Here is a 56,248-nt window from a genome sequence, read left to right on the forward strand (position 1 = left end):
AGCAGACCGCGGTGTTCGGAGACTACCCGAACGACCTGGAGATGATGGGCCGGGCGCGCTATTCCTTCGCCATGGCCAATGCGCACCCGCAGGTGGCGCAGGCGGCGAACTTCACCGCCCCGGCCAACACCGAACACGGGGTGCTGCAGGTGCTGCGCGCCTACCTGGAGGGGCGCAGCAGCCTGTAGCCGCCCTTAGCAGCCCACGTAGTGCCCGATGCCCGCCAGTGCCGCGCGTACGCCGGTGTCCAAGGCGCCGCGGTACTCGGGCAGGAAGAATGGCGAATGGTTGCCAGCCGGCGCCGGGTCCGACGGATCCGCACCGCCGAACATCCAGAACACGTTCGGCACCCCGATGGCGTCTCCCAGCGCGCCGAAGTCCTCGGAGCCCATCAGCGGGGCCACCAGCTTGACCCGGTCCTCGCCGAACTCGCTGGCCAGCGCGGTGGCGACATTGCCGGTCTGCTCCGGGTCGTTGAACAGGCGCGGGAAGCGGTACAGCGTGGTGATCTCGGGCTGTGGCGCGGCGGAGGCGGCCGCCTCCGCGGTGACGATGCGGGTCACCGCCGCCAGCACCTTCTCGCGCACCGCCTCGGTGAGCGTGCGGATGTTCAGCGTGAACACCGCCCGGTCAGGAATGATGTTCTCCTTCAGGCCCGCGTGGAAGGAGCCGCAGGTGACCACCGCGGCGTCCCGCGGATCCAGCTCGCGCGAGGTAATGGTCTGCAGCCGGGTGATGATGTGCGCACCGAGCACGATCGGGTCGATCGAGTCCTGCGGTTGGGAGCCGTGGGCCTGGGTGCCGTGCAGCGTGATCTCCAGCGAATCGGCCAGCGCCATGGCGGATTCAGGGGTTAAGTGGATGGTGCCTGCGGCGAAGGGGAAAACGTGCTGTCCCAGCACCACCTCGGGCACCGGGGCCTTGTCCCACAGCCCGTCGGCCAGCATGGCCGCCGCCCCGGCGCCGGTCTCCTCGCCGGGCTGGAACACCAAGACCACGGTGCCCGACCAGCCTTCGGTGCCCTGCGCCAGCACCGCCGCGGCGCCCAGCGCGCTGGCCACGTGGGTGTCGTGCCCGCAGCCGTGCATCAGCGGCACCTCGGTGCCATCAGCCAGCTGGCCTACCGCGGTGGAGGCGTACTCCGCGCCGGTGGCTTCCTTGATCGGCAGCCCGTCGGAGTCGGCGCGGAAGGCGATGACCGGGCCTGGCCCGTTGCGCAGCACGCCGACCACCCCGGTGCCGCCGCAGCGGAAGTGCTCGATGCCCAGCGCGGCCAGCCTCGATTCGATGTAGGCGGCGGTCTGGTGCTCCTGCATGGACAACTCGGGGTTTGCATGCAGGTGAAGGTAGTCAGCGTGGACGGCGGCCTGAATGTCGGCGGTCGGTTTGAGGGAGTGGCTCATGGCGGGGTCCTGGTTCCTTGTAGTGGCTGGTTCGCGGAAGGCAGCTAGTGCTCGGAGGAAGCCTGGGTGGTGCGCTTGCGCAGCACCCAGGAGAAGACAATGGAGGCGATGACGACCAAAGCGGTGGCGAAGGCGCCGGTGGCCGGGGCCAGCGGGACCACCACGAAGTTCACCAGCAGGGCCGCGACGACCGCGACGATGGTCGGGCGCAGCGCCTTCATGGAGACGATGCACTGCACCAGCACCGCGCCCATCAGCGAAGGCAGGATGTACAGGCGGGCGACCTCGATGACCTCGGCGGGGATGTTGTGCACCAGCCAGGTGCCCAGCACGCCCACGAACAGCAGCAGGCTGGTCAGGTGCACGGTGGCGGCGCCGCAGATGGCCATCACCGCGGCAAGGTCGCCGCGCTTGGTGCCCGGCTTCGCGTCAATGGCAGACTGGGCCACGATGGCCGCCGGCAGCAGCTTGTTGGAAATGTTGCCGATCATGAACGCCTGGTACATGGCGGCGGAACCGAGGATCGGGAAGTAGGTCAGCGGCTCGACCACCCACAGCACCCCGAAGGTGGCGGCCACTGCCAGCAGCGCCACCCAGACCATGCCGGCGGTGACTTCCATGCCGCTGAAGAACGCGATGTAGATCGGGCCGGCCAGCGAGAGGATCAACCCCAGGGCCATGGTGATGGAGCCGTAGCGGCTGGTCTGCCGGTCGAAGCGCTCCATGGAGGCTGCGGCATTGGCGGAAAGCGAGGTTGCGCTCATGGTCAATCCTTAGGCGGTGTGCAGGTAGTAGGCGGATACGAGGGCGATGACGATGGAGATTCCCAGCGCCCATTCCTTGAGCCATTTCTGGTGCAGGGCCTTGGCCAGGTACAGGCACAGGCCCATAGCAGCGGCTGAAATCCCGACCAGGATCAGGTGCACGTTGGATTTCGGCAGTTCGGCGATGGTCAGCGCGGAGAACGCGCCGAGCAGCGCGGCGGTGGGAATCAGGGCCATGACCGCCGGGTTGCGCTTGGCCAGCGACTTGCCGCCCTTCTTCAGCAGCGGGGTCATGATCAGCGTGCAAAGCATCCACATCGCGCCGGACAGGCTCATGGCCATGAACGCGACGGCGAAGACCTGCTGGGTGTAGCTGTCCCCGCCCAGCGAGGCGCCCATGGTTCCGGCGGCGATGCTGGCCGAGGCGGTTTCGGCGGCGGCCGAGCCGATCAGGCCGATGCGCACCAGCACCGCCGGGGTGCCGAACAGCGCCAGCAACGCGATGGCGACCAGCACCACTGCCAGCGACGGGCCGATGGAGGCCACCGCGCCAGCGCGGAACGCCTCCTTCAGCTCGCGGACCGGCATCTCGATGTGCGGTGCGGCGGCCGTGGCGGCCTTGGCGTAGAGCACTGTCTGGACGAAGATGACGGCGAAGACGCCCAGGATACAGATCCAGAGGAACGGCGTGTTGGCGATGGCCCAGATGTTCGTCGAGCTCGGGTCGGCGGCTGCCACTGCTAAAGGCGTTTGCATGGTGGTTCCTTGCGGGGGAGGTCGAGGTGCGGTGTGAGGTGGATCTCGTAGCTTTAACGGTGACCGAGCATGCCCATCGATGGCAAGAAATGGGGATTCTTGCCAAGTGTCTGACGATTTCCCGCATTTCGAGGGTCCAGATGTCGTTCAATAGGGCAATTGGCAACTGAATTCGTCATCTGCCGGTCAGCCGACGGACGAATGTTGCGCCCCGGTCGGATTAGCCCGAAAGTTGAAGTCATGGTTGATTTTCAGGAGTTGGGCGAACTCGAGCAACGCATAGTCATGGCCCTCCAGGTCGACGGCCGGGCCACCTGGCGCAAGATCGCCAAGGTCCTGGACGAGCCAGAACGCACGGTGGCGCGGCACGGGGCCGCGTTGCTGGAGGACGGCAAGGTGAACATCGCCGCCATCCGCCATCGTGCCGGAGCGGTGATCGCGGCCTTGAACTGCGTTCCGGGCACGGTTCCGGTGGCCAGCGAGGCACTGTCGGCCCGAGCTGACACGAGCTTCACCTATATGGTGACGGGGCAGAGCGACGTGGTCAGCGAACTGCACTACGACGGGGGACTGGAAGACATCCTGACCCTCCAGCTGCCGGCGACCCCGGGGCTGAGCCAGATCCAGGTGTATCCGATCCTGAAATTCTTCAAGACCATCAGGGGCTGGAGGGCCGGGAACCTGAGCACCGCGCAGTTGCGGATGCTGGAGCCGGAGGTCGGGGGCGAACGCACCGAATGGCATCCGACCGAGGCGCTGGACGCAACGGACCTGACGATCATCGATGCGCTGCGCCGCGACGGCAGGGCGAGCATCGAGGCGATCTCCCGCCAGGTGAAACTCGGGGAATCGTCGGTATCGCGCCGGGTGGAGGCGCTGCTGCGCGGGGAGCACATCAGCATCCGCACGCTGGTGGAGCCTGCCTTGCTGGGACTTCCGGTCGAAGCGCTGCTATGGGTGCAGGTCTCCCCGGAGCGCATCGACGAGTTGGGCCAGCGCCTGAGCCAGCTGCCGCAGGTGCGCTATCTGGCGGCCATCGCCGGGGACGCGCAATTGCTGGTCGACGTGACGGTGCCTTCCCAGCAGGACTTGTACCGCTTCATCGCGCAGACCGACTGGGAGCAGATGGTACAGCTGCGCACCTCGGTGGTGCTCGGTGCCCGCAAGCGCGGAGGACGGCTCGTCTCCACGGCCAGCGGACGGTAGCCGGACGCACCCGGCAGCCGACAGGACCCGATAGGTCCCGTTGGCGGGGCCAGCGCAGTAGCCCGGCTGAGGCGAACGCGAAGCCGGTTAACGGCAGGAGAATTCTTGGCTGATAGCCGATCATAATCCGTCATATGCGCTTCTGCGCCTCAAAAGGGCGCAAGATTTCGCCTATTGTCTCGATTAGAAGGCAGCGCAGGACGCTTCCGTCACCGATCGAGCATCGGTTCGTGCTGCAGAGCTGAGAGGACAACGGCAACCGTGACGATGAGGTTAGCCAAGAGCAACAAGCAAGCAATCGCGACGCCGGAGAGCGCGTGGAGAAAACGCAAAGACGCGTGGGAACACCTGGGCTACGTACTCAGCGAGATCGCCTCCATCCCGGTCGACGAAGCCGGACGACGGGAGAACGAGCAGGAAGCCGGGCGGCTGCTCGGGCTGCTGTCCGCGATCGAACCCTATTGGGCCAATCCGGGGCTTGAATACTTCAACCGCGTGGCCGCCCTGATGTCCGACGGGCACTACGAGGACGCCATGCATCTGGTCTACCAGGCCAACCAGACTTTCCGGACCCAGACCCAGTACTTCGATGCCGATGGCCATGACAGCGCCGCGCCCGAGCCTGCTGAACGAGGCGCCTCCCATGGCAGCCCCCAGCAGCACGGCGCGCGCACGGTTCCGCAGGTCGAGATCCTGCTGGTGGAGAATGGCCCGGCGGAGGAAATCGAACGCTTCAAGGAGGAAATCCTCGAGCAGCGCCAGCGCACCGATCCGTTCCACTACAACTTCGTGGTGGTTCCCAGCGTCGAGGACGCGCTGGCGGCGATCGTCATCAACCCCTCGATCCAGTCGGTGGTGCTTTCGGCCAGGTATTCGCTGGAATCCAGCCGCCGGCTCAGTTCCACGCTGCAGAACTTCATCGCCGGGCGGATGGCGGGATACTTCACCTCCCGGCGCCAGATCCAGGGGCTGCTGGACCTGGAACAGATCCTGGAGAAGCTGCGCCCTGAGCTGCCGGTGTACCTGATCGCCGGGGTTGCGCTTGAATCCATCGCCCATGAGATCACCGGGCGCTTCCGCCGCATTTTCTCGCGCAATGACCGCATGGATTTGCATCTGTCGATCCTCGCCGAGATCACCGACCGCTACGACACCCCGTTCTTCGCCGCGCTGCAGAAGTACGCCAAGCGCCCGGGCGGGGTCTTCCACGCGCTGCCGATCTCCCGGGCCGCCTCGGTGAAGAATTCGCCGTGGGCGCGCGACCTGGTGGACTTCTACGGCAAGAACTTGCTGCTGGCCGAGACCTCGGCGACTTCCGGCGGGCTGGACTCTCTGCTGGACCCGCAGAGCTCCATCAAGAAGGCCCACGAACTGGCGGCCCGGGCCTTCCGGAGCCACCGCACCTACTTCGTCACCAACGGGACCTCGACCGCGAACAAGATCGTGCACCAGTCGATCCTCGCCCCGGGGGACATCGTGCTGGTGGACCGCAACTGCCACAAGTCGCACCACTATTCGCTGGTGCTGGCCGGGGCGAACGTGAGCTATCTGGAGGCCTACCCGCTCAACGAGCACTCCATGTACGGCGCGGTGCCGCTTCAGGAAATCAAGGGCCGGCTTCTGCAGCTGCGCCGCGAGGGGCTGCTGCACAAGGTCAAGATGCTGACGCTGACCAACTGCACCTTCGACGGCATCATCTACGATCCGCGCCGGGTCATGGAGGAATGCCTCGCCATCAAGCCCGACCTCGTGTTCCTCTGGGACGAGGCCTGGTTCGCCTTCGCCGGCTTCCATCCGGTCTACCGCCAGCGCACCGGCATGACCGCCGCGGCCCGTATGGAAGCGCAAATGGAGACCGTAGAGTACCAGGAGCGCTACGCGGCCCAGGCCGCCGCGCTGCCCGAGCCCGGTACCGCGCAGGATCCAGCCAACGACGAAGCCTGGTTGCGCACCCGGCTGATTCCGGATCCCGAGGCCGTCCGCCTGCGGGTGTATTCAACCCAATCGACGCACAAGACCCTGACCTCCCTGCGCCAGGGATCCATGATCCACATCTACGACCAGGATTTCGCGGCCAGGAACCTGAATACGTTCCGCGAAGCCTACATGACCCACACCTCGACCTCGCCGAACTACCAGATCCTCGCTTCGCTGGATATCGGGCGCCGGCAGGCGGAACTTGAAGGCTACGCGCTGGTCCAGCGGCAGGTGGACCTCGCCCAGTCGATCGCCAGGGCAGTCAGCCGGAACAAGCTGCTGAGCAAGTACTTCCGCATCCTGAACACCGCGGACCTGATCCCGGAGGAATACCGCTGCACGCGGACGGCGAATCCGGTGCGGGACGGGCTGGCGGTCTGGGACGAATCCTGGCAGCAGGACGAGCTGGTGGTCGACCCGTCGCGGTTGACGCTGGACATCAGCCGGACCGGAGTGGACGGGGACACGTTCAAGCACACCTACCTGATGGACGGGCATTCGATTCAGGTCAACAAGACCAGCCGCAGCTCGGTGCTGCTGATGACCAATATCGGCACGACCCGTTCGGCCGCGGCGCACCTGATCGAGGTGCTGGTGAAGATCGCCGAGGGCCTGGAACGCCAGAGCCGGATCGACGGCCGCGTGCTGGCCATGGGCACCGTGGAGGGGCCGGGACAGATCCCGCTTCCCGATTTCAGCTCATTTGCCCCGCAGTTCGCCGGTGGTGGCGGCAGCGGCAACATGCGCGCCGCCTACTACCTGACGTATCAGGACCCGGCCACCCAGTTCCTCTCCTCGGCCCAGATCAAGGAGCGCATCGGCGCCGGGCAACGGGTGGTTTCCGCGGTGTTCGTCACGCCGTACCCGCCGGGCTTCCCGGTGCTGGTGCCGGGGCAGGTCGTCACCATGGAGATCATGCGCTACATGGACGTGCTCGATACCCGGGAGATCCACGGATACCATCCGGACCTGGGCTACCAGGTCTTCACGAACCGCGCGCTGCGCGAATTCGCCGCCGACAGCTAGCGGCGCAGCCCGCCGCAACGCCCCGGACGCTGCCAGAGAGCGGCCGGGGCGTTGCTTTGCGGCCTACGGGTTCAGGCCGGGCATCCCAAGTGCCGTGCCACGGCCTCGAACGCCCGCAGGGTGGGGAAGAGCTTAGAAGCATCCTGCGGCAAGGGCCAGCTGGAGAGCTTGACCGCCACCAGCTTCACCGCGGGATCCATGTAGATCATCTGCCCGTGGATGCCCAGCGCCACCGCCGCATTCGTGGCGGGATTGGGGAACCAGATCTGGTTGCGGTACCGGCCACCGGGCATCAGGTTCTCTCCCGGCGACTGGGCGAACGCCTGGAACAGCTCATCGCTTTGCCGGAAGGTATCCTCAATCCACGCCGGAGAAAGCACCGCTTTCCCGGTCAGTGCGCGGCCGCCGTTGACGTAGAGGTGCCCGAAGCGGGCCAGATCCCGCAGCGTGGTGTTGAAGCCGCCGTCGAACATTCCGGTCCCGAATTGGTCCACACCCATCAGCAGATCCTGCTGGGCGCCGAGCTTCGACCACACGTATTCGGAGAGCAGCTGCTGCATAGGAGCTCCGCCAGCAGCCTCGCAGACCCAGCCCAGCACGTCGGTTTCACAGGACCGGTACTCAAACGGTCCGCCATGGGGTCCCTTGGCCTTGAGCGTCAGCAGGAAGTCGTACATCCCGACCGGGCCGATTGATCCGCGCTCCGGCGCCCAGCCGATGGCCTCTTCCAGCAGACGCACCTCGGCGTTGGGATCCAGATACTCCTCCGAAAACTGGATGCCCGAGCGCATATCGAGGATGTCGCGCACGCTGGCCCCGGCATAACCGGTGCGCGCCAGCGACGGAACGTAGCTGCACACCTGCCGGGACACATCCAGCAGCCCGGCATCGGCGAGTGCGCCGACCAAGGTGCCCACCAGCGTCTTGCTCACCGACATCAGCAGATGGTCGCTCTGCGCGGTCATCGTGTTGTAGTACTTCTCCCATAGGATCCGTCCGTTGTGGATGACGAGCACCGCGTCGGTATTCGTCGCGTGGATGACTCCTCGCACCGTCAGGGCTGGATCGGTGAAGCTGGATTTGGCGACCTCGAGCTTGCCGAGCTTCTCCTCGGCCAGCGGCAGCTTGACGATCGGCCCATCGCCGCGGGAGACCCGTACGGTCGGGTGGATGCGTGCGATGTTCTGGAACGAGCGCTTGACGTTCTGCGGGGCCTGCCAGTTGGCGATGGACAGGGCGCCTGCGGGTTCAGGCCGGGCGGGAAGGACGCCATCGCCGGGAGGGCCCGCCGAATCAATGTCCATTGTCATTGGGAGGAACGTCGATGCCCTTGTACTGGGAGCGGATGGAGGAAATGAAATGCTTGGCATCGATGGTGAGTTTGGTTTTCTTTTTGCCTTCGTACTGAAGCTTGGCCTTGGTGACCAGGACCCCAAGATCGGCTCCCTTCCAACGGTAGTCGTGCTCGCCGTAGATGCGCAGGAAAAACGCTTCCTTGTGGTTCTGAAGCTGGTGCCAGTCCAGGGCCGAGCGGGAGAATTGCAGTTTGCCGCGGGAATCGAGGTAGTAGTTGCCCGTGCGCGGCGCGTGGGTCAGGTACTGGAGGATGTCGTCGGTTTCCTTGATGATCATGTGGCTCCATACGTCAGCCCCGGACATCTCCTGCCAGCGTTCGTTGATCTCGTCCACGTCCAGCTTGAAGTCCACGTCGAGGTACTCCAGCAGGTGGAAGAGGAACAGCGGAACGTCCGCGTAGGCGCCGGCGGTGACATTGGTGATTGCGCTGGCCCCTGAGATGCGCGGATTCAATTCGCCCAGGTACACCTCATCGGTGTCGGTGTCCACCAGCACGTCGACTTCGAAGAAGCCGCGGTACCCGGTATTCTGCAGGCCGCTGCCGACGTTTCGCACCAGCTCAATGGCCCGCGCTCGCTGCGAGTCCGTGAGGATATCTGGGTGCATTTCATTGCCGCACCACCCTCCCTTGTAGGGAGTGAGCTCCTTGTAACCGGCCAGTTCGGTGAGGATCGGTCCCACCACGGTGCCGCAGCGGGTCAGGACCGCCTCGACGGCCACCGGCTGGTTGTTGATGCGCTTCATGACCTTGAGGTCTTCGCCGAGAATGTACTTCGAATACTGGTTCCAGTTCTCTTCGTTGGCGATGAAGAATGTTGTCTTGCCCGAATCGCCGTAGGGGGTTTGCACCACCAGGTCGTTTCCGAGCTTGCCCTTGCGCGCCAAGGCCATCAGCTCGTGGTAGCTGGAAGCGGTGCCCAGCACATTGGGCACCGAGGGAGCTCCGGCGGCGTTGCCCAGCTTGGTAGTGACGATTTTTGAATCAAGTTCGGTGCGCAGCGCAGCCGGGGGAAGGATCAGGTCGTAGCCTAGCTCTTCGCAGATGGATTCGGTCTCTTCGTTGAAAAACACCATGGCGACCTTGGGCTTCGGCCCGCCGACGGTGCGCTGGGAGTCGATGAATTCGCGGACCTCCGAGTTCTCCAGCAGCCAGTTGTTGATCTCCTCGGCGCTGTCGAATTCGACATAGGGTTTCTCACTGGGGGTGAAGACGCGCGGATGTTGTCCGTCCCACCCGTCGTAATAGGTGATGTAGCTGAACTTTCGAACCCAGCGGTCCAGCCCCAGCAGGTTCACCGGGGTCGCGCCAATGAAATAGATCGGCGTCTGATTGGTCCGGAAGAAATGGCGCACCTCGCTCATGTTCTTCAGCTGCCGTCCGAAAGGCAGCACCCGCGGGGCCGCTTCGGGATGGGGCTCGTCGTTGTAGGCGGCGTCGGTAGCGACATTGGCGTTCAAGCCTTCGGTGGCCTGGACCTGATGGCGCAGCTTGGACAGCTCGCTGGGCTTCGGGATTCGTGGACGTGTGATGTGGGATGAAGCTTCGAGAATATTGGCCATGTCGGTAGTCGGTCCTTCTCAAACGGTCAAGAGGCAGGTCACTGCGCGCACGGGGTGTGACAGTTTCATGCTCAGCGCTTGCGGTGAGCGCCGGAACACCGGGCGGTGAACGGCCGATGAACATTGGCCGGTGTCGCCCGCTGCCGCCCGGTGACATGGCGCGAAGCTGCGGGCAGCGCTTCGGCCTGAGCTTTTGTGACCCAAAATGACATGGCGAAGGCCGGAGGATCTACGAAAGATCCACCGACCTATCCCGGATCCGGCTAGCGACCAACGGTCGCCGCGAAATCCAGCTCCTTGAATTCGAAACCTGCGTCGCGAAGGACAGTGCTGGTCGCCTTGCGTCCTGTCAGGATGACCCGGGCATTGGTGCCCATGACCGCCGCGCCCACCGTGGGAATTAGGCTCCCGGTCGGCACACCGGGCATCCCGGCCAGCGAGCGCAGGGCTGTCATCACTTCCTCGTTGCGCAGCGGATTCGGGGCCGTGGCGTGCACGATTCCGTCGGGGATTTCAGGTGCTTCAAGGCGCAGCAGGCAACGGATGACGTGCAGCCAATCTTCCATGCCGATCCAGCTGAACCACTGCTTGCCGTGGCCCAGCTTTCCGCCCAGCCCGGTGTTCGCCAGCAGATTCAGCGGGCCGAGCAACGGGGCGTCCGGATGCATGACCAGGGAGGTGCGCAGGATGTAGCGGTGCTTCGCATTGACCTGAGCCTGGGTGAACGCTTTCTCCCACGCGGCGGCAACACCGGTCATCTCGGGCAGCGCCTGCTCGCCGGTGGGGATGGGGCTGGACTCGGTGAGTTCCGTTTCGCCGGCATCGGAGAAGATCGCGGTGGTGCTGGACTGGATCCAGGTGGCCAGTTTCGAGCCCTTGGCGGTGGCCTCGGCCAGCGTACGGGTGGTGCGCACCCTCGAATCTGTCAGTTCGGCGATATTCTGGGCGGTGTTGCGCTTGTCCACGCGCTCGCCGGCCAGGTTGACCAGGTGCACCGGTCGGTCGCTGGCGAAGGCACCGGTCCACGGGCCCTGGTGCTGCCCATCCCAGATGTACTGTTCGGCGGGGAAATCAGCCTCGCGGGTGCGCGAAAGCACCGCCACCGAGGCACCTCGGCAGACCAGGTCCGCGGCGAGGTTGCGGCCCAGGAACCCGCGCCCGCCGGCAATGACCACATGGGCGTTGAGCTTGATGTGCGCGGTGTGGGCGATCAGCCGGTAGAGCCGGGCTGCGGACACGGCGAAGTCCTCGCACAGGTCCTTGCCCACGGTGAACTTGAAGGCGGTGGTGCCCGGTCCGTGCAGCTCGACGGTGAAGTGCAGCATGCAGCCGCCTTCGTGCTCGTCGACGCGCCAGCGCAGCACCATGGAACCGCCGGGCTGAGGCTGGGTGAACTCGACCATGCGTGCGGCCTGGTTGCGGCGGGTGATGGAGCCGGACGGCGCGGTGGCCCGGTGCAACGGGCCGAAGACCTTGCCCGGAGGCAGCAGGTCCACCTTGGTGCCGACTCCGCGCTGGTCGTCATGCACCGTGAAGCCCAGCTGCTTCATCCAGTGCCCGGTCTGCGAGAGGTTTCCGACGATCGAATACACGGCGTCGGCGCCCGCCGCCAGGAACTGCGACTCAGTGCGCTGCCAGTGCGTGAACTTCTTGGTGCTGCTCATCGAGATTCCCCCTGCGTCGTGGAGCTTGCGGCTTATCCCAAGGCTACTTGGTGGAAGGCTGTTCGGTGGGCAGGAACCGGACGTGTGCTCGGACTGTTACGCGATCTGCTGTTCGAGGAAAACAAAGGCTCCCGCCGTCCCCTGGGTCCGGGGATGGCGGGAGCCATATGCAGGTTGGCGCGGGCGGCGCTTAGGCGGTGACCTTGACGCCGAGCTCGTTCTCCATTTCGGTGAATTCTTCCTGCACCTGCTCGTTGTGGCGGTAGGTGCCCAGGGACACCAGCCAGGCAACCAGCAGGTTGATGGCGAAGCCAGGAACGATTTCATACATTGCATTCGAAAGATCTGGGATGTTGCCCCAGACGAAGACGACCACGGCGCCGGAGACCATGCCGGCGAAGGCGCCTATGGCGGTCAGCTTGCGCCAGTACAGGCTCAGCAGCACAATCGGGCCGAAGGCGCCGCCGAAGCCAGCCCAGGCAAACGATACGAGCTTGAGGATCGATGAATTCGGGTCCAGCGCCAGCAGCACGGCGATGACCGCGATAACCAGCACGCCGGCGCGGCCCAGATTCACCAGGGCCTTCGGGGAGGCCTTGCGGCCGGCGATGTTGTACAGGTCCTCCACCAGCGCGGAGGAGCAGACGATCAGCTGCGAGGACATGGTGGACATAATCGCCGCCAGCACCGCCGCCAGCACCAGGCCGGCGATCAGCGGGTGGAAGAAGACCTGGCTGAGCAGCAGGAAGACGGTCTCGCTGCTGGACTTGTCCAGCGGAGTGTCGGCGAAGTAGGCGATGCCGATCAGTGCGGTGCACACCGCGCCCAGGGTGGTCAGGAACATCCAGCCGATGCCGATGCGGCGTGCGCTCTTGGCCTCGGCCGGGGTGCGCAGCGCCATGAAGCGCACCAGGATGTGCGGCTGGCCGAAGTAGCCGAAGCCCCAGGCTGCGGTGGAGAAGATCGCGACGATGGCAAGGAAGGTGCCGTTGCCGTCGAAGGAGGAGAACAGGTTGAAGGCCACGGGGTTGGCGTCGGTGATGCGCTGGCCCAGGGTATTGATGTCTCCGACCTGCAGGACTGCCACGATCGGCACCGCGACCAGGGCCGCGAACATCAGCAGGCCCTGGACCATGTCGGTCAGCGAGGCGCCCAGGAAGCCGCCGAACAGCGTGTACAGCAGGGTGATGCCGGCGACGAATAGCAGGCCGGTCATGTACGGCCAGTTGAAGGTGGAGTCGAAGAACTTGCCGGCGGCCACCATGCCCGAGGAGACATAGAAGGTGAAGAAGCCCAGGATGATGATCGAGGAGGCAATGCGCAGCATGTGCGTGCCGTCCTTCAGGCGCTTCTCGAAGTAGCTCGGGATGGTGATCGCGTTCTGCGCGATGGCGGTGTAGGAGCGCAGGCGCGGGGCCACGAACTTCCAGTTCAGCCAGGCGCCGATGAGCAGGCCGATGGCGATCCAGGCTTCGTGCATGCCGCCCAGGTAGATGGCACCGGGCAGGCCCATGAGCAGCCAGCCGGACATGTCCGAGGCGCCAGCCGACAGCGCAGCCACCCAGGGCTTCAGGCCGCGGTCGGCCAGCATGTAGTCATCGATGTTGTTGGTGCGGCGATACGCGATATAGCCGATGCCAAGCATGGCGGCCATGTAGATCGCGATCGCGATCATCTGAAAAGTCTGGTCGGACATGTTTCCTCATAACCTGTTCTGCCCGCCGCGATGATGTACCGGGGCGGGACGCGGGTCTTGTGGTGCGAGTCACCACTATGGCACCAATTGGAGGGTTTGTCGCGTTCCGCCCGGAGCGTTGTTACCGAAATGTGACCCAACTCATCGAAGGAGCCGTTTGGTCGGCGGCGGGTCGGCCGAACCCTGCTCGTCGATCATTCCAGGCTGCCGGTGCAGCAGCGAGCGCACCGCCTGCATGGCCGGGGACTGGGTCGAGGAATGCCGCATGGCGGTGAAGATGGTGCGCATCGGCGCGCCCGGCAGCTCGACCGCGCGCAGCGTCCCGGAATCGGTGCGCAGCACCAGTGCGGGCAGCAGCGCCACCGCGTTGCCGGACGCCACCAGCTGCAGATGGGCCTGCAGGTCCGCGGTTTCGTAGCGCACGTCCGGCTCGAAGCCGGCCAGCCGGCAGGACTGCTCGGCCCAGTGGCGGCTGGCCGCACCCTCCGGCTCCATCACCCAGGGCAGGTGCGCGGCGTGCTCCAAGGTGGCGACCCGGTCGAATTCGGCATTGCCCGCCGCACCCCGGGCCGGCAGCGCCAACCGGATGGCGTCGTGCGTCAGCACTCGTCGGTCGAGGTTTTCATAGTGCGGTGCGGCGTGCCCGGGGTACTGCTCGGCGACCACCAGGTCGAAGTTGCGGCTGCTGGTTTCGTGCAGCGCCTCGGCCGGCTCCTGCTGGCTCATCTCCACCCGCAGGCGCGGGTAGGTGGTGCGCAGCTCGCGCAGTACCGGCGGCATCAGGGCCAGCATGGCGGTTTGGAACACGGCCAGGCGCACGGTACCGGTGACCGTGGACAAGGTGGCGGCCAGCGCCGCTTCGGCCCGCTCCATGGAGCCAAGCAGTTCCTCGGTGTGGGCCACCAGGACCTGGGCCTGCGGGGTCAGCTGCAGCGTGCGTCCGGTGCGGCGCAGCAGCTCCACGCCCGCTTCCGCCTCCAGCTGGGTGAGCTGCTGCGAAACCGAGGAAGGGGAGTAGCTGAGCACGTCGGCGACCTCCGCGATGGTGCCGCGGATGCTCAATTCCCGAAGCAGCCGCAATCGGCGCAGTTCAAGCATGGTTTACCCCCGCGTTTTCCGGTGAATTTCAGACCCTGTGGAAACATTAGCAAACCCGAATGAAATCCTTCGGTTTTGTTCACTTTTGCTTAACCCGCAAAAGGGTCATACTCAATCTTGCACACAGCTTCGCGTGGCGCGTGGTTCCTGACCGGAGCAGGCGGCCAGCACAGCCCAAAAACGACCTGAGCGTTCGGTGCCGAACCCCCATGTACGAACCGCATCGAAGGGACCACAAGTGTCTTCCACCAACACCCAGCACCTCGTGCCGCCGGCCGTCGACGCCGCCGGCAACACCATGACCACCCCGGCCGAACTGGCCGACGACGCCATCAAGCTGGTCCGCCGCTGGCTCACCGAAGCCGCGCAGTTCCCGACCGACGCCTCCGCCGCCCGCCTGGCCGGAGTGCTCAAGGACCCCAACGGCCTGGACTTCACCGTCGGCTTCGTCGACGGCGTGATCCGTCCCGAGGACCTGAACGTCGCCGCCGCCAACCTCAAGGCCCTGGCCCCGAAGGTGCCGGCCTTCCTGCCGTGGTACATGCGCAAGGCAGTTGGCCTGGGCGGCGTCATGGCGCCGATCGTGCCGCAGATCGTGGTTCCGGCGGCCCGCAAGGTGCTGCGCGAGATGGTCGGCCACCTGATCATCGACGCCTCCGACGCCAAGCTGGGCGGCGCGATCTCCAAGATCAAGCGCGAAGGCGTCAACCTGAACGTCAACCTGCTGGGCGAGGCCATCCTGGGCGAGGGCGAAGCAGCCCGCCGCCTGGAGGGCACCACCAAGCTGCTGGCCCGCGACGACGTGGACTACGTGTCCATCAAGGTCTCCGCCACCGTGGCCCCGCACAACCACTGGGCCTTCGACGAGGCGGTGGAGCACATCATCGAGAAGCTCAAGCCGCTCTACGAGCTGGCCAACCGCGGCTCCAAGAAGAAGTTCATCAACCTGGACATGGAAGAGTACAAGGACCTGGAGCTGACCATCGCGGTCTTCACCAGGATCCTGTCCATGGACGAGTTCAAGAACCTGGAAGCCGGCATCGTGCTGCAGGCCTACCTGCCGGATGCCCTGGGCGCCATGATCCAGCTGCAGGACTTCGCTTCGGCCCGCGTGGCCGATGGCGGCGCACCGATCAAGGTGCGTGTGGTCAAGGGCGCGAACCTGCCGATGGAAACCATGGAAGCCGACATCCACGGCTGGCCGCTGGCCACCTGGCACACCAAGCAGGACTCCGACACCAGCTACAAGATGGTCATCGACTACGCGCTGCGCCCGGAGCACGTGAAGAACGTGCGCATCGGCGTGGCCGGCCACAACCTGTTCGACGTGGCCCTGGCCTGGCTGCTGGCCAAGTCCCGCGGCGTCACCAAGGGCATCGAGTTCGAGATGCTGCTGGGCATGGCCACCGGCCAAGCCGAGGCGGTGCGCCGCGAGGTCGGCGAGTTGCTGCTCTACACCCCGGTGGTGCACCCGGAAGAATTCGACGTGGCGATCGCCTACCTGATCCGCCGCCTCGAAGAGGGCGCCAGCCAGGAGAACTTCATGTCCGCGGTCTTCGAGCTGGAGAAGAACGAGGCGCTGTTCCAGCGCGAGAAGGACCGCTTCCTGGCTTCCCTGGAGGCCATGAGCGAGCAGGTCCCGGCTCCGCACCGCGTGCAGAACCGCCAGGTCCAGGACGAGGCGCTGGCCGGGAAGGTCCAAGGCCTGATCGAGGGCACCACCGGGTTCTTCAACACCCCGGACACCGATCCGGACCTGGCCCAGAACCGCGCCTGGGGCCGCGAGATCCTGGCCAAGATGCAGGACTCGTCGCTGGGCAAGGACCTGGTCTCCTCGCACACCATCCACTCCTCCTCGGAACTGGATGAGGCCATCGCCATGGGCGTGGACGCCGCCGCCGGCTGGCAGGCACTGGGCTCGGCCAAGCGCGCCGAGATCCTGCACCGCGCCGGCCAGCTCTTCGAAGAGCGCCGCGCCACCATGCTCGAGGTGCTCGGCTCCGAGTGCGGGAAGACCATCGACCAGGGCGACGTGGAAGTCTCCGAGGCGATCGACTTCGCCCACTACTACGCCCAGCGCGGCCGCGACCTGGACACCGTCGACGGTGCGACCTTTGTGCCGTCCAAGCTGACCGTGGTCACCCCGCCGTGGAACTTCCCGATGGCGATCCCTGCCGGCTCCACCCTGTCGGCCCTGGCCGCGGGTTCCGCCGTCATCATCAAGCCTGCCAGCCAGGCCGCGCGCATCGGCGCCGTCATGGTCAAGGCCCTGTGGGACGCCGGCGTGCCGAAGGACGTGCTGCAGCTGGTCTTCGTCAGTGAGCGCGAGCTGGGCACCCAGCTGGTCTCCGACGCCCGCGTCGACCGCCTGATCCTGACCGGCGGCTACGAGACCGCCGAGCTGTTCCGCTCCTTCCGCAAGGACCTGCCGCTGCTTGCGGAGACCTCGGGCAAGAACGCCATCATCGTCACCCCGCATGCGGACCTCGACCTGGCGGCCAAGGATGTGGTGCAGTCGGCCTTCGGCCACGCAGGCCAGAAGTGCTCGGCCTCCTCGCTGGTCGTGCTGGTCGGCTCGGTGGCCACCTCGCGCCGCTTCAACAGCCAGCTGATCGACGCGGTCAAGTCGCTGAAGGTCGGCTACCCGTGGAACCCCGAGTCGCAGATGGGCCCGCTGATCGGCGAGCCGGGCGAGAAGCTCAAGCGCGGCCTGACCACCCTGGGCGCCGGAGAGCGCTGGGAACTGAAGCCCGAGCAGCTCGACGACTCGGGCAAGCTGTACTCCCCGGGCGTGCGCTACGGCGTGAAGCGCGGCAGCGAGTACCACCTGACCGAGTACTTCGGCCCGATCCTCGGCGTGATGACTGCCGAGACCCTGGAAGAAGCAGTGGCCATGGTCAATGAGATCGACTACGGCCTGACCTCGGGCCTGCACTCGCTGGACCAGGACGAACTGGCCTACTGGCTGGAGAACATCCAGGCCGGCAACATCTACGTGAACCGCGGCATCACCGGCGCCATCGTGCAGCGCCAGCCGTTCGGCGGCTGGAAGAAGTCGGCCATCGGTGCCGGCACCAAGGCTGGCGGCCCGAACTACCTGGTCGGCATGGGTTCGTGGACCGATGCGCCGGTCACCGAGACCGCCGCGCTGTCCACCTTCGATGAGCGCCTGCTGAACACCGCGGGTCTGGACGAGGCCGACACCCAGTGGCTGTCCGCAGCCCTGGGCAGCGACAAGCTGTGGTGGAACACCGAGTTCAACCAGGCCAAGGACCGTTCAGGTCTGCAGGCCGAGCGCAACGTGTTCCGCTACCGCCCGGTGGACGTGACCGTGCGCTACGAGAACGAGACCAGCGGCCACGGCATTGCCGAGGCGCTGCGCGTGCTGGCCGCCGGCGTGACCGCGGGATCGCGCGTGGTGTTCTCCGCTGACGTCGAGCTGCCGCGCGGCGTGCGCAACCTGCTGGCCGAGCACTCGGTCACCGTGGTGCGCGAAGACGCAGCGGGCTTCGCGGCCCGCGCCGCCAAGCTGGCAGCCAAGACCGGTCCGCAGTCCTCGGCCCGCATCCGCCTGATCGGCGGGTCGCTCTCCGAGGTTGCAGAGGCCACCAACGGCAAGCCTGACGTGGCGATCTACGCCTCGAACGTCACCGGCGCCGGTCGTGTGGAGCTGCTCCCGTTCCTGCACGAGCAGGCAGTGTCCATCACCGCCCACCGCTTCGGCACTCCGAACCACCTGAGCGACTCGTTGATCTAGGCGCCGTCAGCACCAGGTCGAAGACAGGCCGCGGTGAGTTCCCCGACAAGGGGAGCTCGCCGCGGCCTGCGGGTTTAATCGAGGTCCACTGACCAGTGGGCATGAACGCGCGATGCGCTGCCAAGGCCACGGCGATGCCTGGCCGAGCATTGCTGGTTTGACCGGCACGCATGGGGCCTCGGAGCAGGGCACGTCGTGTTGTCCCATATCCTCGATGCCGATCTTCCCGTGCCGCCTCTGGGAGGCCACGCGGAAGGAGCGGAACGCTCGAAGCTAGGTACCAGAAGTGCCCAGGGGGATATGTTCGAGTGGGCGCGTGTGCTTCCGGGAGGAATGGATCATCTGTTCGCGGCTGCACGTTAGGCGGTCACTGCGGGCAAACAGCGGAATTTCTCGAACGCGGACATCATGGTTCCATCCCTTGGGCCGGAAGCGCACTGCGGGGCTCTGCATCGCTTTCTGACACATTTCCCGGAAGGTGTACGCTTCATTGCGCTTGAGTTCAACGCCGTCTTCGGGATGCTCGGTGGATTCCGGCCCGGAAACTTGCCACAGGGTGAGCTCGTCCGAATACGGGTCATAACATCCGATAAGGACCGCCGAGTTGTAGGTGGATACCAGCCCCATCGCGGTGTCCAGCGTTTCGTAGGGTGCAGTGATGACTATGGGCATCGCAGGCTGCCAACCATAGCGGCGAAGGTGCTCCTGCGCATGGGGTGACGTCAACAGATTCCTAAGTTCTTCGGCCGTGTGGGTCCGCAATTCTTGGTGAAACATCGCATGTGCTCCTGTCGTTCATGTCCGCAGCAAGTCCTTGCAATCTCAGGTATTCGCCAAGTGCGAGAGCTAATCTGTGTTTTATGTCGGTAGCTGAGTCACCACGAATCATAGGCCCTGCGTATTCTTGTCGCGGCGATTCCGCCTGATTCACAGCTTCCAACCATTTAGCGGGCGGCGGGCGGGGTCGGGACATCCGCTCGCCGGCAGCAAATCGATTGCTTCTCCGGTACCGCTCAAGGTGGGCTGGAGCCGCCAGCGGGGCACTGTGCCGGCCTAGGACGATGACTGCATGCCGCTGGGGATCGGCACTGCAATGCGCCCTGGTCGCGGTCGGCACCCGGAGCCGTCCTCCCGTACGATCAGTTCGTTCAACTCGGATCGGTCTTTGGGGTTGATCCAGTGTCCCCGGTGTGGATGCGTCCTTCTTGGCCATAGGCCAAGGAAGCCGGACGAGGCCGCTTCGCTTCTCGCGGTCCTGGGTCGGTTCAGGCATCCGCGCGCCGCTGAACGAATTCTGGCCAACGGGTCGTTCTTGGTGCGAACCGTTGCTGCTCGTTCCGAAGGGGTGCGCCCGGTCTTCGGTTCGGACGCACCCCTGTCGACCACTCTGTTCAGGTTCTTCGGCCAGGCTCACCGGCTACCGGTGGTGAACGAGAATAAACCCTTGCAGGTCCGATGGCGCGTACTGACCTTTCACTCACTCGGGTATCGTTCTCTGCTTCCGGACACCGCTGACTGGGCCGCGGAACACCGTCGAGCGCGGTTCGTCGGCGCGCTCGCGGCGGCTGGTCCTGACGTGGTGCCGTGGATAGCTCGAGCTCGTATATGGCCAGAAGCAACTCGTCATCAATGACCAACGGGTGGAACACCGGATCAATGAAGGCAGACATGACACATCATCTCCGCGCATGCCCCTCAGGGGCATCCTTGACTAGCTGGTTAATTCCTTGGGGTCTTTCCCGCCGCGGTTGACCGCAACCTGGATACGGCGGGGCTTGGCACTTTCGGCCACAGCAATATCCAGCCTCAGCACGCCATCGACATAGGAGGCTTGGATGCTCTCGGTATCCAAATGATCCCCCAGCACCAGTTCGCGGGTGAAGTGGCCCCACAGTCTTTCCGAACCGGTCACGTACTGACGGCCTTCCGGCTTGGTGCGCTCGGCGCGGATGGTCAAGATGTTCTTTTCCACGGCCGTGTCGATCTGCTCGGCATCGATGCCTGGTAGATCGAATTCAGCATGGAATCCGTCTTCGTCCCGCCATGCCTCCATTGGCATCGGGTGGACGGGCTCAGAGCTGAGTTGGGTGTTGAAAGCTCGCTGTACCAAGCGGTCGAAATCGCGAAGTACCTCGGTCTGCATCATCTGAACTCATTCCTTTCTGGTGTGACACTCTATGATGGTGCAATTCACTTTCCGTTAGATCTATACCTAACGATGTAGATTTTATAGCATGGGAATCAGAGATCACGCAAGCTACGCAAGGTAAAAAATGTCAAAAAATTCTGCACACCCAGAAGGTGCCTCTCGAACGCATTCCATTGCCACCGCTGCGCAGAGCGTGGGGGTGAGCGTGCAAACTGTCAGGCTTTATGAAGTGCGAGGCTTGATCACCCCAGCACGGACCAGCGGGGGCACGCGCAGGTACCACGCGGAAGATTTGGCCCGGCTGAAGCAGATATCTGAGCTGATCGAGCAGGGCGTGAATCTGGCCGGCATCGGCATCATCTTGGAGCTGGAAGCTGAAAATATCGGCCTACGGGAGCAGCTTGCCGAACAGTCTGCCGAGGGGACGAATGAGCGCATCAGGGAATGAGCCTTGATCCGCCATCCGCCAAGGCCCGGAGGCCAGGGATGCGTTTCTCCTGCGTGGGAGAATGTGCAGTCGGGGGTTTGCTGCCGTGGCCGTGCATCAACGAGAGAGCCATCGCCAAGAACGCTGGGACGTCGAGCTTGAGCGGCGATCGAGATGACCGGGCCATGCGCGTCCTGTGTCCCGATGGTCTTCCGGACTCTGCGCGCAGATTCACCAGCAGCTCGAAAAAGGGCAGGGCGGACCGTTGGCCAAGATCTGCCGGTGCTGTGCTCCGCCAGGCAACGTGACTGCCATGCCTGCTTGCCGGCATTGGAGAGGAAGCAGCAGAGACAGAGCAAGCGGACGAAGCCTCTTAAAAGGAGGAACATCCCATTGGGCAATGGGATGCTTCCTCGCAAAAGTTACCGCAGCGCGGGATCCGTTGCCCACGGTACTGCCCTTCCGGATCTGCATACGCAAATGCGTGGAAAATTACTCGACGAAAGCACGCATCCGCAAAGGGCACCTCACGAGCGTTTTGACGCTATCTGGGAGTATCCACTCGAAGGACATGGGCAAGAGTTCCGCACTCTTAGTAATCTGCCGGTGGATCCGAGGCCGGGAACGATTCCTTCTCCCACTCGCGGGCCAGGGCCTCCTCTTCCTCTTTGGTCTCCTTGCTAAGTACTTCATTTTTCTTCGGGACTAGCGTCCACTCGATCTCGGTTCATCTTGTTCCCTGCCTTCTTGGGAATCCCTGAATCACCTCGTTGACGATTCGTCCGCAAATAATTGCGCGGCAGCCTCTGCGAATCGCGGGTCCGCCTGCGGCACGAGCCAGCCCTCTGGCATGCCCTGGCCTTGGCGGCTGACGGCTCTTCGACCCGTAGGCTCCGTGCAGCGCGTTCCCCTGGATCCCGGTGGCGGGATGGGGCAGCCGGTTCCACGCGCCAGCAAGCACATCTCAAGCAGACGAAGGCGGCGTGCAGGCATCAACCAGCGGGGAAGGAAGTGAAACTACAGTGCCCTCCGTCTCGCCCTAGCTTGGGAGGCAACTGCGTTCGGCTGCGAACCCCCGGCAGGTAGTTCTCGTTCCCGCATGCCAGCTGCGCAATAACGCGCCGGTCGTTGAACCCTTGAAGTCGTGGAAAAGCCCGGATTCCGGGGCCTGGCAAATGGCAGGGCGGGTAAAGATTCTCGCAGCGCTGGCGGTGCCGTCCGCAGCCTGCTTGGCCAGTTCCATAAGGGCCTGTCTTGCGCCCTCGCCGCCTGCCGGGATTCCCCGGGATCCGTTGCCAGCGATCCGGCATGTTCGGCAATCAGCGCGGGAGCACCCGCGCCGAATAGCGTGCCACAGCGAAATCGGCCAGAGCCGCCAGTGCGGCAGGCACGATGTAGCGGGCGACGGTGACCACGGCGAAGAGGGTGAAGGTTCCGTCCACGGATCGGGAGACAGCCTGCACCGCGAAGCCCATGCCCAGGGTGGAAGCCAGTCCGACCAGCCAGCCAGCCAGCCGGCGCTGGCGCAGGATGAACCAACCGGTCATGCTCAGCACCGGCAGCAGCAGGCCCCAGACGGTGAAGTAGCCGGCGTACGCGCCGGTGAGGTCCAGTGCCGAGACCAGGAACCAGTCCGCGTATTGCACCGAACCTAGCACCGGAAACTTGAGCAGCACGTCGAGGACCAAAGACAGCAGCACCAGCCCGATGCCGAAGATCTTCGTGTCCCGCGGCAGCGGCAGCAGCCAGAAGCTTGCGAGCACGAGAACCCGGAGGGCCCACAGGGCGATGACCGACAGCACGCCGGTATCGAAGACGTAGTGCGCGGTGGCCAGGATGGTTGAGCCGATGATTCCGCTCAGGGCCACCAGCCAAACGACGATCAGCCGGGCGGACAAATTCACAAGGGGTTTCTCTTCTCGCACCCGAATGATTTTAGCGACCCCGCCTGTGCACCGGCTGATCCGCGACGTGCGGTTTTCCGGCAGCTGGCGCTAGAGCTCGAGCTTCATGGCCCTGCGAAGGGTCAGTGCCCCGCCGGTGTGCATGACCGCGCGGCGGTAGATGCGTTCGGAGAAGAGCAGCACGGCCCAGCACGCGGCCAGCAGCACGGCCAGCGACAGCAGCGGTTCCCACAGGGCCACGTCCCCGGACAGCATGCGGATGGGCATCGCCACCGAAGATGCGATCGGGATATACGAGGCGAGGACCAGGAAGCCGCCCTTGGCGTAGATGCCAATGAACATCACCGCCACCAGCGCGCCGATGATCGGGCCGCTGGACTGCTGCAGGTCCTCGGTGCGGGTGGCCAGTGCGCCCAGCGCTGCCCAGATGCCCGCGAGCAGCATGAACCCGCCGAGGAAGAAGACAACGAACCATCCGGCCACGGTGGAGACCACGCCGAGGAACGGGATCTCGCCGGGCGCCAGGTAGGCCGCCAGCAGGCCGACACCGAGGAACAGGAGCAGCTGGACCATGGCCAGGATGACGTTGCCGATGATCTTGCCGGCCAGCAGCTGGCGCAGCCTGACGGTGCTGGCAAGGATCTCGACCACGCGGTTCTGCTTCTCCTCGATCACCGAGTTGGCGATCGGCATGCCGAAGATCAGCGCCGCCATGTAGAAGAGGAAGGAGAAGATGAAGGCCATCGCGCGGATCATCGAGCTGCGTTCGGAATCTCCCTGCAACTGCTCGGTTTCCAGGTCATCCGCCGTCGGCAGCGCGGAGGCGTCCAGCCCTTGGGCGGACAATAGCTGGTCGGTGAGCACCGTGCGCATCGCGGTGGAGACCAGCTGTTCCAGATCGGCGTCGAGCTCGTCGAAGCCGGTGAGCGTCATGCTGCGCTGGTCGGCGGAGGAGGCCAGCATCGCGTCGATGTCCTGCGACTGAACCTGGTCACGGGCCTGTCCGGGGTCGAGCTGGGAGATGGCAAGGCTCATGTTCTCCGGGCGCTGGTCCTGGGCCTCGGTGAGAACCTGGTAGCTGAGCGGGTCGGTGGCGGCCACGGAGTAGTCCGCGGACTTGCTGCCCAGGAATCCGGTGAGCGCGACGGCGCCGATGATCAGCGCCAGGGTGCCGAGGGTGGAGATGACGAAGGCCTTGTCCTTGAGCTTCGTCTCGACTTCGCGCAGAGCCACGATCAGCCAGGGGGCGGAGGTGGTGTTCATTTGATGATCTCCCGGTAGATGTCGGCCAGGGCGGGGCGGTGGATCGCGAACTCGGTGACGGTGCCCAGCGACAGGGCCTCGCGCAGCACGCGCTGGGAGTCGGTCTCGGTCTGGAAGTTCACCAGTGCCCGGGAGCCGGAGATGTCGATCACCTCGACCCCGGGCTCGTCGCGCAGCCATCCGGCGTCCGCGCCGAGCGAGAGCTTGTGGCGGGTGGCCTGCGATGCTCGCAGGTCCTCGGCGGAGGCGTTGGCCAGGATGCGGCCGTCCTGGATGATGACCAGGTGGTCGACCAGCACGTCGAGCAGGTCCAGCTGGTGGGAGGAGAACAGCACCGGGACGCCGCGGGAAGCGTAGTCGCGCAGGATGGAGCTCATGGAGTCCACCGCAATGGGGTCCAAGCCGCTGAAGGGTTCGTCGAGGATCAACACCTCCGGCTCATGCAGCAGCGCCGCGGCGACCTGGACGCGCTGCTGGTTGCCCAGCGAGAGGGATTCGAGCTTGGACTTGGCGCGGTCGTCCAGGCCGAAGCGGGCCAGCAGCTCCATGGCGCGGCGGCGGGCCTCGGACCGGGAGAGCGAATGCAGCTGGCCGAGGTACACCAGCTGGTCCATGATCGGCTGCTTGGGATACAGTCCGCGCTCCTCGGGCATGTAGCCGAAGTGGGGGCGGGTATCGCCCTCCAGCGGCTTCCCGTCCAGGCTCACGGTGCCCGAACTGGCCTTCAGCAGCCCCATGATGATGCGCATCGTGGTGGTCTTGCCGGCCCCGTTGGCGCCGACGAAGCCGGTCAGCGCGCCGCGCGGCACGGTGAAATTGACGTCGTCCAACACAAGCCGCTCCGCGAAGGAACGCGACACGTTGTGTACCTCTAGCATGGTCATCCTTTAGCTGCTGTGCCTTGTCTACCTCCTAGCCTAGGAATCCAGGCGGCGGCGGGGCTCACTCTGCAGGCTGAAACTATTGGATGAGTCCGACGCGGTGGGCGAAGAGCACACCCTGGACCCGGTCCCTCAGATGCAGTTTCGCCAGCAGGTTCGACAGGTGGGTCTTCACCGTCGCCTCCGACAGGGAGAGCACCGCGGCGATCTCCTGGTTGTTCTTGCCCTTGGCCAGCTCGGTGAGCACCTGCAGCTCGCGTTCGGTCAGGGCGGAGAGTAGGTCCTGCCCGTCCGCGTCCGGCGCCGCCTCGGCCGGGGCGGAGCGGTGGCGGATGAGCTTGAGGGTGACCTCGGGGGAGAGCAGGCCGTGGCCCGCGGCGACCTGGTGCACTGCGGTGATCAGCGTTTCCGGGTCGGTGTTCTTCAGCAGGAAGCCGCTGGCCCCGGCGTCCAGGGCGTCGAAGAGGTAGTCGTCGCGGTTGAACGTGGTCAGCACCACGACCTTGGTGTCGGTGTCCCGGCTGATCCGGGAGGTGGCGGCGATGCCGTCCAGCTGCGGCATCTGGATGTCCATCAGGACCACGCTTGGATTCAGCTCGGTGACCAGCGCCACCCCCTGCTCGCCGTTCTCAGCGGTGCCCACCACGCTGATCTGCGGGTCGGTTTCCAGGATCAGCTTCAGCGAGGAGACGATCAGAGGCTGGTCGTCGCAGATCACGACGGATATCTTGCTCATGGCACCAGTGTAGTTTCCGCGCCGGCCACCACCCGCAGCCGCGCCCGGGTGCGCCAGCCGTGCGGGACGCGCGGGCCGATCTCCACCAGACCGTGGTGCAGATTGGCCCGCTCTCGGATGCCGCGCAAGCCGAAGCCGCTGCCGGAGCTGTCAGGGAGCGTAGTTCCCTCGTCGGTGATCTCTGCTTCGACCCACGGGCCCTGCTCGTCGACGCCCGAGCGCAGGCTCAGGGTGGCGCGGCGGGCGGTGGAGTGCCGGCGGACATTGGCCAGGGCCTCGCCGCAAATCCGGTAGAGGGCCAGGGACACGCCGGCGGGCAGCGAGTCCAGGTAGCCGGGGGTGTGCTCGGCGCGGGAGAGCTCGACGGCCAGGCCTTGCGCGCGGTTCTCCGCCAGCAGCGTCGGCAGCTGCTTCATCGACGGTTCAGGCCGGCGCGCGTCGCCGCCGGAATCAGGCAGCATGTCGCCCCCGCTTTCGCGCAGCACGCCGAGCAGCGCGCGGGTCTCGCCCACGGCGCTGCGCGCCGAGTCCTCGATGCCCTTCATGAGCTCGGCGGCTTTTTCCGGGTCGCGCCGCTGGACCATGCGCGCGGCGCCGGCCTGGACCCCGACCGAGGCGATGTGGTGGGCGATCACGTCGTGCAGCTCGCGGGCGATGCGCAGGCGCTCCTCGTTCACCGCGCGGTCCGCCAGTTGCTGGGACTGGTCGGCGATGCGCTGCGCTTGGGTCTTGACCAGTTCGTTGGCGTAGGCATTGGACCAGCTGACCAGCCCGAGGAAGATGGAGCCGCCGAAGAACAGCAGGTTGATCAGGAAGGTGTACAGCGGGAAGGCGATATCCGCCGGGATGTCGCCGGCGGGGTTGTCCACCATGCTGACGTCCATGGATTTCATCAGGTCCGAGGTGAACAGGTCGATGATGATCCAGACGGCCATGGCCAGCAGCACGATGCTCAAGATGCTCCACAGCGCGCGGCGGTTCCGCGACCAGGTGACGGCAGTGTACAGGCCCAGGAAGTAGGCAAGCTGCGCGCAGATCTGCATGGTGACCATGTAGGCCTCCGAGGTGCCGCTGACCATGAAGGCGGCGGAGCCCAGAAGCATCATGGAAATCGGCCAGCGCCTGCGGAACATCAGCGGCAGGATCATCGCCGACAGCACTGCCAGCGACGCCCCCTGAGATGGGGCGTGCTCGACCTCGGTCAGCGAGAGGCTCAGCTGCTGCATCACGATGGCGAAGGCCAGCAGCCCCAGCGCGGCGAACATGTCGCGGCGCAGGCCGGCCTTGTCGGGGGCCGGGCGTTCCCAGTCGGCGGGCGGGAGGGAAGGAAGCCGCCGGTGGACGTAGTCGGTCAGTCGGCGCATGGCGGCTCCTTGGACAAGTGCGTCGTTCAAAAGTCGCTTTCGACTTTAGCGGGCGGCGAGGGGAAAACGCGTGATCCGGCAGGATTAGGCCAAAGGTTGAGAGCGGAAGAAACAACTGGGAAAACAAGTTACCGAACGGTAATGTGATGGTATGCACATGATTTTTCGAATCCTGATGGTGTTCTTCAAAAGCAAGAAAGCACCGAAGCTGTCGATGTTCGACACCGGCTCGGTGAGCATGCGGGCCACGCTGACCGACATCGACTTCGCAGGCCACATCAACAACGGCATGTACTTCTCGATCTTCGACCTGGGCCGCTTCGACCTGATGTTCCGCTCGGGCGTCTGGGACATCCTGCGCAAGAAGAAGTGGACCCCGGTGGTGCAGTGCGAAACCATCACCTTCCGCAAATCCGTCGAGCTGGGCAAGAAGTTCTCCCAGGAAACCCGCTTGCTGGGGCTGGACGAGAAATGCATCTACTTCGAGCAGCGCATCGTGGTCGACGGGGAGATCTACGCCCGCGCCTACATCGCGACCCGCATGACCTCGAAGAAGGGCGCGGTGTCCAACGAGGAGATCATGCAGGCGGTAGGGCTGGAGGTTCCCGCGGACCGTGTGGTCCCGCAGTGGCTGCACGACTGGCGCGAAAACGGCGCGCTGCCAGGCTCCCGCAAGCCCGCGCCGCACAACTGGCTGGGCTAGCCGGCTATGGTCTTCGCGGCGTCGAGAAACGCGGCGATCAGCTGCGGGTCCTTGACCCCGCGCGAGGATTCCACCCCGGAGGAGACATCCGCGCCGGAGGCCTGCGATTGCTCCAGCGCGCCGGCCACGTTGCCGGAATGCAGCCCCCCGGCCACCAGCCAGCGGCGCCCCGCCGCCAGCTCGCGCACCGCGGCGTAGTCCCAGCTTTCGCCGCTGCCGGGAACGGCTGCGTCGATCAGCAGGAAGTCCTCGCCCCAGTCCTCGAACTCGCTTGCTCCGGCATCCATGCGCACGGCGCGGATCGCATGGAATCCAGCAGCCTTGACCGCGGCGATGTCCTCAGGGGTGCGCCGTCCGTGCAGCTGGATCCAGCCGACGCCGGCCTGCCGGGAGAGCCGGATCGCGGTGTCCGCGTCCTCGGAGCGGAATACCGCCACCGTGGCCACCGCGGCGGGAACAGCGGAGAGCAGTTCGGCGGCCAGGGCGGGGGAGACCTCGCGCGGGCTGGGGGTCAGCACGAAGCCCAGGGCGTCGGCGCCGTGGGCCACGGCGGCCGCGACGTCCTGTGCGGTGGACAGCCCGCAGACCTTCACGAAGGGCGAAGCGCTCACTTGGACTGCTCCTGGGCTGCGCCTGCCTGCCCCGGATCGTGCGCCAGGTGGGTCGGGGTGTAGCCGCCGGGGGCGTTGGCGCGGATGGTCAGCAGCTCCAGCGCGTGGTCGTGCAGGCGGTGGTCCTCCTCGGTGACCGGGATCCATGGCTTGACCGGCACCGCGGTGCCGGTCTCGTCGCGGGTGACCATGATGGTCAGGCAGTAGGTGGTCAGGTTCATTTCGCGGGTCTTCGGGTTGCCCGAGCGCACGTGCACCGCGATGTGCATGCCCTTGGTGCCGGTGTAGACCAAGCGGGCCTCGACCTCCACCAGGTCCCCGATGAACAACGGGCGGTAGAAGCGGATGCCGCCGGAGAACACCGCGACGGTGTCCAGCCCGCAGTAGCGCGAGGCGCACAGTGCCGCGGCCTCGTCGATCCACTTCATCACGATGCCGCCGTGCACCTTGCCGCCCCAGTTCACGTCGGTGGGCGAGGCCATGAAGCGCAGGACTACGCGCTCGGCGGTGCCGGCGTTCGAGTAGACCTGGTCCTTCATCGAGGCGACGATCTGGTTGCGGACCTCGATGCGGGCCAGCGCGTTGTTGCGCAGCTCGATCTCCCGCAGGGATTCGGGAACGTAGTTCGGCACCGCGGTGGGCTTGCCGTTGCCGTCCACCGCCACGAAGATCACCAGGCAGGTGGTGGACATGGTGGGGCGCAGCTCGCGCGGATCCGAGAAGGAGACCTCGGTGCGGATGTGCATGGAGGTGCTGCCGGTGTAGACCACCGAAGCGGTGACCTCCACCAGGTCGCCGGAGCTGATGGGATCCTCGAAGCGGATGTTCCCCACGTAGGCGGTGACGCAGTAGCTGGAGGACCAGCCCACGGCCGCGGCGTAGGCGGCCTTGTCGACCCATTCCAGCACGGTGCCGGCGGAGACCGTGCCGGCCACCCCGACATCCATCGGGGCCGCCAGGAAGCGAAGGGTCACCGAATTCGGTCGGGTGGCAGGTGCAGGACTCATCATGCGTTCAAGTCTGACTGATGCGAAACCCTGCGGGCAATCTGTGACATCCCGGCCCCGCCGCGGGCGCTGGCCTAGGATTGAAGCTGTGCATAGGGTCTTTGGTCTTTTCTCGGCGTCCACGGCACTGGTGGTCGCGCTCAGCCTGCTCGGAGCGGCCGGCACCGCGGGGCTGGCGGTCCTCATCGGCCGCGCCATCGACGTCGTCGCCGCCGGCGGCATGCCGGATGCCGGCTGGTACCTCGGCGCCGTCGGCGAACTGCTCACCGTCGCGGTGTGCGCCTGGCTGGTTCCGGTGCTCGCCGCGCAAGCGGGCCGTCAGCTGACCGAGCACCACCGCACCCGGCTGCTGCAGCACTACCTGGCCATCGGCCCGCTGGCCGTGCGGCGCGCCGGGGAAGGCGAGCTGGTGCAGGCGGCCATGGACTCGGTGGACCGCTCGGTCAAGTACCGCACCGCCTTCATGGGCCCGGCGATCGCCGCGGTGTCCACCCCGGTGCTGGTGCTGGTGTTCATCGCGCTGTTCATCGACCCGCTCTCCGCGGGGCTGATGCTGCTGCCCACCGCCCTGGTCCCGCTGATCGTGCTCGGATTCCAGAAGCTGTTCAGCGCCTCCTCCGGCGAATACCGCCGGGCGCAGGGCATCCTGACGGCGACCTTCCTCGACGCGCTGCGCTCGCTGGGCATGCTCAAGCTCAACGGCGCCGGAGGCTGGATGGGGCGCCGGGTGGCCAGGGCCTCCGAGCGGGTGCGCCGGCAGGTTATGAAGCTGCTGGCCCGCAACCAGATCGTGCTGCTGGTCATCGACGCCAGCTTCGCCATCCTGCTGCTGTCCACCGCCTCGATCCTGGCCTGGTGGCGTTTGGGCAGCGGGGCCTTCACCACCGGCGAAGCGGCCGCGCTGGTCATCCTCAGCTTCCTGATGCTCGCCCCGGTGAACTACGTGGGCAGCTTCTTCTACATCGGCCTGACCGGGCGCAGCGCGGAGAAGAAGATCGCCGAGATCGAAGAGATCCCGGTGCACCAGTCAGTCGCCCGGCCGCTGGATATCGACCTGCACACCGGGGATCTGGTGCTGGAGAACGTCGGCGCGAGCTACGACGGCGAGCACCGCACGCTGCGTGGCGTCAACGCGGTGTTCCCGGCCGGCTCGCGCACCGCGGTGATCGGCCCTTCGGGCAGCGGCAAGACCACGCTGCTGCGAGTGCTGCAGGGGCAGCTGGAACCGGACGAGGGCATCATCCACGACGGCCGCCACGGCATGGGGCCCGCCACGCTGAAGCACAACGCGGCGGTGGTGGAGCAGCACGCGACGCTCTTCGCCCTGACGCTGCGCGAGAACCTGCAGCTGGCCGCCCCGCTGGCCACCAATGCCCAGATGATCCACGCGCTGGAGCAGGCAGGGCTCGGCGGCTGGCTGGGCGATCAGGCGACCAGGAGGCTCGACGAGCCGCTGGGCGAATCCGGGGCGCGGCTGTCCGGCGGCCAGGCCCAGCGCCTGGCGCTGGCCCGGGCGCTGCTGGCCGGCCGCCCGCTGCTGCTGCTCGACGAGCCCACCAGCTCGCTGGACGTGCAGACCGAGGCCGAGGTGCTGGCGACCCTGCGCAGCCTGGATCGCTCCATCACCACCGTCACCGTCACCCACCGGCTGGGCCTGCTGGCCGACTACGACCGGGTCATCGTGATGGACGGCGGGCGGATCATCCAATCCGGGGACCGGCAGGCCCTGCTGGCCCAAGACGGCTACCTGAAACGCGCCATGGAACATTTCACGCAGCGCGCCCGCGGGCTGCGCACCGCCCACAGCGGAAGGGACAAGTAGATGAGGCCCCAGCCAACCGCCCCCGCCGCGCCGAAGCCCGGGACCGCCGCCACGCTGCGCTGGCTTGTCGGGGCCACCTCCGACCTGCTGCCGCCGCTGGCCCTGGCCTGCCTGCTTTCCTGCCTGACCCGCTTCGCCTCGCTGGGCATCTACCTGGTCGCCGCGCTGGGCGTGGCCAAGGCCGCCGGGATCCAGGTGCTCGGCATCTCCGCGTCCTGGACCGCACTGGCGCTGGGCATCCTCGCGCTCGGCCTGGCCAAGGGGGCGCTGCGCTACGGCGAGCAGTACGTCGGGCACAAGGTGGCGTTCCTGTCGCTGTCGCGGCTGCGCAACACGCTGTATGCGGCCGCCGAGCACCAGGCGCCCTTCGCCGCGCGGAGCCGGAATTCCGGCGGCCTGCTGGCCGTCGCCACCCGCGATGTGGACCGGGTCGAGGTGTTCTTCGCCCACACCCTGCCGCCGGCGGTCTCAGCTGTGGTGGTCAGCGGCGCCGTTACCTGGTGGACCTGGTCGTCCTTCGGCAGCGCTGCTGCGCTGGTCCTGCTGGCAAGCTACGTGCTGCTGGGCCTGGTGATCCCGGCGCTGGGCATCCCGACGCTGCGCAGGACCGCCGCTGGGCAGGCGCGTGTGCGCGGCCTCCAGAACCAGCAGCTGGCCGAGCTGCTCAACGGCATCGACGTGGTCCACGGCTACGAGGCGGGGCCGCGGATGCTCGCCCGCTTCAACGGAACGGCCAAGCCCTCCACGGCGGACACCCTGCGCGCCGGACGCATCACCGGCCTGCGCGCCGCGCTGTCCCAGGCGGTCATCTGGGGCAGCCTGCTCGCGCTGCTGGTGGTCGCGGCCCGGGACCACGAACTGGGGGCGCTGCTGGTGCTCACGGTGATCGCGGTGCCTTCCTATGAGGCGGTGCGCGCGGTGGACGGCTTCGTGCTGGGGCTGCAGGACTCGCTGGCCAGCGCCAAGCGGCTGCATGCCATGGCGCTGGGAGAGCCGCAGGTGGCCGAACCTGATATGCCGCGGCTGCTGCCTGAATCAGGCACGCTGTCGGTCAGGGGCCTTTCCGTGGCCTACGGGAAGGACACCGTGCTTTCCGGCCTGGACCTTCAGCTGGCTCCCGGGCAGCTGGTGGCGCTGGTGGGAGACAGCGGATCGGGCAAGTCCACCGCGGCTTCCGCGCTGGTCCGCGCGGTGCCCAGCACCGGTGAATGCTCCTATGGCGGAATCCCGCTGGAGAGCGCGCCGCTGCGCGAGGTGCGCTCTCACCTGCTGCTGGTGTCCCAGGAGGCGGTCATGGTGCGCGGCACGCTGCGCGAGAACCTGCTGCTGGGCCTGGAGCACATCGAGGACGCCGAGCTGGTCGCCGTGCTCGAAGAGCTGGGCCTGGGAACCTGGCTGGCAAGCCAGAAGCAGGGCCTGGACACCAGGCTGGGGGACCGTGCCACCCGGCTCTCCGGCGGGCAGCGCCAGCGTCTGGCTCTGGCCCGCGCGCTGATCCGCCGCCCGAAGGTGCTGATCCTCGACGAGTCGACCAGCGCGCTGGACGCCGCCAGCGAGCAGCTGGTGCTCGCGGCGGTCGAAGCCCGGCGCACCGCGGGAATGGCGGTGCTGATGATCAGCCACCGGATCTCCATCCTGCACGGGGCCGACCGGATCGTGGTGCTGCGCGAGGGGCAGGTTGCCGAATCCGGCACCCCTGAGCAGCTGCTGGCCCAGCCGGATTCGCTGTTCAGCCGCATGGCAGTGCGCGAAGCCGACCGGATCGAACCTGCGAACTAGCTTGGCGCAAGGCGACTATTTCCCCGGCGCACCTGACAGGGAACCCCGTGCGGGGTTAGGCTCGCCACATGATGCGCATAGTTGTCCTCCTGTTTTTAGCTGTGCTGGTGGCGGGCTTCGTCATCACGGCAATCCTCGCGGGAACCTCCGGGGAGTGGGTCTGGTGGATCCTAGTGGGGCTGACCGGCCTGCTGGTGGCCCTGGGCATCCACGATCTGGTGCAGAAACGCCACGCGATCCTGCGCAATTTCCCGATCGTCGGCCATGCACGCTACCTGTTCGAGTTCATCCGGCCAGAGATCCAGCAGTACTTCATCGAGCGAAACACCGATGGGAAGCCATTCAGCCGGGATACCCGTTCGGTGGTCTACGCCCGCGCCAAGGGGGTGGACAGCCACAAGGCCTTCGGCACCGAGCTTGACGTGAACCGGGTGGGGCACGAGTACCTGGTGCACTCCACCGCGCCGGTGGCGCCGCCCTCCGAGCAGCACAAGGTCCGTATCGGCTCCAGCCAATGCACCCGTCCCTATGACATCTCGCTGCTGAATATCTCCTCGATGAGTTTCGGTGCGCTGTCCTCCCACGCTGTCATGGCGATGAACAAGGGCGCTTCCATGGGCGGATTCGTGCAGGAGACCGGCGAAGGCGGGCTGACCAAATACCATCTGGAGTACGGCGCAGACCTTTTCTGGGAGATCGGCTCCGGGTACTTCGGCTGCCGCACCGAGGAGGGGCGCTTCGCGCCGGAAACCTTCCGCGCCAAGGCCAGCCGCGAGGAAGTCAAGGGCATCACCATCAAGATCTCCCAGGGCGCCAAGCCCGGTTTGGGCGGCGTGCTGCCGGCGGCGAAGATCAACGAAGAGATCGCCGAGGCGCGCGGCGTCCCCATGGGGCAGGACTGCATCTCCCCGGCGAGCCACCCTGAATTCTCCACCCCGCGCGAGCTGCTGGAGTTCGTGGCCCTGCTGCGCGAGCTCAGCGGCGGCAAGCCGGTGGGCATCAAGTTCTGCGTGGGCTCGCGCACCGACGTGATGGCGATCTGCAAGGCGATGCTGGAGACCGGGACCCTAGTCGACTTCATCACCGTGGACGGCGCCGAAGGCGGCACCGGTGCGGCGCCGATCGAGTACGAGGACCATGTAGGCACCCCGCTGACGGAGGCGCTGATGCTGGTGCACACGATCCTGGTGGGCACCGGGTTGCGCGAGGAGATCCGGCTTGCGGCCGCCGGCAAGGTGGCCAGCGGCTCGGATATCGTCAAGCGGCTGATCCAGGGCGCCGACTTCACCTTCGCCGCCCGCTCCATGATGATGGCCACCGGCTGCATCCAGGCCCAGCAGTGCCACACCAACCATTGCCCGGTGGGCGTGACCACGCAGAACAAGCGCCTGGAACGCGCGCTGGACGTCCAGGACAAGGGGCACCGCGTGTACAACTACCACCGGCTCACGGTCACGGAAGCCGGCCAGCTGATGGCGTCCATGGGACTGACCAGTCCGGAGCAGCTGAACACGCGGATGCTGCGCCGCCGGGTGAACCTGCAATCAACCCGTTCCTATGCGGAGCTGTTCCACTGGCTGCGCCCCAACGAGCTGCTGGAGAATCCGCCGGCTTCCTGGGTCCAGGACTGGCAGGAAGCGGATCCGGACCACTTCGGCGAATTCGTACCGGTGCCCTACGGGGTGCCGCGCGGGGTGGGCATCGAACCGCCCCGGCGGGAAGAGGAACCGGCCGACGCGGTCAGCGCACCGCGCGTGGAGCCGCGCAACTCCACGAAAGTGCATCCGGTGCACCAGGACGTCACGCGTCCCGAAGGGCAGCCCGGGAACCAGATCGTGGACCAGCAGCACGAGCCGCAGCAACCCTAGGCGTCGGCCGGGTCCATCAGCTCCAGCAGCGCGTCCTGGTCGACGGCTTCCAGGGTGCCCGGGGTCCACGAGGGGTTGCGGTCCTTGTCGATGACCTGGGCGCGGATTCCCTCGGCCAGGTCGGGCCGGTGCATTAGGTGCGCGGCCAGCCGCAGCTCGCGGTCCAGCGCCGAACGCAGGTTGTCCTCGGCGCGGGCGGCGCGCACCGCATGGAACGCCGAGGCGACGGAGGTGGGGGAGTTCTGGGCGATCAGAGCGGCCGCCTGCTTGGCATGCGGGTGCACCATCTGCTCCAGACGCTGCACGACGTCCTCCGGGCTGGCGGCGCTGAAGGCGTGGTCCACCCAGCCCTGGTCCAGTTCAAGCCGGTGGGATTCCGCCGCGCCGTGCATCACCTCGATCGCCGCGGCCAGGTCCCCGGCGTTCAGGCCCATGTATTCGTCGAGGTGGTCAAGGATGTTTGCGGCGAACTCCTCCGAGACCACGACGTCGGCGAAGCCCAGGTAGACGGCGTCCGCGCCGGTGAAGGAGTCCGCGGTCATGGCGAAGTATTCGCCGAAGTGGCCGGGCATGTTGGCCAGCAGGTGGCTGCCGCCGACATCCGGGGTGTAGCCGATCTTGGCCTCCGGCATGCCCATGCGGGCCCCGGCGGTCACCAGACGCACCGGCGCATGGCTGGCCAGGCCGATGCCGCCGCCCATGGTGATGCCGTGCGCCAGGGTGACCAGCGGCTTGGGGTAGGAGGCGATGAGCTGGTCGGTGTCGAACTCGTTGGACAGCAGGTTGAGGAAGTCCTCGTGGCGTCCGGTGGTCACCGCGGCGTGGAAGTCGGCGATGTCCCCGCCGGCGCAGAATCCGCGCGATCCGCGCCCGGTGAGCAGCACCGTGGAGATCTTCGGGTCCTGGGCCCAGGCCTTGAGCACGCGGTGCAGCTCCAGCAGCATCTGGAGGTTCAGTGCGTTCAGCTTCGCGGGGCGGTTCAGTTCCAGATGGCCCAATGCGCCGTAGACCGTCGAAATGACCAATGGTTCTGCCGGAGTATTGCTGTCGTGCGCCACGAAGTACCTGCCCTGCTGAGTTCTTGAACGAGTGTTGTTGGCTTAAGCCTAGTGGGCCAGCACCTGGGCGAGGCGGTCCAAAACCAGGTCAGCCTTCGGCTTCTTCGAATTCTCCGGTTTCAGCGCGAAGATGGAGCGGGCCAGCCGGATTTCCGGGGCGTCGACGATGCGGATGCCTTCAGGGGCGTTGGCCATGGCCAGGTCGGGCACCAGCGCCGCGCCCAGCCCGGAGGCGACCAGGCTCAGCGAGGCGTTGAAGTCGTCGCAGTAGGCCGAGACCTGCGGATGAATGTTGTAGGAGGCGAACAGCCGCGAGATCAGCGTCGCGTCCGAGGTGCCGGGGTGGTGGAAGATCCAGGGCCATTCGGCCAGCTGGTCCACGGTCAGCTGGGCGTCCTCGGCGATCGGCCAGGAGGAAGGGATGACCACGCGGAACTGGTCGTCGCCCAGCCAGGTGCGTTCCAGGGAGGCTGGCCAGGACAGGCCGCCGGGGCCCACCTGGAAGATGAGCGCCAGGTCCAGGTCGCCGCCGCTGCCCAGCCCGGCCACGGTCTGCTGTGGTTCGCCGATCCACAGGCGCAGGTTGATGCCCAGCGAGGGCCAGTCCTCGGCGGTGAGGATCTGCGGCAGCGCGAAGGTCGCCAGCGACGGGAAGATGCCGAGCTTGATTTCCTCGTTCTCCGCCGAATCGGTGGAGATGGTCGCGACGTCCGCCATGAGGGCGTCGAGATCCGTGAGGACACGTTTCGCGTGGCGCACCATGCGCAGCGCTCCGGCGGTCGGGGTGATGGAACGGGCGCCGCGGACGAACAGGGTGGTGCCCGTGCTGCGTTCCAGGGCGGTCATCTGCTGGGAGACGGCGCTGGCGGTATAGCCCAAGCGGGTCGCGGCGGTCGCGAATGAACGGTGTGCAACCACCTCGAGCAGGGTACGCAAGTGAACTGGATTAATCACTTCTAAAGTCTAAGACCTTCAGCCCAACCTTCGCTTAGTCAGTGAGCTAGTCCTCATCTTCGCGCTCGCCGTCCTCCGAATCCTCGTCGTCGTCCTGGCCGTCCTCGCTGAACTCGTTGTCCAGCTCGTCTTCGGTTTCCAGGTCATCGTCATAGAGGTAGTGGCGCTGGGCCAACGGGTCGATGTTGCGCATGGTTTCGGGCATGTCGCTGGATCCCTCGTAGGCCTGCGAGTCGCGGCCGTCGTCCGGCTCGTAGATGTCGTTGCCGTATTCGGGGGCGAAGTCGGTGGGTTCAAAGTCCCGGCTCATGGCGTGCTCCTTCGATTGGACGAGGATCTGCCGGAAGTCGGGCACATACCTCGTGACTTCTCTTGGCTCCAGCCTAGAACCCTTATGACCTGAACAAAAGACTTGTAATTGCGTGTCGCGGGTGGTTGCGATCAGTGGTCGTGCTCGGCGTAGTGCTCCAGCAGCGGAGCGGTGCGATAGGCCAGGTGGGAGTGCAGCGCGAAGGTCGTTTCCGAGCGGGTCACGCCCTTGATGCGCAGGATTTGGCGCAGCACCGACTGCAGCTGGTGGGTGTCGGTGGCGATGAGGCGGACCCAGACGTCTCCGCGCCCGGAGGTCTCGTGGATTTCCAGCACGTTCGGGATCTGGCGCAGCGCGGTGATGACCGCGTCCAGCTCCCGGTGGTTCACCTCCAGGGTGACGAAGGCCAGCACGTCGTAGCCCAGCACACCCAGGTCGATGTCGCGCCCGCCTTCGCGCAGCACCTCGGAGCGCTGCAGCCGGCGCAGGCGGGACTGCGCGGTGTTGCGGGCGACCCCGGCTTCGTCGGCAAGCTCTGAAACCTGGATGCGTGGATCCCGGATCAGGGCCAGAAGAATCTTCAGGTCAACGTCGTCCAACCGCACCATTTGCTCACTCCCGATACCGCCATAGGCCCTAAATTTGACCATATTGCTCAAATTCTATCAATAAACAATCCTTGGTGAGATCAGAGGGCGGATATTTGTGAGAGAACGATCTGTTGTAGTAGACAAACGCAAGCAGAACGCTCAAACAACCGGTGGGGCAGCGAGTGGCCCCACCGGTAAAAATTTTTCCCCTGCCGACAGCTATTTCCGCGGGAGCGCCAATGTCCGTCATCAGTGAGCTGCGTATGCAGCACGGCACGCCGCGCATGATGTCATGGAACCCCGGCACCGCCACCCGCTTGGCCATTACCATCCTGGTCAGCTTCACGCTGCTGGTCGGCGCGAACCTGGCAACGCCGCTGTATCCCCAGCTGCAGGCCGACCTGCACCTGGGCGCCATGGGCACCACGATCGCCTTCGCCTCCTATGTCTGCTCCCTGATGTTCTTCCTGCTGGTGGTCGGGCATTGGTCGGACCATGTGGGCCGCCGCGCCGCCCTGGTGCTGGCCGTCGGGGTCTCGCTGCTCGGTACGCTGGCGTTCGGAGCGGCCGGGAACCTGTGGCAGCTGTGCCTCGGACGAGGGCTGCAGGGCGCTGGAGTCGCCCTGGCCACCGGGGCCAGCGCCGCGGCGCTGCGCGAACTGCTGCCGAGCAAACCCGAATGGGCTTCGCGTTTCACCCTCCTGGCTTCGTCGGGAGGCGTGGCATTCGGACCACTGATCGGCGGCGCGCTGGCGGGCCTTCCGGGAGGCCGCTCCACGGTGTTCCTGATTCAGGCCGTCCTGCTGCTGGTCGTCCTGGTTCCACTGGGCACGCTGCAAGCGCGCCCGGCCATTGCCATGGCGAACCGCGGTGAAAGAAGCCGCGCGCTGGCTCCGCGCCGCGTGGGCATTCCGTCCAACGCCCGCACCGAGTTCTGGATGGCTTCGCTTGTCGGTTTCCTCAGCTTCGCGATCTTCGGTTTCGTGCTGTCCTTGGCACCGGGCTACCTGGCCGGCGCCTTCGAGCTGCAGTCCCTGTGGGCCGTCGGGCTGGTTGCCGGGCTGCCGCTGGGTATCGCCGCGCTGTCGCAGATCGTGGTGCGCGGCGGAAAGATCCTGCTGCCGCTGGGCTTGGGGCTGATGGCCGCCGGGACCCTTGCCTTGCTCGTTGGCGCCACCCTGGGCTGGCTCTGGCTCGGGGTGCTGGCCATGGTGGTCCTCGGCTTGGGCCAGGGCATCGCCTTCCGCACGGCATTCGGCCTGTGCGTGGATGCTGTCAGCCCTGCGTCCCATGCTCAGACCGTCTCCAGCATCTACCTGGTCACCTATCTGGGCAGCGCGCTGCCGGTGATCGTGCTGGGTTGGGCCGCGGAGCGCTTCGGGCAGCTGCCGAGCATCATGGTGTTCTGCATTGCCGGTGCGGCGGCCGCCTTGCTGATGCTGGTGTGGTCGGCGCTGTCCCTGCGCAGGACTGGCGGCCCCTCGCGCGTAGTGTAGGGGGGCATGAGCGCTTCGGCCCTACGTGCACCGACCGCGCCGCCCTGTGGGCCGCAGCAGCCAGGTCCTTGCTCCCGCGCTGCGGCTGGGCTTGGTGACCGGTATTTCCTTCATCGAGGCTCCGCTGAAATTCACCGCCCCGGGGATCACCATTCCGCTGGGGTCGGGCATCGGGCGCCTGGTCTTCTTTGCGAGTGAACATCGTTGGAATCCTGCTGTTCATCGCCCTGCTGCTCGGCACGCCCAGGTGCGGCACCGACACGGCCTGGAAAGGGGGCGTGGGGATTGCCGGCCTCGTGCTGCTGCTGAAGAAGGCAGCGATCCGCCCCGGCTCGTCCCGCCGCACCGATGCGGTGCTGTCCGGGAACTTCGGGGGCGGATCGCTGTGGCACGACGCCTACATCGGAGCCGAAGGGGTATTGACCGTGGCGCTGGTTGTGCTGCTGGTCATGGCGGTGCGGCGCTGGGTGACGATCAGCGCGCGCTGACCAGCTCGGCGGCGTCGGCGGTCATCATGACCGATTCCAGGCGGGCCTGCTCGTCGGTCGGGTAGTGCACGGTGATCAATTCATCAGCCTGGGCTGTCTGCGCGAAATGCGCGAGGTACTCGGTGACCTGTTCGCCGGTGCCGACCGCCGAATACCGCATCATGTCCAGGATCTGCTGGGCCTGCGGCGTGTCCATGAGCATGTCGATTTCAGCCTCGGTGAACTCCTTGTCCGCTCCGCGGCCCAGGAAGCTGGCCACGCGGTGGCGGCGTGCGACATTGAACAGTTCATGGGCCCGTTCGCTGGTCTGCGCCGCCAGCACGCCGACGCCTGCGATGACGTACGGCTCGGAGAGCTGCTCGGAGGGGGTGAATTCCTCGCGGTACAGCTTTACCGCTTGGTGCAGGGCCGCGGGGGCGAAGTGCGATGCGAAGGAATATGGCAGGCCCAGCTGGGCTGCCAGCTTCGCCCCGAACAAGGACGAACCCAGGATGTACAGCGGGACGTTCGTTCCGGCCCCGGGGATGGCCTGCACCGAGGGGATGCGGGATTTGCCGGCGAGGTACGCCTGCAGTTCCAGCACGTCGTGCGGGAAGGAATCCGCGGCCGACGGATCGCGGCGCAATGCGCGCAGGGTCGTCATGTCGGTGCCCGGGGCACGGCCCAGGCCCAGGTCGATGCGGTCGCCGAAAATCGTGGCCAGGGTGCCGAACTGCTCCGCGATCACCAACGGCGAGTGGTTCGGGAGCATGACGCCGCCGGATCCCAAGCGGATGCGCTCGGTGTGGTGGGCGATGTGGCCAATCAGCACGGAGGTCGCACTGGAGGCGATGTTCGGCATGTTGTGGTGTTCGGCGTACCAGATGCGTTCGTAGCCGTGGCGTTCAGCGGTTTGCGCAAGCCGGACGGATGATTTGAATGAGTCTGCAATTGAGCCGCCGGGAGACACCGGGGCGAGGTCCAAAATCGATAGCTTCACCTTGGGCATAACCATGTGCCGGCTGCGTCTATTCCGTGGCGGGCACGGAAAAACCGATGGGTGGCTATCCATTGCGGATAGCCACCCATCGGGTGAAGTCAGGCGTTAGTGCCAAAGACCTTCTTTAGAGAGCACGGATGTCTGCAGCCTGCAGACCCTTTGGACCCTCAACTACTTCGAACTCAACCTTCTGGCCCTCGTCCAGGGTGCGGAAGCCCTGGGTCTGGATTGCGGTGAAGTGTGCGAAGACGTCTGGATCGCCGCTGTCTGGAGCGATGAAGCCGAAGCCCTTTTCAGCGTTGAACCACTTGACGATTCCGGTTGCCATATTCTTATTTGGTCCTTTCAGACGTTTCTCGCCATGGTTTGTGCGGCGAGCTTGGTTGTATCCACGCAAGTTCCACGCTGGTTGCGCGAGGTGAACTTGCGAAGCAGCCAAGTCATTCACTTCACGTCTAGAAGGGGTTCGCGCCAACCAGGGATGGTCCGACATTCACAAACTTCTAAAGGGTACTTCGCGAATTACTTTGGAACTACACTGCCTAGCCTACGTGGTCAAAGTCGACTTTTGAATAACTTTGCAGCAATTTATCGAAAATTCGAGATATCGTCGCGAAAGCTTCACTTCACGGCTGGTTTGATGATTTTCACGACCATGACCGCAGCGATCAGCGAAAGCACCGCGGCGATGCCCGAGGTGAACAGCACGCCGTGGTCGAAAGCCTGCGCGGCGGATTCGATCAGGGCCTGCGCCGAGGCCGGGTCCAGACCCGCAGCCACGTGGTGCGCGCCGCTGAGGGTTTCGCCCGCCTGGGCCGCCGCATCGGGGGAGATGCTGCGCGGCACCTTGAGGTTCGAGCTGTAGACAGTGTTCAGGATGGTGCCCAGCACGGCGGTGCCCAGCACGGCGCCGACCTCGTACGCGGTCTCGGAAATGGCCGAGGCAGCCCCGGCCTTGGAAGCCGGCACCGCGGCCAGCGCCATGTCGTTGGACAGCGTTTCGGTCATGCCGATGCCGATGCCCAGCACGCAGAAGGCTGCCATGAGCAGCACGACGTTCGGGTTGCTGCCCGCCACGATCACCATGGTGTAGGCCGTGGCCGAGAACAGCAGGCCCAGGATCATGATGTTCGGCGAACCGAAGCGCTTGGACAGCGGGACGGAGAGCAGGCCGAAGCCCATGGTCAGGATCAGGCCCGGAGTCATCAACAGTCCGGCCTCGATCGGGCTGTAGCCGGCGATCAGCTGCAGGTGCTGGGAGACGAAGTAGATGAAGCCGACCAGCGAGAACACGCCGATGAGGTTCACGATCAGCGAGCCGGAGAAGCGGCCGTTGTTGAACAGGCGGACGTCGATCATCGGCTTGTCGGAGCCCAGCTGGCGCCGCACGAAGGTCACGCCGCACACCACCGCCAGTGCCAGGGCGCCCAGCGGGATGTACCACGGGCTGCTCGAGAAGGACTTGATGGCGTAGGTGAATGGCAGCAGGGTCATCACGATCAGCAGGATCGAGACCGGATCCACGCGTCCCGGGTTCGGGTCCTTGGACTCCGGAACCAGGATCAGCCCGCCGATCAGCAGCGGCAGCAGCATCGGGACGGCGATCAGGAAGACCGAGCCCCACCAGAAGTGTTCCAGCAGCAGGCCGCCGACGATCGGGCCGAGCACCGAGCCGCCGGAGAAGGCAGAGGCCCAGACAGCGATCGCGGTGCGGCGTTCGGTGTCCTCGGTGAAGATATTGCGGATCAGCGACAGCGTGGCAGGCATCAGCATCGCGCCGAAGATGCCCAGCAGGGCGCGGGCGGCGATCAGCTGGCTCGCGTCGGTGGCGAACGAGGCCAGCGCGGAGACAATGGCGAAACCCGAGGCGCCGATCAGCAGCAGCCGGCGGCGTCCGATGCGGTCGCCCAGCGAGCCGAACGGCACCAGCAGGCCGGCGAGGATCAGCGGGTAGATGTCGATGATCCACAGCAGCTGCGCGCCGCTGGGGGAGAGGGCTTCGGAAATCGCCGGAACCGCGAAGGTGAGCACGGTGTTGTCCACCGAAATCAGCAGCACCGGGAAGAGGAGCGCTACCAGCGCCGCCCAACGTCGCGGCTTGGACAGCGTTGAGGTGTGGTCGGAGAGCAGTGGGCTCATGGGTATCATCCTGATGATCGTTAACGGGGCTGAATGCCTGAACAATTCGTAACTATACCGTCTGGACGGTATAGTTACAATTCTTGGGTATGGTTGTATCCATCACTTCAACTAATCGAATGGAGTCCCATGGCAAGGCCGGCGGCAGCGCGCGTCAAGGTTCTGGACGCATACATCTCATTGCTCTGCGAGGAAGGCGAGCGTGCGGCAACCCTGGAAGCGACCGCCGCGCTGGCCGGGGTGTCCAAGGGCGGGCTGCTGTACCACTTCGCCTCGAAGGAAGCCCTGGCCGATGCGGTTATTAAGTTAAGTGAAGAACTGATCCTGATCGACCTGAAGGACATGGCCCAGGCTGAAGAGGGGCCCGCCGCCTACTTCATCCGGACCAGCGCCGAGGTGAACACCGAACTGGACCGCCTGCTGGTGGCCCTGCATAGGCTTGCGCATTCGGGGGTTGAAGCGGCCACCGCGCAGATGGAAAGCATCAACGAGCGCTGGCTGGCCGCGCTCATGGAGGAAATCGGCGACAAGGATATCGCCCATCTGGTGATGCTGGTCAGCGAGGGGCTTTATGCTTTCTCCGGTACTCCGGGCACCTGGTACGCCCGCCATTTTGAAGGTAACCTGTCTCACTTACTAGAGTTGGTTCCGCAACTGAAAAAGTTGGGAACTAACAACCAGTAGTCAGCGGAGAACCAATCGATGTCGAATGCCAGCCCGAAAACCTCACTCAAGGGAAGAATCGGGGCACTGCTGGGCATTCTGCTGATGGCCCTGTCCCTGCGCGCAGCGGTCGTTTCCGTGCCGCCGCTGCTGGCCCGGATCCAGGTCGACATCGAATTCACCGAGTTCACCATCGGCCTGCTCGCCACCCTGGCGCCCATCGTCTTCGCTTGCTTCGGCCTGCTGACGCCGCGCCTGATCCGCTCCTTCGGGCTTGAGAAGACCCTCATCACCGCCATCGCGCTGGCCGTGGTCGGGCAGGTGGCCCGCGTCTTCATGCCCGAGGTCTATTCCTTCCTGGCGCTGTCGATCATCGCGCTGGCCGGATACGGCATGGGCAACGTGGTGCTCCCGCCGCTGGTCAAGAAATACTTCCCCGACCGCATCGGACTGGTGACCAGCGGCTACGTCACGATGCTTGCGGTAGGCACTTGGATGGCCCCGCAGTTCTCGGTGCCGCTGGCCAACGCCAGCGACTGGAAGATCTCCATCGGTTCCTGGGCGCTGCTGTCGATGATCGTCCTGGTGCCGTGGATCATCCAGCTGGTGGCCGACCGCAATGTGGACCGCCCGGACCAGCCGGTGCAGGCGGTCGGCGCGGCGCAGCCAATCGCGAAGATCAATCCGTGGAAGTCCAAGGTCGCCTGGGGCTTGGCCATCTTCCTGGCCGGCAATTCCGCGCAGACCTACGTGTACTTCACCTGGCTGCCGCCGTACCTGCAGGACCGCGGGCTGAGCGAGCTGTCCGCCGGCAACATGCTGGCCCTGTTCGCGATCCTCGGCCTGCCGGTCTCCCTCCTGGTGCCGCTGTGGGTTCCGCGCCTGAAGAATCCGATCATCGCTGTGCTGATCTTCACCGCCTGCTGGGTTTCGGGGCACCTTGGCATCTACCTGTCTCCCACCGAAGGCACCGTGCTGTGGGTCTGCCTGGCCGGTCTGGGCCAGGGAACCTTTGCCATCGCCCTGCTCATGATGAATCTGCGCTCGCGCACCACGTACGGATCCGGCGTGCTTTCGGGATTCGCCCAGGGCCTGGGTTACGCCGGCGCGGGCATCGTTCCGCTGCTGTTCGGCGTGGTGCAGAAGTCCACCGGCTCGTGGGGCCCTGCCTTCGCGATGCTCGGGGCCTGTGTGCTGGTGATGCTCATCGGCGCGATCATCATCAACCCGTCGCGCACCATCGAGGACAGCGTGGAAGGCTCCGAGAAAGCCGGCCGGCTCGAACGCATCGGGTAGGTTCCCGGGCGCCCGTGGCCTAGAAGTTCCGACGTGGCCCGTCGCCGTGGTTCGGGATGTTCGGCTGCCGGTGCCAATGGCCGGCCGCCAGCGGGACGCTCCAGCCGAACCGGATCGAGGCCAGCCGCAAGACGAAGGTCAATCCGGCGATGCCAGTGCCAACCGCGATATTCAGCACATCGAAGTGCCAGGCGAACGCGGTGGCGGTGGCGCCGAGGATGGCCGGGAGGGCGTAGACGTCGCGGGGGTTGAACAAATCCGGGGTGACGTTCGAGATGACATCGCGCAGCATGCCGCCGCCCACGCCAGTGATCACCCCGAGCAGCACCGCGGTCACCGGGTTCACGTCGTTCTCCAGCGCCTTCATGGTGCCGGTCATGCAGAACAGCCCCAATCCCGCCGCGTCGAAGATCTGCACCAGCCGGTGCAGCTTCTGTACCGCAGGAGTGAAGGCGTACACGCACAGCGCTGCCAGCACCGGCGGCAGGAAATACACCGGATGCGCGAAGGTGGCGGGGGACTGGTTCAGGATCAGGTCGCGGACCACGCCACCGCCCAGGCCGGTGACGCCGCCGAGGAACGCCGATCCGAGCATGTCGAATCCTCGCCGCGCCGCCATCAGCGATCCTGAGACGGCAAAAAAGAAAATACCAACGAGTTCGATAAGGGTCAGCATTCACGGACTTTCACTGAGGATCCAACGGCAAAAAAGCGCAACGCTCAATTATTGCCCGTGAAGGCGCTCAGCGAATAATCGCCGCCAGCTTCACCAAGGTGTTGTGGTTCCGGGTCGTGATCACCCGCTTGCGGGCCTGGGCGGTGGTGAGCTTGGCCAGCGGATCGGTGGTGCTCTGCCCCTTGCGCACGATCCAGCACAGAGCCCTGCCCAGCACGTCCACCGCCGGCTGCGGATCAAGGCCGCGGGCCAGCTCGCAGAGCTCCGCCGCATCGGCGGCGGATTCGCACAGGGTGAGGTATCCGTGGTGCTCGGCCGCGGGCTCGGGCAGTTCCAGGACGAAGGGCTGCGCCAGCTGGAGGATCTCCTCCCGGGTATAGACCAGTGTGGGAATGCTCCGGCCGTAGCGCTCCTCCAGCAGCTCGTTGCACCGCCGCTGCACCGCCTGCGCCTCGGAGAGCTCGGATTCGAGGACCACGTTGCCGCTGGCCAGCAGCGTGCGCACCTCGGTGAAGCCGCCGTCGGTCAGCAACGAGGCCAAATCCTTCATCAGGACCTTGACCCCGCCCACGTTCACGCCGCGCAGAAAGACCGCAAAAGTTGTCATGAGTTAATCCAAGCCGAACATCTTTGTACTTGTCGAGGGTCGTTTGGCATCAAAAATCTGGTTAGGATCGAATCATGCCTTCGAAACTGCCCTACGGATCCTGGCCCTCGACTATTTCCGCGAACGACGTCGCCGCGGGGACCAAACCACTAGGCGGTGCATGCTTCCACGGGCAGAACGTCATCGTCCAGGAAGGCCGCCCCGCAGAAGGCGGACGCATCACCCTGGTCAGCTACCCGCTGGATCAGCCGGGTGAACCAATCGAGTTGATCAGCAAGCCCTACAACGTCCGCTCACGGGTCCACGAGTACGGCGGTGCCAGCTGGAAGCTGGTCACCGGGCGCCTGCAGGACGCCATCGTCTTCACCAACTTCGCCGACCAGCGGGTGTACCTGCAGCAGCTCGGGCAGGTTACCCCGATCGCACTGACCCCGGACTCGATGTCCGGCGGGAACCCGCAGCTGCGCTTCGCGGAGTTCATCGACGGACCCAACCGCAGCGTGCTGGCCATCATGGAAGACCTGCGCTCCGAGCCGGTGCGCCACATCGTGCAGATCCCGCTGGACGGCTCCGCGGCCCAGGACGCCACCCGTATCCGGGTGCTCACCGCGCCGGCCCGCTTCGTGGCCGCGCCCCGGCTGAGCCCCTCGGGAAAGATGCTGACCTGGATCAGCTGGGAACACCCGAACATGCCCTGGGACGGAACGCAGCTGCACCTGGCCGAGGTGGCAGGCAACGGGCAGCTGGAAGACACCGTGATCGCCGGGGCCCAAGACATCTCGATCATGCAGCCCGAATGGGTGGACGAGGACCGCATCGCGTACGTCAGCGACGAATCCGGCTGGTGGAATCCCTACATCCACCAGGTCAGCTCCGCCCGCGCCACCCGGCTGGTGGACCGCGCCGCGGAATTCGCGGGACCGCTGTGGCAGGTCGGAAGTGCCTGGTACGTGCTGGAGGACCAGCGCACCCTGCTGTGCTCCTACGGCACCGGTACCACCAAGCTGGCACGGGTCCATGCGCTGACCGGGGGACTGGAGGACTTGCCGCTGCCCTTCACCCGGGTGCGCCCGCTGCAGGTGCGCGACGGCTGGCTGCTGGCCGGAACCTCCTCGATGACCCAGGGCGAGCAGATCACGCTGGTCAACCTTGACACCCTGGAGCACCGCGCCGTCGCCGGTTCCATCGCGCGGCTTCCTGATCCGGCCATGCTGCCGCAGGTCGAGGAATTCGAGTGCACGAACGTGGCCGGCCAATCGGTCCACGCGCTGCTGTACCGCCCGCGCCAGGACGGCTTGACCGGCCTGGACGGCGAGCTGCCGCCCTATGTCACCTTCGTGCACGGCGGGCCCACCGCGCAGGCCGCGGCCACGCTCAATGCAACCATCGCCTACTACACCTCGCGCGGCATCGGCGTGGTGGACGTGAACTACGGCGGCTCCACCGGATACGGCCGCGACTACCGCAACCGCCTGCGCGGCCAGTGGGGCGTCGTGGATGTTGCGGATACCGTCTCGGTGATCAAGGCGCTGGTGGCCCGCGGGATCGCGGATCCGGCGCGCGTGGGCATCGAAGGCGGCAGTGCCGGCGGATGGACGGTGCTCAGCGCGTTGACCAACTCCGAGGTGTTCCGCGCCGGGATCAGCCGCTACGGCGTCTCGGACCTGGTCGCCCTGATGCAGGACACCCATGATTTCGAGTCCCAGTACATGTTCTCGCTGGTCGGGCCATACCCCGAAGCCGCGGACCTGTATGAGAAGCGCGCGCCGATCAACCACGTGTCAAAGATTTCCTGTCCGGTCCTGTTGCTGCAGGGGGACGAGGACCTTGTGGTTCCTCCGTCGCAGTCGCAGGTCGTGGCCGACGCGCTCGCCGCCCGCGGCATTCCCCATGCCTACATCCTGTTTGCCGGGGAGCAGCACGGTTTCCGCCAATCGGAGAACATCATCAGCGCCCTGGAAAGCTCGCTGGCCTTCTACGCGCAGATCTTCGGCTTCGAAACCGATGCCCCGGCCATCGAGCTGTCGTAGCGCGGCGGATGACCCGGCCTAGTCTTCGGGGTCGATCCAGGAGGCCCTCAGGCGATCCATTTCGCGGCGGTCCTTCTTGGTGGGGCGGCCTGCACCGCGTTCGCGCACCGGAACCTGCGGGATGATGATTTTCTCGCGCGGTTCGCTGTGGTCGATGTAGCATTTCACGGCCACGGAGGCGCTCATGCGCTTGGATATCAGGCCGACGACTTCCAGCTCGCGATCGAAGCCGTTCTTGCGCACACGCACGCGGTCGCCCGGAACCACCGGCTGCGCGGCCTTTGCGGACACTCCATTCAGCCTCACATGGCCGGCGCGGCAGGCAGCCGTCGCCTCGGACCGCGTCTTGTAGGCGCGGACAGCCCAAAGCCAGGCATCAATTCGGATTTTACCGGTTGTCGGAATTTCGAGCATGAAAAAAGTCTAGGTCAGGACCTGAGCGGGCCGCGCGCACTAGTTGGCTTGGGCGGTCGCGTCGTCGCAGGCCTGCACGAGGCGTTCCTGCAATCGGGTGGACACCGAGTCGCCGGAATCGGCCAGATCGTTCAGGACGTCAACCAGATCCTGTGGCAGGCCCCCGCCTTCTACCGCACCGACCAGCGATGTCAGTACACGCAGTTCGCTCGCGTCGATTCGACCGTCCTGGATCGGCGCGCAAGCCTGCCGGACGATTTCCTTGGATGCCGCATCGGTGAGCTCGTTGGCCGCCGAATTCGCCGTGTCCTGGATGACCGAGCAGCCCGCGCTGAAGAGTGTTGCCGATGACACCAGAAGCAGGATTGCCGCGTTCCGAACCTTTACTTTCCCCATGGCAATAAATCTTAGCCGCGAACTTTTGGGATCTCCTGAAAGCCAGCCGAGTCGATCATTAGAACCGAAACGCTCATGGGGCACAATGGTTCGGTGAGTAGCGATCAGAAGAACAACGCAGTCAGCAATGCCACCGAACAGCGCATCATCGAGGTGCTGGCCCGGGAACTGTCCGTCGAATCGATGGTGCAGCCCTGGCAGGTCAAGGCCGCTATTGAACTGCTGGATTCCGGATCGACGGTGCCCTTCATTGCGCGCTACCGCAAGGAAGTCACCGGCATGCTCAGCGACAGCCAGCTGCGACTGCTCGAAGAACGCCTGCGCTACCTGCGCGAACTCGAAGACCGCCGCGTGGTGGTCCGCGAAGCTATTTCCGAAGCCGGCAAGCTGACCGACCAGCTCGATGCGGCCATCACCGCAGCGAGCACCAAATCCGAGCTGGAGGACATCTACCTCCCGTTCAAGTCCAAGCGCCGCACCAAGGCCCAGATTGCCCGCGAAGCCGGCCTGGAGCCGCTGGCGGACCTGCTGCTCACCAATCCGCAGACCGACCCGGCGGCCGCTGCCGCCGACTATCTCAACGCCGACGCCGGATTCCCGACAGATCTGGAGGTGCTTTCCGGAGCCCGTTCAATCGTCACCGAGCGGGTTTCCCAGGATGTCGTGCTGGCGGCAGACCTGCGAGAGCGCCTGTGGACCAACGGCAAGATCGGCGCCAGCGTCGCCGCCGGAGCCACAGCGGAAGGCCAAGGCAAGTACTCCGACTATCTGGACTACGTGGCGGACTTGGACAACCTGCCATCCCACCGCGTGCTCGCGCTGCTGCGCGGGGAACGCGACGGGGTGCTGAACCTTCAGCTGGCCGAGGCGGACCCGCGCGACGCGGAAGCCGTTGACCAGGCCCGCGCAGGCTACGAGAACGCGATCGCCGCTTCGCTGGGAATCAATGCCCCGGCTGACGCCCCGGCCGGCAAGTGGCTGGCCCAGACCGTGCGCCTGGCCTGGAAGGCCCGCCTGCTCACCCGCTTCGAATCGGATCTGCGTTCGCGCCTGTTCGAGGAAGCCGAGGACGCCTCGGTGAAGATCTTCGCCGCGAACCTGCGCGACGTGCTGCTGGCCGCACCGGCCGGCAACAAGGCAGTTCTGGGGCTGGATCCGGGACTGCGCACCGGCGTCAAGGTCGCAGTCGTGGACCTGACCGGCAAGTCCATCGAGACTGCCACCATCTACCCGCACGCACCGGCGAACAAGTGGAACGAATCGGTCGCGATCCTGACCCGGCTGGCGCAGAAGCACGGCACCACCTTGATCGCAGTGGGCAACGGCACCGCAGGGCGCGAAACCGACCGGCTGGCCGCCGAAGTCATCAAGGCACTGGGTACCGCCGAGGTCAGCAAGGTCATCGTCTCGGAGGCCGGTGCCTCGGTGTACTCGGCTTCCGAACTGGCAAGCCAGGAGCTGCCGGGCATGGACGTGTCGCTGCGCGGCGCGGTTTCCATCGCCCGCCGGTTGCAGGATCCGCTGGCTGAACTGGTCAAGATCGACCCCAAGTCCATCGGCGTGGGCCAGTACCAGCACGATGTCACCGCCTCGAAGCTCGACCGCGCGCTGGACGCCGTGGTTGAGGACTGCGTGAACGCCGTGGGCGTCGACGTGAACACCGCGTCCCCGTCGCTGCTGGCCCGCGTGGCCGGCGTCGGACCGCTGCTGAGCCGCAACATCGTCGAGCACCGCAACGCCAACGGGCCCTTCGCCACGCGCAAGGACCTGCTCAAGGTGCCGCGCCTCGGCGCCAAGGCATTCGAGCAGTGCGCTGGATTCCTGCGCATCACCGGCGGCGAGGAACCGCTTGACGCCTCTTCGGTGCACCCGGAAGCCTACGACCTGGCCCGCGCACTGCAGAAGGCCGCCGCGCAGCAGGGCCGCCGCCTTGAGGAACTGAAGCCTGCGGACTTCGTCACCGAGCAGTTCGGCGAACCGACCATCCGCGACGTGGTGGCAGAGCTGCAGCGTCCGGCCCGCGACCCGCGCGGTGAATTCGTCACTGCGACGCTGAAGGAAGGCGTTGAATCAATCGGCGACGTCAAGCCGGGAATGATCATGGAAGGCACAGTCTCCAACGTGGCGGCGTTCGGCGCCTTCGTCGATCTGGGTGTGCACCAGGACGGGCTGATCCACGTGTCGGCGATGAGCACCAAGTTCATCTCGGATCCGCGCGAAGTGGTCAGCTCCGGGCAGATCGTCAAGGTCAAGGTGCTGGAGGTGGATACGGACCGCAAGCGCATCTCGTTGACCCTGCGACTGGATGATGAGCTGCCGGCCGTCGGCGAATCCGGCAAGCCGAACGGGCAGCGCGAGCGCAGCCCGCGCGGCCACGGACAGAATTCCCGCTCCGGACAGCAGCGCTCGGGCAACCGGGGCCGGCCGAATGGCGGCAACCGGGCCGAAGCTCCTTCGGGAAACACGGCCATGGCAGAAGCCCTGCGGCGGGCAGGATTGGGCAAATAGGACGTGCATGTTCGCCTTCCCTAAGTTAGGTTAGTGCGGGCTATGTCAACCCGGGCCCAACTAGGGTTTATCGCCTAATTCCAGTACGACTAAGTGAGTCCAAACTTCGATGACAACGGTTTTGAAGCGTTCTAGTCTAAAGACATGGAACTTACAGGAAAACTGGCAGAAGCCTTCAACACGCAGGTAACCCTCGAACTGACTGCTGCAACGGTTTACCGCCAGCTGGCAGTTGAAATGGATATCATGAGCCTTCCTGGCATCGCCGGTTGGTTCCGAGCCCAGGCCGCTGAAGAAATCGTCCATGCTGAAAAGTTCATGGACCACATGACCGACCGATCAGCACACCCGAGGATCGGCGAGCAGTCGGCTCCCGTAGTCAACGTGAAATCCGTTGCGGATGCCTTCGCTGCATCCTTGGCCCACGAGCAGAAGGTCTCGGAAGCGATCCGCGAGCTGTACCGCTTGGCGCAGACCGAGGGGGATATCGACTCGCTTCCGTTGCTGCACTGGTTCATCGACGAACAGGTCGAAGAAGAAGCCACGGTCTCCGAGATCCTGGACCGTGTCAACTTGATCGGAAACGACGGCAACGGACTGCTTCGCCTGGATTCCGAATTGGGCGCGCGCAAGTGAAACTAATACGCAGAAGAACCAACTTCTAAAAATGGAATAAACTTAGGGGAAGCGACATTTGTTGCTTCCCCTAAGTTTTCTTTTTGAGGTGCTCGTGAATCAGATGGGTTATTCGCAGTCAACGGCTCGTTCGTCGTCGGCATCGCGTACGCATCGAACCACGGCACCATTGAAACTGCGCAAGGGCGCAGGCCGGCACTACCTGGTGCAAAGCAATTTGGATCAGGGAACCGAGCTGACCTTGGTCAAGGTGCACGGTTCGTGGGCGCACGTCTATGTTCACAAGATTTATGGATGGGTGCCGAACATTTATCTGGAACCGATTCCGGCGGAGTTCGATGAGCCTGTGGTTAACCAGTCTGACGACGATCACGACGAACGAACCCTCTCACGTTACTCCCTGGTCGAGACGACGCACTCGACCACCGCGACCCTCAATCTGCGCAAGGGCAGCGGCACCGGATATCCGGTGCTCATGGTGATCGATCAGGGCGCCAAGGTGCGTCTGCTGCTCCAGCAGGGGCTGTGGTCCCAGATCCAATGCGGAAAGCTGCACGGCTGGGTGCCGAGCATGTACCTTCACGAGCTGCCGGCCCGACCTGCAAAGGGCGGATTGATGGCAGTTCCCAATCAGCGTGCGCTGACTACGATCGGCTTGAACGCACGTCGCGGACCGGGCGACCACTACGGTTTGGCGCGCATCCTCCAGGCGGACACCGCCGTGGTGATTGTCGCCCGACAGGGTGCCTGGCGACAGATCGACCGCGACGGTGAACAAATGTGGATCCCGGCCAGCCAGCTGCGCACTGTCTACTAGAACTCAGGCAATCTGCAGATCAGCGGACGTGATCAGGCCGGTTTCCGCCGCAATGACTGCAAGCTGCACCCGGTTTGTCACCGAAAGCTCATCCATGATGCGTGCCAGATAGAGTTTCACCGAGCCCTCACTGATGTGCACCGCACGGGAAATCTGGACATTGGTCAGACCTGCGGCAACCAGGCTGACCAGCTGCCGGTCGCGTCCGGACAATGCCCGGATAATCGTCTGGTTTTCCGTGCGCTTCTCCATGCGAACCGGGTACTCCCAGCCATCCGTTGGCGGAGCGAACAACTGGTACCCGGCGGCCACCATGCGCAGCGCACTGGGCAATTCCGTGCTGATGGAACTCTTGGAGATGATTCCTGAGCTTCCCGCATCGTAGGCCTGTGTCACTTCGTCGCGGTTGTACCTGGTAGCCAACACGACCACTTTGCTGTTTGGCGCCGCGGCTACGATTTGGCGGACGGACTTGAAAAGGCTGTCTCCGCTCAGCGAAGTCTCCAATAGAATAATGTCTGGCTTTGTCTGCGATGCGTTCTCCAACGCTTCAGCCATCGATCCTGCAATAGATTCAACGACGATATCTCGTTCTGCTGTCAGTGCACCTACGATTCCGGCACGCGAAAAATGATCGCTGTCGGCAAGATGAACTCGAATTTCAGTCATTGGGGGCATCCTTGGCTTGGCTTCCGTCAACTCAGGCCTGCAGCATCTTGCCCCTCACGTCCCCGCGTGATCCCGTGCTGCAACTAGGTTCATTCTATGGCCAAGCAGTTAGAGGAAATAACCCCACCGGCAAATGTTAATTGTTCACTTGACCAGTTGCAGAGTGAGCCAATCCTCTTTACGAATTCTGTTAACCGGCGAGAACGCCGAAGATACGCGCAAGCAGAGAAATAAGTTACCGCGCATTTTATCCCATTAGTGATGGAAATTATCCAACTGGATAGAAAATATGACCTCAATCTGCCAAGAAATAGCTGAAAGAAACCTGAGTGCGCAGATACCTCGCACCTAGGGTCGATATGGGGCTTGCCTAAAGTTCCGCGATCACAAACAACCAGGGAGGACTGCGGTGCAAGATAGTCATTTGCCGCCTGAGAAGAAGGGTGCGGCCCCTCGTGCTGCTCGTCGGGTTCTAGCCGGCGCTGTAGTTACAAGTCTGTTTATCGCACCATGTGTGACCGCCGCTTATGCGGCACCGACAGATACGTCCGAGGCTCTAGGCCGGACAATCGACCTTAATCTATTGACGATTCCTGTAGCAGATGCAGGATTCGCACACTCCGGAAGTCCGAGTTCACCGGCTGCGGAACACGCACCTTTGAACGTAAGCGCGCTTGGCGCGCTAAATCTGGATCTGGGGCAGGGTCTGCAACTTCCACTTATCGGCGAGGCAGGCACTGGGCTCCTTCAGCTCGGCCAAGCCGGCGTGCTCAATTCTTTCGCTGAGGCTTCATCGGCCACCAGCGCCAAGGCTGGAGCCGGTGCAGTAAGCGCAAACGGCGCGATTGCGCTGGATGCCGAGGGCTCGGACTCAATGATGGCGAATATTGATCTGACTAAGTTGCTTGAGCAACTTGAGGTCGACAATCTGACTGACGCGCTAATTGATGAAGCGTCCTTGGAAATTGGCGCTCTCGGCTCGACTGCTGAGAAGACGAACGGTTCCGTGAAGACCGAATACTTGATCGCTGGCGCCAATGCAACGATCAGCAGCCCCGCTGTTGAAGGGCTGACTACCTCACTTGGCGGTGTGGTTGACGGACTCGGCACTACGTTGAATACGACGCTGTCGTCTGATGGTGTCTTGGGAACCATTACTTCTGGTCTCGAAGCTATCGATATTGATCTGAGGCCCTTGGCCCGGATCGGCGTTACTGATTCCAAGGTTGCGCTCGACGGTGTAGATGCTGCATTGAACCAGGTGAAGACCGATGTGCTGCAAGGCGTCATCACCTCCGAAACTGGCCTTGTTTCGATCGACCTGAGCACAGGAGAAGTCTCAGTTGATCTGTCTAAGGTAACGACCGGTGGTCTGAACGGGAAAACGGCAAACTATGAGCTTCTTAGCGCGGAAGCGGTTCAGGAAATTGCCGATGAAGTTACTTCGGCCCTGTCCAGTATTATCACCGATCTGCGAGATGCACTTGTCGCAGCTCTAGACGAAATTGATATCGTGGTCGATCTGGGCCTGGAAGCACGACTCTTGGTACCTTTGGCAACGGGTGACGCGAAAATTACGGGCAGCGTCGCAAGCTTCCTTGGGCTAGTGGATACTGAGCCAACTACCGTTGTGAACTTGAACCTTGCAGGACTCAACCTTGGTGCGCTCGTCACACCGCTCGTTGAGGGCGTCGTTGGAGTCGTCGGTGGAGCCATCGGTCCGGTTCTTAACCCAGTGGTTGATGGGCTTGCCGGAACTATCACGGGCATTGTTGATGGCGTAACCAAGCCGCTTGAACCTGTGCTTGAAGGCGTTTTGAATGAAATCGTTGAAGTCACCCTGAACGAACAGGGCAAAACCACCATCGACGATCCGAGCGTAGACCCTGACTCTACGCAAGAAGCGGACTACGTGACTGCTTTGTCCGTGACTTTGCTGCCAGGAATGGGCGAGCAAGCGAATAAAGTTTCGCTGGCTCGTTCGGAAGTTCGTGCTGATGATCAGGCGACGGCAAAGGTCGAGATCTTATCGCCAGAAGATTCTTCCGTACTAGAGCCTGGTGATGTTGAAGTGACGGGCAAGGGCGAGCCTGGTACTGAGATTCTGGTTGCCCTTGACGGTGGTGAAGCAGTTTCTGTAGTGGTTGATCCTGACGGCAACTGGCGGCACGTCTTCACTGGTGTTCCTGAAGGTGAACATTTCATCACCGCAGCAGATGAGCTTACTAATGATCGGGTTGATTTCAAATCCGAAGCTCAAAGTTCGGGGGAAAACGTCTCAGATAACACTGCGGATAATACCGCTGTGAACACTGCGGATAACGCGGCTGAGAACACCGATGCGAACACGGATGTGAACACTGCGGATAACGCGGCTGAGAACACCGATGCGAACACGGATGTGAACACTGCGGATAACGCGGCTGCGAACACCGATGCGAACACCGATGCGAACACCGATGCGAACACGGATGCGAACACTGCGGATAACGCGGCTGCGAACACCGATGCGAACACCGATGCGAACACGGATGTGAACACTGCGGATAACGCGGCTGCGAACACGGATGTGAACACTGCGGATAACGCGGCTGCGAACACCGATGCGAACACGGATGTGAACACTGCGGATAACGCGGCTGCGAACACCGATGCGAACACGGATGTGAACACTGCGGATAACGCGGCTGCGAACACCGATGCGAACACGGATGTGAACACTGCGGATAACGCGGCTGCGAACAC

General features: G+C 64.9%; 47 protein-coding genes (1 of these 47 cut by a window edge). 18 read left to right on the forward strand and 29 right to left on the reverse strand.

The window, feature by feature from the left end:
• A protein-coding gene (locus tag RF641_RS06730) for an HAD family hydrolase (protein WP_113606948.1) crosses the window boundary here: on the forward strand, window positions 1-188 show its final stretch. The gene continues 628 nt to the left of window position 1, outside the view; only the last 188 of its 816 coding nucleotides appear in the window; its start codon lies beyond the left edge, outside the window; it ends in the stop codon at window positions 186-188.
• 6 nt (window positions 189-194) lie between these two features.
• On the opposite strand, the gene RF641_RS06735 is transcribed toward RF641_RS06730, so the two are convergent.
• From RF641_RS06735 to RF641_RS06745, 3 genes are read right to left on the reverse strand one after another with little or no spacing between them, the layout of a single operon-like run.
• Window positions 195-1,403, reverse strand: coding sequence for an amidohydrolase (locus RF641_RS06735; RefSeq protein WP_047120019.1), 1,209 nt, complete (start codon window positions 1,401-1,403; stop codon window positions 195-197).
• Between the two features lie 44 nt (window positions 1,404-1,447).
• Entirely contained in the window at window positions 1,448-2,167 is a 720-nt protein-coding gene (locus RF641_RS06740) for a hypothetical protein (RefSeq protein ID WP_424572822.1), read from the reverse strand.
• Between the two features lie 9 nt (window positions 2,168-2,176).
• A complete protein-coding gene (locus RF641_RS06745; protein WP_424572823.1) occupies window positions 2,177-2,923 on the reverse strand; it encodes a DUF5058 family protein in 747 nt (248 codons plus the stop codon).
• A 240-nt stretch (window positions 2,924-3,163) separates the two neighbouring features.
• On the opposite strand from RF641_RS06745, the gene RF641_RS06750 reads away from it, so the two are divergent.
• Window positions 3,164-4,129, forward strand: coding sequence for an Lrp/AsnC family transcriptional regulator (locus RF641_RS06750; RefSeq protein ID WP_424572824.1), 966 nt, complete (start codon window positions 3,164-3,166; stop codon window positions 4,127-4,129).
• A gap of 267 nt (window positions 4,130-4,396) precedes the next feature.
• Window positions 4,397-7,132 carry an aminotransferase class I/II-fold pyridoxal phosphate-dependent enzyme gene (locus RF641_RS06755; RefSeq protein ID WP_424572864.1) on the forward strand — a complete coding sequence of 912 codons (2,736 nt, stop codon included), beginning with the start codon at window positions 4,397-4,399 and terminating at the stop codon, window positions 7,130-7,132.
• A gap of 71 nt (window positions 7,133-7,203) precedes the next feature.
• Here the strand turns inward: RF641_RS06755 and RF641_RS06760 are convergent, their stop codons facing one another.
• The 5 genes from RF641_RS06760 to RF641_RS06780 form a co-directional block, all read right to left on the reverse strand.
• A complete protein-coding gene (locus tag RF641_RS06760; protein ID WP_424572825.1) occupies window positions 7,204-8,442 on the reverse strand; it encodes a serine hydrolase domain-containing protein in 1,239 nt (412 codons plus the stop codon).
• A complete protein-coding gene (locus tag RF641_RS06765) occupies window positions 8,426-10,048 on the reverse strand; it encodes a biotin carboxylase (protein ID WP_424572826.1) in 1,623 nt (540 codons plus the stop codon). The genes RF641_RS06760 and RF641_RS06765 overlap by 17 nt, the downstream gene beginning before the upstream one ends.
• 263 nt (window positions 10,049-10,311) lie before the next feature.
• On the reverse strand, window positions 10,312-11,712 hold the full coding sequence (locus RF641_RS06770) for an NAD-dependent epimerase/dehydratase family protein (protein WP_052772480.1): 1,401 nt from the start codon (window positions 11,710-11,712) through the stop codon (window positions 10,312-10,314).
• Window positions 11,713-11,902: 190 nt separating this feature from the next.
• Window positions 11,903-13,408: a sodium/proline symporter PutP gene (putP, locus tag RF641_RS06775; RefSeq protein ID WP_424572827.1), complete on the reverse strand. Its 1,506-nt coding sequence runs from the start codon at window positions 13,406-13,408 to the stop codon at window positions 11,903-11,905.
• Window positions 13,409-13,549: 141 nt separating this feature from the next.
• Window positions 13,550-14,506 (reverse strand): LysR substrate-binding domain-containing protein, encoded by a 957-nt coding sequence (locus tag RF641_RS06780; RefSeq protein WP_047120012.1) that lies wholly within the window; start codon window positions 14,504-14,506, stop codon window positions 13,550-13,552.
• Window positions 14,507-14,804: 298 nt separating this feature from the next.
• Between RF641_RS06780 and RF641_RS06785 the strand changes: the two genes are divergently transcribed.
• Window positions 14,805-18,263 carry a proline dehydrogenase family protein gene (locus tag RF641_RS06785; RefSeq protein ID WP_052772589.1) on the forward strand — a complete coding sequence of 1,153 codons (3,459 nt, stop codon included), beginning with the start codon at window positions 14,805-14,807 and terminating at the stop codon, window positions 18,261-18,263.
• Window positions 18,264-18,536: 273 nt separating this feature from the next.
• Here RF641_RS06785 and RF641_RS06790 read toward each other — a convergent pair whose 3' ends face one another.
• On the reverse strand, window positions 18,537-19,040 hold the full coding sequence (locus tag RF641_RS06790) for a hypothetical protein (RefSeq protein WP_120990871.1): 504 nt from the start codon (window positions 19,038-19,040) through the stop codon (window positions 18,537-18,539).
• Window positions 19,041-19,974: 934 nt separating this feature from the next.
• Complete coding sequence (locus tag RF641_RS06795; protein ID WP_424572828.1) at window positions 19,975-20,409, reverse strand: Hsp20/alpha crystallin family protein; 435 nt, start codon at window positions 20,407-20,409, stop codon at window positions 19,975-19,977.
• 127 nt (window positions 20,410-20,536) lie between these two features.
• Between RF641_RS06795 and RF641_RS06800 the strand changes: the two genes are divergently transcribed.
• Window positions 20,537-20,860 (forward strand): MerR family transcriptional regulator, encoded by a 324-nt coding sequence (locus RF641_RS06800; RefSeq protein WP_113606940.1) that lies wholly within the window; start codon window positions 20,537-20,539, stop codon window positions 20,858-20,860.
• Window positions 20,861-22,158: 1,298 nt separating this feature from the next.
• Here RF641_RS06800 and RF641_RS06805 read toward each other — a convergent pair.
• The 5 genes from RF641_RS06805 to RF641_RS06825 all read right to left on the reverse strand — a co-directional run bounded on the left by RF641_RS06805 (window position 22,159) and on the right by RF641_RS06825 (window position 26,987).
• Window positions 22,159-22,743, reverse strand: coding sequence for a hypothetical protein (locus tag RF641_RS06805; protein WP_424572829.1), 585 nt, complete (start codon window positions 22,741-22,743; stop codon window positions 22,159-22,161).
• A gap of 90 nt (window positions 22,744-22,833) precedes the next feature.
• Entirely contained in the window at window positions 22,834-24,006 is a 1,173-nt protein-coding gene (locus tag RF641_RS06810) for an ABC transporter permease (protein ID WP_161447323.1), read from the reverse strand.
• Window positions 24,003-24,884 (reverse strand): ABC transporter ATP-binding protein, encoded by an 882-nt coding sequence (locus RF641_RS06815; protein ID WP_424572830.1) that lies wholly within the window; start codon window positions 24,882-24,884, stop codon window positions 24,003-24,005. The genes RF641_RS06810 and RF641_RS06815 overlap by 4 nt, the downstream gene beginning before the upstream one ends.
• A gap of 82 nt (window positions 24,885-24,966) precedes the next feature.
• On the reverse strand, window positions 24,967-25,623 hold the full coding sequence (locus tag RF641_RS06820) for a response regulator (RefSeq protein ID WP_047120005.1): 657 nt from the start codon (window positions 25,621-25,623) through the stop codon (window positions 24,967-24,969).
• Window positions 25,620-26,987: a sensor histidine kinase gene (locus tag RF641_RS06825; protein ID WP_047120004.1), complete on the reverse strand. Its 1,368-nt coding sequence runs from the start codon at window positions 26,985-26,987 to the stop codon at window positions 25,620-25,622. The genes RF641_RS06820 and RF641_RS06825 overlap by 4 nt, the downstream gene beginning before the upstream one ends.
• Before the next feature lie 151 nt (window positions 26,988-27,138).
• Between RF641_RS06825 and RF641_RS06830 the strand changes: the two genes are divergently transcribed.
• The gene (locus RF641_RS06830) at window positions 27,139-27,690 is read left to right on the forward strand and encodes an acyl-CoA thioesterase (RefSeq protein WP_047120003.1); all 552 of its coding nucleotides are present in this window, start codon (window positions 27,139-27,141) and stop codon (window positions 27,688-27,690) included.
• On the opposite strand, the gene RF641_RS06835 is transcribed toward RF641_RS06830, so the two are convergent.
• Window positions 27,687-28,301, reverse strand: a complete 615-nt coding sequence (locus RF641_RS06835; protein WP_113606937.1) for a phosphoribosylanthranilate isomerase — start codon at window positions 28,299-28,301, stop codon at window positions 27,687-27,689. The two genes, RF641_RS06830 and RF641_RS06835, sit on opposite strands and share 4 nt — an antisense overlap.
• Window positions 28,298-29,311, reverse strand: coding sequence for an acyl-CoA thioesterase (locus RF641_RS06840; RefSeq protein WP_237562179.1), 1,014 nt, complete (start codon window positions 29,309-29,311; stop codon window positions 28,298-28,300). Before RF641_RS06840 ends, RF641_RS06835 begins: the two co-directional genes overlap by 4 nt.
• Before the next feature lie 85 nt (window positions 29,312-29,396).
• Here RF641_RS06840 and RF641_RS06845 point away from each other — a divergent pair, with 85 nt between their 5' ends.
• From RF641_RS06845 to RF641_RS06855, 3 genes are all read left to right on the forward strand, one after another.
• Window positions 29,397-31,130 carry an ABC transporter ATP-binding protein/permease gene (locus tag RF641_RS06845; protein WP_161447324.1) on the forward strand — a complete coding sequence of 578 codons (1,734 nt, stop codon included), beginning with the start codon at window positions 29,397-29,399 and terminating at the stop codon, window positions 31,128-31,130.
• Window positions 31,131-32,909, forward strand: coding sequence for an amino acid ABC transporter ATP-binding/permease protein (locus RF641_RS06850; protein WP_424572831.1), 1,779 nt, complete (start codon window positions 31,131-31,133; stop codon window positions 32,907-32,909).
• A 68-nt stretch (window positions 32,910-32,977) separates the two neighbouring features.
• Window positions 32,978-34,777, forward strand: a complete 1,800-nt coding sequence (locus RF641_RS06855) for an FMN-binding glutamate synthase family protein (RefSeq protein ID WP_424572832.1) — start codon at window positions 32,978-32,980, stop codon at window positions 34,775-34,777.
• On the opposite strand, the gene RF641_RS06860 is transcribed toward RF641_RS06855, so the two are convergent.
• From RF641_RS06860 to RF641_RS06875, 4 genes are all read right to left on the reverse strand, one after another.
• Window positions 34,774-35,835 carry an enoyl-CoA hydratase/isomerase family protein gene (locus RF641_RS06860; protein WP_424572833.1) on the reverse strand — a complete coding sequence of 354 codons (1,062 nt, stop codon included), beginning with the start codon at window positions 35,833-35,835 and terminating at the stop codon, window positions 34,774-34,776. The two genes, RF641_RS06855 and RF641_RS06860, sit on opposite strands and share 4 nt — an antisense overlap.
• Before the next feature lie 48 nt (window positions 35,836-35,883).
• Entirely contained in the window at window positions 35,884-36,789 is a 906-nt protein-coding gene (locus RF641_RS06865; protein WP_424572834.1) for a LysR family transcriptional regulator, read from the reverse strand.
• A gap of 46 nt (window positions 36,790-36,835) precedes the next feature.
• Window positions 36,836-37,099, reverse strand: coding sequence for a hypothetical protein (locus tag RF641_RS06870; protein ID WP_047119996.1), 264 nt, complete (start codon window positions 37,097-37,099; stop codon window positions 36,836-36,838).
• Between the two features lie 131 nt (window positions 37,100-37,230).
• Window positions 37,231-37,707, reverse strand: coding sequence for an Lrp/AsnC family transcriptional regulator (locus RF641_RS06875; protein WP_047119995.1), 477 nt, complete (start codon window positions 37,705-37,707; stop codon window positions 37,231-37,233).
• Between the two features lie 221 nt (window positions 37,708-37,928).
• Between RF641_RS06875 and RF641_RS06880 the strand changes: the two genes are divergently transcribed.
• Window positions 37,929-39,185 carry an MFS transporter gene (locus RF641_RS06880; RefSeq protein WP_424572835.1) on the forward strand — a complete coding sequence of 419 codons (1,257 nt, stop codon included), beginning with the start codon at window positions 37,929-37,931 and terminating at the stop codon, window positions 39,183-39,185.
• A 194-nt stretch (window positions 39,186-39,379) separates the two neighbouring features.
• Entirely contained in the window at window positions 39,380-39,673 is a 294-nt protein-coding gene (locus RF641_RS06885) for a hypothetical protein (RefSeq protein ID WP_424572836.1), read from the forward strand.
• Here RF641_RS06885 and RF641_RS06890 read toward each other — a convergent pair.
• The 3 genes from RF641_RS06890 to RF641_RS06900 all read right to left on the reverse strand — a co-directional run bounded on the left by RF641_RS06890 (window position 39,660) and on the right by RF641_RS06900 (window position 42,791).
• Window positions 39,660-40,661 (reverse strand): LLM class flavin-dependent oxidoreductase, encoded by a 1,002-nt coding sequence (locus RF641_RS06890; RefSeq protein ID WP_424572865.1) that lies wholly within the window; start codon window positions 40,659-40,661, stop codon window positions 39,660-39,662. The genes RF641_RS06885 and RF641_RS06890 overlap by 14 nt on opposite strands.
• Window positions 40,662-40,776: 115 nt before the next feature.
• A complete protein-coding gene (locus RF641_RS06895) occupies window positions 40,777-40,980 on the reverse strand; it encodes a cold-shock protein (RefSeq protein ID WP_028268826.1) in 204 nt (67 codons plus the stop codon).
• 293 nt (window positions 40,981-41,273) lie between these two features.
• Window positions 41,274-42,791, reverse strand: coding sequence for an MFS transporter (locus RF641_RS06900; protein WP_424572837.1), 1,518 nt, complete (start codon window positions 42,789-42,791; stop codon window positions 41,274-41,276).
• Between the two features lie 129 nt (window positions 42,792-42,920).
• Here RF641_RS06900 and RF641_RS06905 point away from each other — a divergent pair, with 129 nt between their 5' ends.
• A complete protein-coding gene (locus RF641_RS06905; protein WP_047119991.1) occupies window positions 42,921-43,475 on the forward strand; it encodes a TetR/AcrR family transcriptional regulator in 555 nt (184 codons plus the stop codon).
• 18 nt (window positions 43,476-43,493) lie between these two features.
• On the forward strand, window positions 43,494-44,750 hold the full coding sequence (locus RF641_RS06910; protein WP_047119990.1) for an MFS transporter: 1,257 nt from the start codon (window positions 43,494-43,496) through the stop codon (window positions 44,748-44,750).
• A 19-nt stretch (window positions 44,751-44,769) separates the two neighbouring features.
• Here the strand turns inward: RF641_RS06910 and RF641_RS06915 are convergent, their stop codons facing one another.
• Together RF641_RS06915 and RF641_RS06920 are read right to left on the reverse strand one after the other, a co-directional pair.
• Complete coding sequence (locus RF641_RS06915; protein ID WP_053798706.1) at window positions 44,770-45,426, reverse strand: trimeric intracellular cation channel family protein; 657 nt, start codon at window positions 45,424-45,426, stop codon at window positions 44,770-44,772.
• 67 nt (window positions 45,427-45,493) lie between these two features.
• The gene (locus RF641_RS06920) at window positions 45,494-46,033 is read right to left on the reverse strand and encodes a DUF1697 domain-containing protein (protein WP_424572838.1); all 540 of its coding nucleotides are present in this window, start codon (window positions 46,031-46,033) and stop codon (window positions 45,494-45,496) included.
• A gap of 74 nt (window positions 46,034-46,107) precedes the next feature.
• Between RF641_RS06920 and RF641_RS06925 the strand changes: the two genes are divergently transcribed.
• Window positions 46,108-48,063, forward strand: a complete 1,956-nt coding sequence (locus RF641_RS06925) for a prolyl oligopeptidase family serine peptidase (RefSeq protein WP_424572839.1) — start codon at window positions 46,108-46,110, stop codon at window positions 48,061-48,063.
• Window positions 48,064-48,081: 18 nt separating this feature from the next.
• Here the strand turns inward: RF641_RS06925 and RF641_RS06930 are convergent, their stop codons facing one another.
• Both RF641_RS06930 and RF641_RS06935 read right to left on the reverse strand, forming a co-directional pair.
• Window positions 48,082-48,477 carry an RNA-binding S4 domain-containing protein gene (locus tag RF641_RS06930; RefSeq protein ID WP_047119987.1) on the reverse strand — a complete coding sequence of 132 codons (396 nt, stop codon included), beginning with the start codon at window positions 48,475-48,477 and terminating at the stop codon, window positions 48,082-48,084.
• 39 nt (window positions 48,478-48,516) lie between these two features.
• Window positions 48,517-48,831, reverse strand: coding sequence for a hypothetical protein (locus RF641_RS06935; protein ID WP_244910834.1), 315 nt, complete (start codon window positions 48,829-48,831; stop codon window positions 48,517-48,519).
• Window positions 48,832-48,948: 117 nt separating this feature from the next.
• Between RF641_RS06935 and RF641_RS06940 the strand changes: the two genes are divergently transcribed.
• The 3 genes from RF641_RS06940 (at window position 48,949) to RF641_RS06950 (ending at window position 52,834) form a co-directional block, all read left to right on the forward strand.
• Complete coding sequence (locus tag RF641_RS06940) at window positions 48,949-51,381, forward strand: Tex family protein (protein ID WP_424572840.1); 2,433 nt, start codon at window positions 48,949-48,951, stop codon at window positions 51,379-51,381.
• Window positions 51,382-51,525: 144 nt separating this feature from the next.
• Window positions 51,526-52,017 (forward strand): ferritin, encoded by a 492-nt coding sequence (locus RF641_RS06945; RefSeq protein WP_047119984.1) that lies wholly within the window; start codon window positions 51,526-51,528, stop codon window positions 52,015-52,017.
• Between the two features lie 169 nt (window positions 52,018-52,186).
• The gene (locus RF641_RS06950) at window positions 52,187-52,834 is read left to right on the forward strand and encodes an SH3 domain-containing protein (protein WP_053798700.1); all 648 of its coding nucleotides are present in this window, start codon (window positions 52,187-52,189) and stop codon (window positions 52,832-52,834) included.
• Between the two features lie 3 nt (window positions 52,835-52,837).
• Here the strand turns inward: RF641_RS06950 and RF641_RS06955 are convergent, their stop codons facing one another.
• Complete coding sequence (locus tag RF641_RS06955; protein ID WP_181728059.1) at window positions 52,838-53,503, reverse strand: response regulator transcription factor; 666 nt, start codon at window positions 53,501-53,503, stop codon at window positions 52,838-52,840.
• Between the two features lie 514 nt (window positions 53,504-54,017).
• On the opposite strand from RF641_RS06955, the gene RF641_RS06960 reads away from it, so the two are divergent.
• Window positions 54,018-56,248, forward strand: a 2,231-nt coding sequence (locus RF641_RS06960) for a choice-of-anchor G family protein (RefSeq protein ID WP_424572841.1), incomplete at its 3' end; no start/stop codon positions are given.

It is taken from the genome of Arthrobacter sp. 'calajunan' (assembly GCF_046940185.1).
GTDB classification, from domain to species: domain Bacteria; phylum Actinomycetota; class Actinomycetes; order Actinomycetales; family Micrococcaceae; genus Glutamicibacter; species Glutamicibacter soli.

What these genes read in the sequence shown, in the direction of transcription:
- RF641_RS06745 (WP_424572823.1), bottom strand. Translation starts at nt 2,923, where the DNA reads ATGCAAACGCCTTTAGCAGTGGCAGCCGCCGACCCGAGCTCGACGAAC.
- RF641_RS06940 (WP_424572840.1), top strand. Translation starts at nt 48,949, where the DNA reads ATGGGGCACAATGGTTCGGTGAGTAGCGATCAGAAGAACAACGCAGTC.
- RF641_RS06880 (WP_424572835.1), top strand. Translation starts at nt 37,929, where the DNA reads ATGTCCGTCATCAGTGAGCTGCGTATGCAGCACGGCACGCCGCGCATG.
- RF641_RS06955 (WP_181728059.1), bottom strand. Translation starts at nt 53,503, where the DNA reads ATGACTGAAATTCGAGTTCATCTTGCCGACAGCGATCATTTTTCGCGT.
- RF641_RS06875 (WP_047119995.1), bottom strand. Translation starts at nt 37,707, where the DNA reads ATGGTGCGGTTGGACGACGTTGACCTGAAGATTCTTCTGGCCCTGATC.
- RF641_RS06895 (WP_028268826.1), bottom strand. Translation starts at nt 40,980, where the DNA reads ATGGCAACCGGAATCGTCAAGTGGTTCAACGCTGAAAAGGGCTTCGGC.
- RF641_RS06770 (WP_052772480.1), bottom strand. Translation starts at nt 11,712, where the DNA reads ATGAGCAGCACCAAGAAGTTCACGCACTGGCAGCGCACTGAGTCGCAG.
- RF641_RS06820 (WP_047120005.1), bottom strand. Translation starts at nt 25,623, where the DNA reads ATGAGCAAGATATCCGTCGTGATCTGCGACGACCAGCCTCTGATCGTC.
- putP (WP_424572827.1), bottom strand. Translation starts at nt 13,408, where the DNA reads ATGTCCGACCAGACTTTTCAGATGATCGCGATCGCGATCTACATGGCC.
- RF641_RS06855 (WP_424572832.1), top strand. Translation starts at nt 32,978, where the DNA reads ATGATGCGCATAGTTGTCCTCCTGTTTTTAGCTGTGCTGGTGGCGGGC.
- RF641_RS06870 (WP_047119996.1), bottom strand. Translation starts at nt 37,099, where the DNA reads ATGAGCCGGGACTTTGAACCCACCGACTTCGCCCCCGAATACGGCAAC.
- RF641_RS06920 (WP_424572838.1), bottom strand. Translation starts at nt 46,033, where the DNA reads ATGACAACTTTTGCGGTCTTTCTGCGCGGCGTGAACGTGGGCGGGGTC.
- RF641_RS06795 (WP_424572828.1), bottom strand. Translation starts at nt 20,409, where the DNA reads ATGATGCAGACCGAGGTACTTCGCGATTTCGACCGCTTGGTACAGCGA.
- RF641_RS06830 (WP_047120003.1), top strand. Translation starts at nt 27,139, where the DNA reads ATGCACATGATTTTTCGAATCCTGATGGTGTTCTTCAAAAGCAAGAAA.
- RF641_RS06910 (WP_047119990.1), top strand. Translation starts at nt 43,494, where the DNA reads ATGTCGAATGCCAGCCCGAAAACCTCACTCAAGGGAAGAATCGGGGCA.
- RF641_RS06930 (WP_047119987.1), bottom strand. Translation starts at nt 48,477, where the DNA reads ATGCTCGAAATTCCGACAACCGGTAAAATCCGAATTGATGCCTGGCTT.
- RF641_RS06900 (WP_424572837.1), bottom strand. Translation starts at nt 42,791, where the DNA reads ATGAGCCCACTGCTCTCCGACCACACCTCAACGCTGTCCAAGCCGCGA.
- RF641_RS06825 (WP_047120004.1), bottom strand. Translation starts at nt 26,987, where the DNA reads ATGCGCCGACTGACCGACTACGTCCACCGGCGGCTTCCTTCCCTCCCG.
- RF641_RS06790 (WP_120990871.1), bottom strand. Translation starts at nt 19,040, where the DNA reads ATGTTTCACCAAGAATTGCGGACCCACACGGCCGAAGAACTTAGGAAT.
- RF641_RS06840 (WP_237562179.1), bottom strand. Translation starts at nt 29,311, where the DNA reads ATGATGAGTCCTGCACCTGCCACCCGACCGAATTCGGTGACCCTTCGC.
- RF641_RS06755 (WP_424572864.1), top strand. Translation starts at nt 4,397, where the DNA reads ATGAGGTTAGCCAAGAGCAACAAGCAAGCAATCGCGACGCCGGAGAGC.
- RF641_RS06810 (WP_161447323.1), bottom strand. Translation starts at nt 24,006, where the DNA reads ATGAACACCACCTCCGCCCCCTGGCTGATCGTGGCTCTGCGCGAAGTC.
- RF641_RS06915 (WP_053798706.1), bottom strand. Translation starts at nt 45,426, where the DNA reads ATGCTGACCCTTATCGAACTCGTTGGTATTTTCTTTTTTGCCGTCTCA.
- RF641_RS06815 (WP_424572830.1), bottom strand. Translation starts at nt 24,884, where the DNA reads ATGCTAGAGGTACACAACGTGTCGCGTTCCTTCGCGGAGCGGCTTGTG.
- RF641_RS06945 (WP_047119984.1), top strand. Translation starts at nt 51,526, where the DNA reads ATGGAACTTACAGGAAAACTGGCAGAAGCCTTCAACACGCAGGTAACC.
- RF641_RS06750 (WP_424572824.1), top strand. Translation starts at nt 3,164, where the DNA reads ATGGTTGATTTTCAGGAGTTGGGCGAACTCGAGCAACGCATAGTCATG.
- RF641_RS06765 (WP_424572826.1), bottom strand. Translation starts at nt 10,048, where the DNA reads ATGGCCAATATTCTCGAAGCTTCATCCCACATCACACGTCCACGAATC.
- RF641_RS06800 (WP_113606940.1), top strand. Translation starts at nt 20,537, where the DNA reads ATGTCAAAAAATTCTGCACACCCAGAAGGTGCCTCTCGAACGCATTCC.
- RF641_RS06850 (WP_424572831.1), top strand. Translation starts at nt 31,131, where the DNA reads ATGAGGCCCCAGCCAACCGCCCCCGCCGCGCCGAAGCCCGGGACCGCC.
- RF641_RS06785 (WP_052772589.1), top strand. Translation starts at nt 14,805, where the DNA reads ATGACCACCCCGGCCGAACTGGCCGACGACGCCATCAAGCTGGTCCGC.
- RF641_RS06740 (WP_424572822.1), bottom strand. Translation starts at nt 2,167, where the DNA reads ATGAGCGCAACCTCGCTTTCCGCCAATGCCGCAGCCTCCATGGAGCGC.
- RF641_RS06905 (WP_047119991.1), top strand. Translation starts at nt 42,921, where the DNA reads ATGGCAAGGCCGGCGGCAGCGCGCGTCAAGGTTCTGGACGCATACATC.
- RF641_RS06780 (WP_047120012.1), bottom strand. Translation starts at nt 14,506, where the DNA reads ATGCTTGAACTGCGCCGATTGCGGCTGCTTCGGGAATTGAGCATCCGC.
- RF641_RS06890 (WP_424572865.1), bottom strand. Translation starts at nt 40,661, where the DNA reads ATGCCCAAGGTGAAGCTATCGATTTTGGACCTCGCCCCGGTGTCTCCC.
- RF641_RS06760 (WP_424572825.1), bottom strand. Translation starts at nt 8,442, where the DNA reads ATGACAATGGACATTGATTCGGCGGGCCCTCCCGGCGATGGCGTCCTT.
- RF641_RS06925 (WP_424572839.1), top strand. Translation starts at nt 46,108, where the DNA reads ATGCCTTCGAAACTGCCCTACGGATCCTGGCCCTCGACTATTTCCGCG.
- RF641_RS06735 (WP_047120019.1), bottom strand. Translation starts at nt 1,403, where the DNA reads ATGAGCCACTCCCTCAAACCGACCGCCGACATTCAGGCCGCCGTCCAC.